This window comes from Streptomyces sp. GbtcB7 (assembly GCF_019091445.1).
Classification (GTDB): domain Bacteria; phylum Actinomycetota; class Actinomycetes; order Streptomycetales; family Streptomycetaceae; genus Streptomyces; species Streptomyces mirabilis.
Genome location: NZ_JAGXJM010000058.1, coordinates 1 through 55,092, shown reverse-complemented (window position 1 = coordinate 55,092; position 55,092 = coordinate 1). Strand labels below are relative to the sequence as shown.

Sequence of the window (55,092 nt, the reverse complement as noted above, 5' to 3'; positions counted from 1 at the left end):
ATCATCATACTGATCAACAACGGCGGCTACACGGTCGAACGCACCATCTGCGGCAAGCAGGGTCAGTCCAACGACGTCGCCAACTGGGCCTACGCCGAGCTGCCGAAGGTCCTGCACCCGGGGACGACCGCCCGGACCTTCGTCGTGAGGACGCCGGCCGAACTGAAGGAGGCGCTGGCGGCCCCGCACGACAACATGATCTTCATCGAGGCGGTCATGGACAAGTACGACGCCCCACAGCTCGTCATCGACTCGGGCCACGGAATGGCGGAGCTCGACTACGGCCCCCGCGGCCCCCAGCACCGGCCCGGCGTCCAGCTCTGACAAGGATCGCCTCGCTGTCCCGGGGAGACACCACCGGACGGGGTGGGCGCGGGGACGCAATGGCGATCTTCGAAGGGATCGCGGCCATCGCCAAGGACGGCCTGTTCATCGCGACGCGTCACTACGTGTTCGAGTTCAGTCTGGCGGGCTGGGGCTGGGTGCACCTCGTTCTGGGCATCGTCATCGTCCTTGCGGGGTGCGCCGTGCTCGGCGGAGCGCTGTGGGCGCGCTTCTTCGGTGTATCCGTGGCAGGGCTCGGCGCGATCGCCAACTTCCTGTGGGTGCCGTACTACCCCCTGTGGGTCCTGACGCTGGTCGCCGTCAACATCTTCGTCGTCGGTCGGGAGATCGGAGACATCGATGGCGTCGCTGCGTCGCGTGTCATCCGTATGCCGCAACGGAAACCGATTCACCCGTCCGGCCGACCTGGCGTGCCGTCGGCTGACGCGCCGGGAAGCCTAGGATCCGCCACTAGAGAGAGGGGCGCCGCCCACCCCTGTCTGGCATCGGCGAGCCCACGTCATGACCGGAAGGAGACGGGATGCCGCACCGCGCGGGCAGGACCTCCTGGAAGCGCTTTGCCGCCGTTCTCGCCCCGAGCGTCATGGCCGCCGCTGCCCTCGGCGTCGGCATGGCCCAAGGAGCACTGGCCGCGTCGTTCCTCATCTCCGGCCAGAAGTTCCAGGTGGCCCTGGACACTCTGGACGTCCGTGGTCTGAGCATCTACGGCATGGTGGACGTGACCAGGAAGGGCACCCTGGTGCCGGTCGTGGTCACCGGGGCCAGCCGTGCGGAGATCAGCGGGCTGTGCCAGTCCGTGGTGGTTTCGATCCCGGTTCTGGGCCCGTACACGCTGAAGATCACCGGCGGCGACCGCAGGCGGGTCGAGGCGAAGAACTTGTTCCTCGACGCGACATCCTTGTCGAGCACACAGGCGAATTTCGACGACCTCGACATCGGTGTGGCGGCGGGAGCGGTCAGCAAGGGCCCGATCAGTCGGGGGGACAGGAACTCCCGGTTCTTCGATCCCAACGGCTTTGCCCAGCAGGCGGATTCGGCCTTCCTGAGCAACGTGCACTTCACCACGGTCGCGGTCTCGGCCGCCACGTTCAACGTCCCGGACCTCGATGTGCGGCTCAGAGCGGGCCACCACGAGTGCTTCTGACCCATCGTCACTAAACACCCACCCTCCGCCCCCGCTCGCCGCGTACTCCCGCCCGCCGAACATCACGGAAGCCCACGTGTTCTTCGAACGATTCGGCAGGCGCCGGAACTTGCGCGTCGCTGCCACCGCCGCCCGACGAAAATTCAGGACCTGGCGGGACGAACGTCCCTTCTGGGCAGGCCTGTTCACCCTCGCGGCGGGCGTGCCCATCATCTACTTTCCGTACGCGCACCTGAAGTTCGGCGCCATCCCACTGGCACTGTCCACCTCGGCCGGCGCGGGATCCCTGATCATCGGAGTTCTCCTCGTGGCCCTGGCCATCTCCCTCTGGTTCCACCAGCAGGTGCGCGTGTTCGCAGGGATCGCGGTCATTCTGCTCGCCCTCGTCTCGTTTCCCGTCGCCAATTTCGGAGGCCTCCTCATCGGGTTGACTTCCGGCCTGATCGGCGGATCCCTGGCCTGTGCCTGGATTCCTCCGACGGCCGCCACCGAGTCGCAGCCCGCAGCGAACCCCGCGTCAACGACCATCCCCGCGGGTGAGGACCACGGTGGCACGTGACGCCCTGACCGGCTGTGCGGCAAGCGGGCCGGACTCCGATCCCCGCCATCCGAGCAGCGCGGCGAAGAGCCGCCTGGCCGGTCAACTGCTGCGGCCCCTCGCCTGCGCGCTGGCCGTCGCCGGCCTGCCCTTGGTCCTGCATCTCGCCACACCAACGGTCTCGAAGGCGTCGCTCGCCCCCGGTGGCATCCGTACGTCCAAGGCACCAGCAGATGCCGGCACGCCGGTCGCCCGACCGCCGGGCCGTCCGGTGAACGTCCCCTGGGTGCTGCGCGCCGACAGACTCGTACTCCACGGCAGTGCGTTCCGCGGCGTGGTCACCGTCCGGACCGCGGCCGGGTCCGCGCGGGCGCTGAAGTTCACCGCACGGTCGCTGGACTTCGGCGACCTCGACCTGACAGCGGGCCGTGGCCGCGCGGCGATGCGTCTGCGGACCAAGCCCGCGACCACATCCACGGTCAAGGGCAAGGACGGGGTGACTCTGTACACCCAGAAACTGTCCGGCACGCTCGTCGGACTGGGCGGCGCTCCGCTCCCGGCGGACCGCAGCGTCACCGTCACCCCCGACGCGCTGCCCCCGTGGCTCTCCCACCCCGCTGTTCCCATCCGCACCATCACCTTCGAGAACGTGACCGTTTCACAGGTCGCCCGGCTCAGCGGCGACATGTCCATCGCCGGGCCGGCCCTCAGCGCGAGGCCATGAGTCCGGGCCGTACCCCTGCCCGTCGATCCCGCCGACGGACCCCTTCCAGCGGGGTCCACCACTTGGTGGACCCGAAGTTCAACCTGTCGAGGCTGTCGGCACGACCCCCCCCGCCGACCAGCATGAACGGCATGAAGAATCTCCCCGTTCGCATACTCATTGGAGCGCCGGACACCCCTGGCGCGCGATTGTCTCCTGGCTGCTGTTCGTGGTCCTCTGCTTAGGCGTGGGCATCACGGTCGGCGGCAACCCGGCCACCACGGAGGACTTCCGTATTGGTGAGGCGGGCCGGGCGGAAGCGCCGGCCGCCTGGACCTGACCGCCGCCGACGCCGCCGCGAAGGACGTGGCCGACCGGATGCGTCACCATGAACGGCCCCGAGCTGGACGGGAAGAAGCACGTCGACCCGCTGCTCGCGCAGACCGCCGCCGTGCGGAAGGCCAACCCGGATCTGCGGGTGGAGGAGACCGGATCTCCCTCCATCAGCAAGGGTGTCGACAAACTGCGCGCCGACGACCTCACCCGCACCGAGGTGATCGCCCTGCCGGTCACCCTGATCACCCTGCTGCTGGTCTTCAGCTCCATCGTGATGGCACTCGTACCGCTGCTGCTCGCGCTCTCCTCGATCGCCGCGGCCATCGGCCTGTCGATGCCGGCCTCGCACGTCTTCCCGGACGCCGGCGTCGGCACCAACGTCATCCTGCTCATCGGCCTGGCCGTCGGCGTCGACTACACGCTCTTCCACCTCAAGCGCGAACGGGAGGGGCGGGCCCGGGCCGGCGGCCGGCTCAGCTCGCGGGCCGTCGTCGAACTCGCCGCGGCCACGTCGGGACGGGCCGTCGTACTCTCCGGTCTCGCCGTCGCCATCTCCAGCGCCACGCTGTTCCTCGCGGACGACGTGATCTTCTCCTCGATCGCGACCGGCGCGATCGTCGTCACCCTGGTCGCCGTGCTCAGCTCGCTGACCGTCCTGCCGGCCCTGCTCGCCGAGCTCGGCGAGCGAGCCGAGCGCCGCGCCGTGCGCAGGGAGGCCCGGGCCGCGAAGCGCGGTAGGACGCCCGGCCGCGGAAGCAGCCCAAGACCGGTGCCGGCCGCCTCACCACGGCGGCGCTGAGCCTCGTCGGCAAGCGCCCCGCCGCCGCGCTGAGCGTCACCTTTCTCGGGCTGGACGTCGCTGCGTTCGATGGATACGTGACCGGGCTGCGCGACCCGGCATCCGCATCGAGTGCCGCCTGCTACGCCTGGGCATGGCGCCTACTTCTAGGCTGTGTATCGGAGAGGAAACCGGATGAGCACTCGCCGGGCAGGGACGGGTGCGCGAGGACATGGAAGCGCACCGGTGTGAAGCACTCTCCGCTGGTGGTCTGGACACCGGAACACCCCGGCCTCTTCCACACGAGCGTGCTTCCCGAGGCCGGCCTCGCCATCGTCGAGGCCGAAGCTCTGCCCGTCCCGCGCCGGGCATCAGCGTCGATGGCACCGATCTGTGTCTGGTCCGCCCCACCACGGGGGCACGGACTCATCTCGTGGTGGTTGCGGGTGTCGTCGTGTAATGCGGCAGTGACAGGGAGATGGAGTCGCCGCAGGCATCGATCTGTGCCGCTGCATGATGTGTGTCCATGACTGGGACGTTCGTGCGCTCACGGTCGGGGTTGTGCGGTGCCGAGACCAGTGCTTCGCCCTCCTTGACGCAATAATCGCCGGCGCCTTTCGCACCGCGGGGCGTGTATTGAAGGTCGACCGTTACTCCTGCCCCCTTGTGCAGAGTGACTGGCTTGGGGTGTCCGTGGCCGACGCCCTCGATGCTGTTCGCCTTCCCGTTGTGGACGCTGAAGCCCGGGTAACCGGCGAACACGCATGTCTTGGGGCCCTTGTTGGCAGCGGTCAATAGTGCGTTGCGCCGACTACTGCTTTTCGTGGGGAGCAGGACCAGCGTCCACGTCAAAGAGCCGGTTCGGCACTCGGTGGGTTTCGGCGCCTCGGAGGAAGTGACGGACGGAACGGACGGACTCGCCACGCCACTCGCGGGAGTGGCGGTCCCGTCCTCTCCGGCTTTGTGGCCACAGGCCGTTACAGCCAAGCCCACCATGAGCACTCCCAACCCGGCGGTGAGACGTGTGGTCGCTCGCATCGTTCCCCCTGAATGCATGGTCTATCCGTTTGACGAACGGTTGGGCGCCGCGGTGGCAGGCAGCGGCCGGAAAATTCTGTGTATCAGTACGCGCGACCCGCCTCGCACGACAGCGCCTACCTGGTCGGCACACGCAACCGGTACGGCGCGAGGCGGCCGTTGGGTCCTGCGGAACTGCTGTGAATGTCAAGTGCCCGGGTAGACCAGCGTGTTCTCTGTACCGAGAGACGTGTAAGCAGTATCGGCGTACAGGGTGGTCTCGCCGTCGGACCAACGAACGATCAGGTCGTCGTTGAAGCTGTTGGGCGTGTAGTTGCCTGCCGTCATGACCAGGTCGTGCTTCCACAGGTCGTTGGGGTCGCGCATGCGGGTCTCGGCGCCGAGGCCCGCGGTCGAGGTGGCCACGTAGGTGTCGAGCTCGCCGTCCACCCAGCGTACGAGGACGTCCCAGTTGGCCTTGCCGCTGAAGTTCCCACTGGTCAGCAAGGTGGCGTTCTTCCAGGTGTCGTTCGGAGCCAGAAGGCGGTTCTCGGTCCCGAAGGTGCCGGCACCGACATAGGTGTAGAGGGTCAGTTCGCCGTCGACCCAGCGCACCATCAGGTCCGTGGCGTACTTCCCGTTGTGGAACTGCCCGGCCGAGATCTGAATTGCGTTCTTCCAGACGGAGCCGGAGGGCGCCATCTGGACTTCTCTGCTCATGCCCGAAGCGCTGACGTCCGGGTAGAGAGTGACCTCACCGTCGGACCAGCGCACCATGAGGTCGGAAAGATCGGAGCCGGTGAAGTCTCCGCCTGTGATGGTCTCCGCGTGTGTCCAGGTGGAGTTGGGCGCTTGAAGCCGTCTCTCCGGCAGGAACCCGCCCTTGCCGTCACCGGGGTACAAGGTGACTTCGCCGTCGGACCAGACCACGATCATGTCGCTGCGGCGGTTGCCCGTGTAGTCGCCCGAGGCCAGCAGTTTCGCGTGCTGCCACAGCGTCGCTCCTCCAGGGAGCTTCGCCTGGATGCCCTGGTACGGGGGCAGGTTGGGCGGAGGCTCCCGGTCGGCTATGGCGTCGGCGAGGAGGTTGGCGGCGTCGGAACCGAACGCCGGGGCATAGCTGATGTAGTCGACGTCCGCGTCGTTGCCGCCGCCGTTGTAGCCACCGAGGTTGCCGATGACATGGCCGGAGCGTGCGTCGTCCTGGTAGTCGGTGATCCACGGGCTGCCGGAAACGCCACCGTAGTAGCCGCCACAGGTCATCGACATCTGGCGGAACCCAGGCAGTTGCGTCGTCGGCACGGTGCACTTGATGGCCTGTCCGGCCCCGTTGTGGTCCTTGCCCGGATAGCCCACGACCGTGATGTCTTTGTGGTTGTAGCCGGTCGGCCGGGTGAAGGTCAGTCCTCCACCCACGGCGTCCTGGAGCTGCTGGCCGCGCTGATTCGCCGAGACGCGCGCGAACGCGGTGTCCAGATCGGACCAGGGCTTCTTGGTCGACGAATGGCCCTTGTCAGGTATGTAGCGGGGGTCGATGAAGATGTGCTGGATGTGGAAGATGCCGTAGGGCTGCTGGTCGGGTCCCGCGCCCTTGATGAATTTCGGTACGAAGATGTAGTTGTTGCTGTAGCCAAGTCCGCAGTGTGCTGCGGTGAGGATCACGTTCCTGGCCGGGGTGTCGATCACGCTGCCGGTGCACGACCAGTTCGTACCGGTTGTGCTGCTGGAGCCGAAGAACGTTCCTACGAGACGGGTTCCGCCGAACAGGGTGCCGTTCCGAGAGGCGTTCCCCGCCGCTGACGTTGCATGTTTGTGGGCGGACGGCGCTGACCGTAAGGCGTCCAGCGGCCGGGCGTCGGCCATGCGCTGTGCGGTCCAGTACTTGGCAGCCTCTTGAGCCTCATGGCCCGCAGCCGCCCCCGGAGACGGGGACGAGGTCGCAGACGGGGATGAGACTGCGGGCGGAGAGACGACCGCAGAGGGGCTCCGCGTAGGCGCGGACGCTGACGCGGCTGGTCGAGGCTTGTTCGTGGCGGTCGGCGTGGCAGGGTCCGCGGCGGAGGACGGACGCGGTGACGGTGACACGGCCCATGTGGTCGGGGCTGCGGTGCCGAGCACGGCCGCGCACAGCACGGCGACGACTGGCAGGTGTCTTCGATACGACAACGTTCCACTCCTGTGGGTTTCACGGAATCTGAGCACGAAAAATCGACCTTCCGCCAACTCGCAGGGGGCCAGAATTGGCTTGTCCCGAGTGGTTCCGCGGAAAGCCGGCGGTAACGTGACGGATAAGGTGGTCAGTTGCACACAACGGCACGGGGCAGCACTACGGCCGCCATTCCCTTTGATGCCACGAGGTGGTACTGGTGGCGGCTCAGCCGCGCTACCGCCCTGGGAAATTCCCTGTCACGTATATCGAGCTCGCCGAAACTGGCTCCCACGGCGCAGAGTTGGGCCATATTTCGTGGGGCCTTCAGCGGTCTTGCTGGTCAGAACCACCTGGGAACATGGGTAGGTTCGATCAGACTTGACAGTGGTGTCCCAGCCGAGCCGGACGTTGCACCGCTTCGCACGACAAAGCCCGGATCGATGAAACGGGCGCCGCGCCGACGGCTGCCAGTGCACGATGGTCATGGCGGTACGTCGGCGACTTCGGCGAAAAGAGCATGGAGATTCCCCCTGAATCATGCCCGCCACCTGGTCGGATGGCAGCAGACCACGCGATGTTCGCATGAGTTCTCCAATCAGGACCAGGGAATTGAGCAAAGCTTGAGGGCTGGAGGCTGTGTCCTCCATCGAGAGTCTGAGCTGGTCAGCTCCGGGCGAGGTCGGCTTATGGCGCGGCGAATTACTCGATCGCGACGCCGAGCCATGGAGCGGATGGATTGGCGAGAAGTAGCGGGGGACAAGCTGGATGAGTGCGCGGCTTCGGGGCGGCAGGCCTTGGGTGAACACGGTTGACCCGGTTCGCACACCACTGTGGGTACGGGCCGAAACGACTTCGACCGTGAAGTCGGAGGAGACGTCGAAGCTGTACCTGGTCAAGGCCGATGCGAGCGGGGACGGTAAAAACCGTGACCAGGACGTCGCCTGGCGTTACGTCCCGCATTGTCCCCGAGCGCACGAAATCAGCCCCCTCGGAGATAGCTCCATGGGGGCTGTTCGATACATATGGACTGGTCGGACCGCGTGCTTCCGGCGGGATTCGAACCTGCGGCACCCGCTTTGGGAGTTCGGTCGCTGTGTGGGGCGACCTCACGGAACGGGCCCTTATGGCTGTCCGCCACTGCGGGCGGAGTTGCCGTTGTCTGCCCTCGTTCAGCGGCGTTGGTGTCAACGGGTGATGTCAGCCGGACGATCTGTGCCCGCCGGGACCTGCCCGGTCCCGGCGCGGCGAGTGACCTGGGCGGCTAGCCGTTGACGCAGACGTTGCCCGTCGCCGGGTTGAGCAGCCCGATGACGTTCACGGAGTTGCCGCAAGCGTTGACCGGCATGTCCACTGGTACCTGCACCACATTGCCGGACAGCAGACCGCCCGAGCCCGTCGCGGTGCCCACCGCTGTTGCTCCCTTTTTCTTGACGGTCAGGGTCGCGGGGTCCGGGGGATTCAGGCCCACCGTGGTGATCGCTTCGGGGCGGTTCACGTAGGTTCCCGCCTTGTCCGCGGTGACGTTCACCGTGACCGTGCAGGACTTCTCGCCGGCGGCCAGGTCGCCGCCGTTCAGAGCAACGGACGCGCCCCCCGCCGTCGCGGACACCGTGCCGTTGCCGCAGGTCGTCGACGCGTTCGCGTTCGAGGCCACCTTCACTCCGGCGGGCAGGTTGTCGACGAAGCTGAAGTCGTTCTTCGCCGCCAGTTCACTGGTGTTCGTCACCGTCATGGTGAGCGTCGACGTGCCACCCTTGTCCACGGTGGCAGGACTGAACGCCTTGTCCAGTTGCGGAGTCGCATCCAGGATCCGGATGTTGTCGAATGCGTGGTCATTACCGAACCATTCGCCTTGCCCATTGACCATCTTGATGCCCAACTGGCTATCGTTGAACAGTACGGCTCTGTTGCCGGCGAACGCCCCGGCCCTCAACCCGTTTCCTCCGGGATAGGGCTTGGAGTTGGGGTCGGCGCAGGGGTTGATGGGGGTGGTGAAGGTTGGGATGTCTGACCCGTTGCCGGTCAGATAGAACTTCAGCAGCGGAGGAGCGGCTTGGCCGCAATTCACGGCGGCTACATCCACTGCGAAGGTGATGTAGCGGTTCGGCTTCGCGATCGGGATCGGCCGCTCGCTCCGGAACTCCACCCGGTCGGCGCCAGGTGGCACCCAGTTGGTGTAGGCCGCGACCACGTGGTTGGTCGGCGGATTCGTTCCGCCTACCTGTCCCAGCGCATTGGCCATGTTCTTCAATACTGCCGGGCAGTCAGGCTGATCAGCACCGGTCTGATCGAGGATGATGCCGTTGCACTGTCCGTGGTCAAGCCACGGGGGGTCGGCTGTGTATGTCTCGTTGAGCGGTGGAGCGCCGACGTAGTCCTCCAGGAAGATCGGAGTCTCGCCTGCGTTTTCGAAGTCTTCGGCGAACACCGTAACCGGGGCCTGTGGGGCCCCCGGAGTGCCAGGCGCATGGCGGGCGTTCACACCCAGCGGCATCACCAGGGCCTGGGCTTGAGAGGCCAGCGGAGCACTCGCGATCGCAAGTGCTACCAGGGACACCGGCGCAGTGCACGTGCGCCAGGAAAGCTTAACCGCGGAAATTTCCACCATCTCTTTTCCAATCACCACGGCGTACAAGCAACAGCGGACATGGGAAGAAATGGCGCAGCCCAGACCACTGGCTATGCACCCCGATAGGCAGGTCGCCGACATTCCAGCACACGCCCTTCAAATGAAGACAACCAGCGAGCGCGGCGACAGCATTTTTCACCGCATTGGTCGCGCTCGGATCAAATCCTGTAGACGTATATCTGAGTCGTCCATGCGGGTGGGGACTGGGACGCAGCAGCTCGCGGGCCGCGCTGATCCATCAGCGCGTGACCAGCGACCGTGATCGGGCCATTGCCGACCGCCTCGGCGCGATGACTCGCGACGGCGGGGATGGCCCCTCGGACAGCAACAACAAGGACGTCACTCGGACGCAGTGGCATGGCACCGGAAACGGCCAAGGACCAGCCCTGGAGGAAACCCCTCCTGAGCCGGCCCTTCTTGCTGTGCACCTGGCAGGATTCGAACCTGCGACACCCGCTCTAGGAGTTCGATCCGGGTCCGCTCCGGCTGCTGCCGTCGACTGGTGCGACAGCCGGACAGAGATGCTGGTGTACGCCCTCCGTCCGGCCTCGTTGATGCCAGCCGTGGATGTCAGAAGCCTTCTGACCGTAGCTCTACACGGATCGGTCGCTGACGGCCGCATCGTCGCGCTGCTTCCCTGGAAGGCCGGCCGCTACTGGACGTTGGTGGTGCGGTGCCCGGGCGACGACCGCACGGTGCGACACGTGGCCGGAGGGCCGAAGACTGCAAGGAACGGTCTTCGGCCCTCCGGCTGGGTATGGAGGCCGTGCCGGCTATGACGACGGGTGGCAGAGGGTGTGGGCCTCCGCGTCACAGCACAGCCTCCAAGGCGGGCTAGCGGTGGCCGGGGTAGCGGTCCTGATCCCGGTACCGGTCGCTGTACCAGCCGTGGCGCCCGCCCCGGTCCTGGTCCCGGTCGCGGCCCCGGTCCCAGCCCCGGTCCCGGTCGTGGCCCCGGTCCCAGCCCCGGTCGTGGCCCCGGTCCCAGCCCCAGCCCCAGCCCCGGTCGCGGTCGCCGAAGTGGCCGTCGTGGTCGTGGTCGCTCCTGTGACTGTGCGAGTAACCCCTCCCGTTGTCGCGGTCGTGGCCGCCTCCGGCGGCCAGGGCCGGCATGGCGGCCGCGCCGACGAGTGCGCCCGAAGCCACACAGGTGGCGATCAGGCGGACCGCCGTACGAGAAACAGACATGAATCTGTCACCTCACGTTCGTGCACACCGACCCTGGTCGGGGCAGGGCGTGCAATCCGTAATTCCCGGCTCGGTGCCGAGGCCCACACAGTGGCCCTCCACTGCGACACCAGACCAAGGAAACGATTCGCGTTACAAAGTGCAGATATATCCGTAACTCTCCCTTGTATGGGCCATTGACGCTGGGGAGGGGCCCGGGTGTCGGCCGTGTCCTAGCTTGGAATCGCGCTGAGAGCAGGAAAAAAGAGCACCTGACGGTCCGTGACGCTCTTGGCTGTCTCGCTGCCTCAACTCCTTCGAACGGCCCAATGGCTTCAGTAACGACGGGGGGCCTCTGTTCGGGGGACCGTTGCGGTCCGCGGCGATCCGGTCGATCGGTAGCAGGGTGTCGTCGTGATTCTGGGGCGCCTTGGTGGAAGCAGCCTTCGCGGCCTGGGTCGACATCCGCTGGGCCCCTGGCGCCCGTGTCGTATCCACCGGGTGAGCCGGTCGTCAGGCCTGTATGTAAAAGGGCACCTACGGCGTTTCCCGGCCTCGTGTGTGCTGAATCCGTTCCGTGTGAGGCACCTGGGTGTGCGGGCTGTGGCCCGCTACCCGTCGGAGCCGCCTGGTCCGGAGAGCCGCACACCAGCCCTGCTCGGTTGGCGCGGGACTATGTGGCGAGTCCGCCATCCCTTCGGGCATGTCTTGACGGTCGGCATCGGCCGTTGGAGCACTCACCTCCGTCTTCATCTCCATGACGGCAACGGGGAGTGTCTGGGAGAGCAGGTTTCGTACGCGGTTCAGGGGGCTGGGCATGCGGAACCTCAGGGGCTCCGAATTCTCCAGGGGCGCCCGTTCGGTACCTTGCCGATCACCATTGGGCTCGGGGTCCTCTTCGCAGCTGCCTCTCTGGTCGACGCGCTGCTCGCCGCGGTCTGGACCGCACTGCTCGTCGGCGCTTGCGCCTCACCATGGAGCCGTACACGCGTCGTGTTGCAGACACTCTCTACAACCTGGCGGGACAGCTGACCACGGACAAGGCGGACGCCCCAAAGGAGCTGGCTGCCATGGCCGTTCACATAGCTCAGGCTTGCGCCCGGGGCCAATACTTGGCCCTTCTGCCGGATGATCAGCTTGGCGAAGACCCAGGGCGGGACCGAGTCGATGGACCTGCTGCCAGGGCCAGACCTGCCAGTACAACGAGTGCCCAATCGCGGAGGCGGGGCGCCATACTGATCGTCACCGCCGTCGGCGACGACGGCCACTCCTGCGTCGCCGCCCGGCGGGGCGACGCGCCGTGAGTCCTGGTCGCCGCGGTCACGTCGGCATTCCCCGCTCGGCCAGGCCGCTCTCGTACGCGATGATGACCAGCTGTGCGCGGTCCCGGGCGTGCAGCTTGGCCAGGAGGCTGCCGACGTGGGTCTTCACGGTCGGCATGCTGATGACCAGGCGTTCGGAGATCTCCGCGTTGGACAGGCCGTTGGCGATCTGGACGAGGACTTCGTGTTCCCGCTTGGTGAGACCGACGAGTCGTGGAGCGGGGCGGGGTGTCTCGCCGCGCCGGGAGAAGTTGGCGATGACGCGCCGGGTGACCGTCGGGGCCAGTACGCCCTCGCCCGTGGCGATGACCCGGATGCCGTCGACGAGGTCGGACGGCGAGGCGTCCTTCAGCATGAAGCCGCTGGCGCCCGCCTGGAGGGCCGGGTAGACGTACTCGTCCATGTCGAACATGGTCAGGGCCAGCACCCGGACACCGGTCAGCGTCTCGTCGGAGCAGATCTCCCGGGTCGCCGCGATGCCGTCGAGAACCGGCATCCGGAGGTCCATCAGGACGACGTCCGGGGCGAGTTCCCGGGCGAGCCGGACCGCCGTGGCGCCGTCGCCCGCCTCGCCGACGACCTCCATGCCGGGTGTGGAGTCGACGAGGACCCGGAAGCTCCCGCGCAGCAGTGCCTGGTCGTCCGCGATCAGTACCCGGACCGACTCGGCCATGCGTGTTCCCCGGTTCCTTGTCCGCTCGTAGGTGACATATGACATTTTAGCAAGGCTCTATCGTCAACTCGCCCGCCACGTAGAGCCCTTCAAGCCACGTCCAGAAGCAGCTCCGCTGTGCCGTCGACCCCCGCCCCGACCGTCGTACCGTACGACTCCGACAGCCGGGTGACATCAGTGAGGATCTCCTTGGCCTCGGCCTGGTCGGCCAGACGGGGGCGGCCCCTGCGGCGCACCGGCAGGGCGAAGCCGAGGTCGACCGGGTGGAGGCGGGCCGTCACGAGGGTGCCGTCGTCGAAGGTGAGGACCGGCAGGAGCGACTGCCAGTAGCGGCGGTGCGGGGCGAACAACCGGGTGCCGTGGCCGCTCAGCCGGTCGTAGTAGCGGCCAGGGGTGGGCGGCCGGTCGGTGGTGACCTTGGCGTAGTCCTCGGTGGAGACGCGGTCGGTCAGTTCGATCTGGCTGACGATGTTGCCGAGGCTGTAGAAGATCGGCCTGTTCCGGTACAGCTCGACGCCGCGAAGGAAATGCGGGCCGTGCCCGACCACGACGTCCGCGCCCTCGTCGATCATGCGGTGGGCGAAGGCACGCAGGAACTCGCCCGGTGTCTCGGGCGTCGGGCCGGGCTCGTGGGAGTGCACGCTCACCACCACGAGGTCCGCGCGGAGGCGGGCCTCACCGACCCAGCGGGAGATCTCGTCGAGGTCGCGCGGATCGCACTCGGTCGTGAAGCCCGGTTCGTCCGCCGTCAGGAAGCGGGTGCCGAACAGGGTGAGCCGGTCCGGCGCGAGGATGGCGGGGTCGACCCCGAGCAGGGTGCGGGCCTCGGCCCGGCGGGCGCGCAGGCCCGTCTCGGCGTCGATGGTCCGCAGCACGTCCATCTGAGGGGCCGTCACCCGCAGGGTCGCGGAGTGGCGCAGCGGGTTGAGGCCCGGCCGTCCGGGTAGTTCCGGCGACGGATCGGCCGCCTCCTGGCCGGGCAGGAACGTCGCGGTGCAGGCGAGCAGCGCCAGGCTGCCGCCCGGCCGGTCGACGTAGACGGGCCGGCGCGCCGTGGTGAGGTCGGCGCCGATCCCGGCGAACGGGATCCGCCTGGACCGGAGTTGGTCCACGGTGCCGAGCACACCCTCCGTGCCCAGGTCCATGGCGTGGTTGTTGGCGCAGCCCAGCACGGTGAACCCGGCCGCAGTGATCTCGTCCAGGACACCGGAGTCCGCGATCAGACAGCCGCCGCCGGCCGCGTTGTGCACCGGGTGCCCGCGTCCGTCGCTCGGCACCACCTCCAGGTTGGTGACGGCGAAGTCGGCGCCGTGGAGGAGTTCGCGGAGCCGTCCGGCGGCCGGGTCGGATGAGATCACCGCTCCCCGGGTCGCCATGCAGTCGCCTGACAGGGCCACGGTCAGCCGGGTCACCGCCGGGCCTCCGTGACCGCGCGGGTCAGCGCGCCGCCCGGATCGGAGCCGGTGACGTCGACGCGGCGGCCCGCCACCATCACGGTCGGGGTCAGCGCCACCTTGCGGGAGGCGGCGATATCGGAGACGTACCGTACCCAGGGCCGGTACGGGGCGTCCTCGACGCAGCGGGCGAAGGACGCCGCGGTGATGCCGGCGTCCCGGCCCGCCGCGATCAGCTGGGCCTCGCTGAGCCCGGGGCCCTGTTCGGCGGGCTGCTTCGAGAACAGGACCGTGGAGTACTGCTCGAACCTCCCCGCGTCCGCCGCGCAGGCCGCCGCGGAGGCCGCCTGTGTCGAGTAGCCCGCGGGTTCGCTGCGGCCGTCGAGGAAGGCGACCGGGTGGTAGACGACGCTCACCCCGCCGTGCGACCTCAGATCGTCCAGGGCGGTGGTCAGGGCCCGTTCGGTACGACGGCATTCGGGGCAGAGGTAGTCGAGGTACACGTCGACGCGTACGGCGCCGGTGGAGGCGGCCACGCCCGACTTGTCGGCGGCGATCCCGGCCGGTACGCGACTCGGTGCCTTGCCGGGGGCCGTGTTGTTCGCCCGGACCAGGCCCGCGCCGACCAGCGCGGCGGCGACCACCACCAGGGCGGCCACCAGCGACACCACCACCGTGCGCCGTCGCCGGTGCCTTCGGTGCACCATCTCCCGCACCGTGGCGTCCGTTGTCTGTGTGCTCGTCATGCCCCTCACTCCTTCGGGTCCAGGACCCAGCTGTCCAGCGCGTATCGGGTGCGCGGATTCCGGATCAGGAGGGCGGCTGCGCCGAGCAGCACCAGGTCGCGCGCGATGTCGAGCGCGTAGCCGCGTGCGGCGCCACCGCTGAGCGTGCCTCCGCCGCCGAAACAGCCGCAGTCGATGGACATTCCCCGTGCCCACACCGAGGCGATGGCCGCCACATACGCGACCAGCAGTACGGCCGCGCCCGCCGCTGCCGCCCTGGTGGCCAGCCCGGCCACGAGCAGCAGCGCGAGCGCCACCTCGACGAACGGCAGGACGCCACCCACGAGTTGCGCGGAGTCGTCGGGCACGATGCGGTAGAGCGCGACCGTCCGTCCGGCCTCCGTGAGGTCCCCTATCTTCACCAGACCGGCGTAGGCCAGGACCGCCGCCAGGAGCAGCCGGGCCGCGAGCCGTGCCGCGTCCGCCCAATACCGGGTTGTGGCACGGGTGTTCGCCGTCGTCGTGACATCCGTGGTGTCCGTATCCGTCGCGCTCGCGTCCACCGTGCCCTGTCCTCCCCGGCTCATGACGTACGGGAGAACCGGTAGCCTGCGAGGCCCAGCGCGACCGCGGTGAGGGCGGCCAGCACACCCAGTTCGGCGGCCACGGGTGGGTGCCAGTCGCCGAGCATCAACCGGGTCTGCTCCGAGGTGAGCACGCTCGGTCCTGGCAGGGTCCGGCGGACCGCGTCGACGCCGTACGTCAGCGGGTTGAGCTTGACGACGGTGTCGAGCCAGCCGGGCAGGCCGTTGGGCGGGAACATCGCGCCGGAGAAGAACATCAGCGGCATCAGGCTCAGGTTCACCACGACCTGGAAGGTGTCGACCTGCCGGATGGTGACGGCGGCGAGCAGCCCGAGCGAGGTGAACATGAGGGAGACCAGCAGGAGTTCGAGCAGGACGACCAGCAGCATCGGCGTGTAGCGGATGCTCGCGATCCCGCCGACGGACAGCACCATGAGGCCGTAGACCGCGCCCGTGGTGGCGCCGCCGAGGGCCAGTCCGAACACGATGGACGCGCGCGGGAACGGCGCCACGAGCATCTGGCGCAGCACCCCCAGCCTGCGGTCCCACACCAGCGAGATGCCCACCGCGATCGCCGGAGCCTGCACGGACATGACCAGCGTGCCGGGGAACAAGTAGGCCCGGTAGTCGTTCAGTTGGGCTTTGCCGAGGCTGGACGAGGCCGCGTCGAGGCCGGTGCCGAGGACGACGAGGAACAGCAGGGGTGTCACCAGGCCCATGGCCAGGCGTACGGGGTTGTGCCGCAGTCGGGTCATCTCCCGCCGCCAGAGCAGCAGGACGGGGCGTGCCGGGTTGCGGGACCGGTCGGTCGGTGGTGGAGCGGCGGTGACGTCGCCGAGTGCGGCGGGTGCGGTGTCGGTCCGGCTCATCGCAGTCCTTCCCCGAGGTTGCCGAGCATGCGTGGGCCGGTCGGGCTCTCCCGGATGGCGAGACCGGTGTGGTGCAGGAAGACGTCGTCGAGCGTGGGCGGGGCGATGGCGACCTCGCGTACGGTCACGCCGAGTTCGGTGCACAGACGCGGCACCAGCGCTGCCGCGCGCTCCACCCGGAGCAGCAGGCCGTCCGGAGTGGGCTCCGCCGGGAGACCGAACCGGTCGCCTAGGGCTTCGGCGGCGCGCTCGTCGTCGTCGGTGCGCAGGACGACGAGGTCGGCCCCGATGACGGACTTGAGGTCCGCGGGTGTGCCCTCCGTGACCACCTTGCCCCGGTCGATGATCGCGATCCGGTCGCAGTGCTCGGCCTCGTCCAGTTGATGGGTGGTGACGAAGACCGTGATGCCCCGCTCCCGCCGCAGCCGTTCCAGGTGCTCCCAGACGGCGGCGCGGGTCTGGGCGTCCAGTCCGGTCGTCGGCTCGTCGAGGAACAGCACGCTGGGCTCGGCGAGCAGGCCGCGGGCGATCTCCAGGCGGCGGCGCAGTCCGGTGGAGAACTGCCGTACGGGCACCCTGCGACGCTCGGAGAGGTCCATCAGGTCGAGCATCGAGGCGATCGCGTCACGGGACGCGCGGCGGGACAGGCCGCACAGGTCGGCCTGGAAGCGGAGGTTCTCGGCGGCGGTGAGGTCCAGGTCGAGGGTCGACTCCTGGAACACGATGCCGATACGGCGGCGGACCTCGGCGGGCCGGGCGGCGACGTCGAAGCCCGCCACCTCCGCGCGGCCCGCGGTGGGCCGCAGCAGGGTGGTCAGCATGTTGATGGTGGTGGTCTTGCCCGCGCCGTTCGGTCCGAGAAAGCCGTACATGCTGCCCGTGGGCACGGCCAGGTCGAGCCCGTTCACGGCCGGCGTGGTGCCGTAGTACGCGTAGAGGCCCTCGGCCCGGATCGCTGTCATGAGCGACTCCTTTCAGGGGTGCTCCGGCGCTCGTCCGGGCGACGAACCGCCAGGACCGTGCGGAACACGCTGAGTTCGCCGGGCTCGTCCACCGGCCGCCCGTCGGCCTCCACCCAGGCGTGCGCGCCGAACGGTTCGGTTCTGAATCCCGTGCACCAGTCGGCCCACCTGCCGCGTGCCCGGCACAGCAGGACGGTGGCCACGGAACGCTGGAGGCAACCGAGGCCCGCGCAGCGGGTGCTGACCGAGACGACGGACCGGCGGGCCCGCGCCACCTCGGCGTATCCGGCGGGGCGGGACCCCTTGCTGACCACGCCCAGCACGCGGTGCAGCCGGGCCGGCGGCAACCGGACCAGCAGACGTGCCGCCCCGGCGGCGCACCGGGGGGCGAGCTGCCGGTACCAGGGCAGCCGCGGGGCCTGTTCGGCCACGGCGGGGGTGGTCACGAGGCCACCTCCACGAGCTTGGCCGCGCTGAGCGCGTCGATGAGGGCCTGGACGTCCTGCCGTGCCTGGTCGTCGCTGACCGGGGCCGCGGCGCACAGGCCGGCGGCGGCCGCGTCGGGCGCCTTTCCGTCGAGGAGTTGGCGCAGGACGCCCGCGCCGGAGTGGTTCAGCTGCCAGTAGCGGCCGCGGCGCCCGTCGAGCAGTACGGCCCCGGTGTCGACGACGGTGAGGGTGACGTCGCGGGCGAGGGTCAGCTTCATCGGAGTTCTCCCGTGGGCGTGTTCCGGGCGGGTGGCAGGGGGTGTGTCTCCGGGTGGGTCCGCAGCCAGCTCTCGCAGGCCACGGTGGTGTCGATCGGCTGAAGGTGATGGGACATCGGCCCCGGGTTCAGCACCGCGGACCGGAAGGCCGCCGGGTCGATGAGGCCGAGCCGGGCGAGCTGGGAGTCCTCGCACAGCTCCAGGATCCGGGCCCGGTTGCGGGCCAGGCCCCGGAACGCCTCCGCGCTGAACTCGCCCTTGTCGCGGCGGCCCAGGATGTCCGCGGGGACGAGACCTTCTGCGGCCGAGGTGAGCAGCGGCTTGAACCGCCCGCCGAGCAGGCGCTGGTCGATCCGGGTGGCCAGGGCCGCCTCCACCACCCGGTCGTCGAGGAAGGGCGCGTCCCAGGTGATGCCGGTGTCCCCGAGGACGGTGTTGACCTGGCGGACGGTGGTTCCCTCGAAGACGAGTGAGGCGAGCGCCTGGTGCCGGGCCCGGTCGGCGTCCAGGGGCCCGGGTCCCTCGGTGGCGGCGTCGTTGAGCAGGGCACGGACCGCGGCCACGGCGTCGGGGGTCGCCCAGGCCGGCATGCGGGGCGCGAACACCCAGCCGAAGTCGGGTTCGTCGACGGGCGGGGGCGGGGCGTCGATGCGGGCGGCGACCCTGCCGAGGTTCCGCGCGAACGTCGACCGGTCGAGCAGCGAGCGTACGGTCGCCCGCCACGGCCAGCGATTGGCCAGCCGGTAGCGGTTGACCAGCCGCAGCCCGCCGACCGGCGTGGCCCGGGCCAGGGACCAGGCGCAGGCGGGCATCCGGCCGAACAGCTCGTCACCGCCGAAGCCGGTCAGGTGCAGCGCGGCGCCCTCCGCCATGGCCCGCTTGGCCAGGTCCTGGATGTGGGCGAGTCCGGAGGCCCAGGTCGAGGGACCTTCCGGGGCCGCGCCCACGAGGTCGGCGGTGTAGCCGATGTCGAACAGGTTCTCGGCGCGGTCGGCGGACAGCGTGTGGTGCCGGGCCGCCGGCAGGCACTCCGCGGCCCGGTGGGCCCACATCGTGTCCGCGTTGGCGCTGTCGATCGGCATCACGTGGTACGTGACCAGGTCGGACCCGGCCGCGTGGGCGAGGAAGCACAGTGAGGTGGAGTCCAGGCCGCCGGACAGGTCGGCGCTGAGGGTGCCGCCCGCGGCGACCCGGGTGGTGATCGCGTCGTCCAGCGCGGAGCGGACGGCGGCCGCGCCCTCCGTGAGCGTGAGGGACGGCTCCGGGAGTTCCCACCAGCGGATCTGCCGGGCCCGGCCGTCCGGGTCCAGTTCCAGCCAGTGGCCGGTGGTGAGCGCCTCGACGCCCCGGCGGACGGGGCGTTGGGCGAGCGGCCAGGGTGGTCCGCCCGGGGCCAGCAGGCGGGCGGCGAGCACGGTCTCGTCGAGGCCGGCGTCGGTCAGCCGCAGCAGGGGTTCCACCCCGCTCGCGGCGACGGTCACTCCGTCGACGGCGGCCGTGAAGATCTGTCGTACGCCGACGGCCGAACCCTGCACCCTGGTCCTGCCGTCCAGTGACACCGCCAGGTGGACGGCGCCCGGCAGCCGGGACGCGATCGCGTCCACGTCGTGCAGCGAGCGCAGCCGGCCGAGTGCGGCCGTCGCGGCGGTCTCGTCGAGCCGGGTGCGGCCCAGTACGACCATCCGCCGTGGGCCCGCCTCGACGACGACGGCCTCGGCCTCGGGCCAGTCGCCGACGATCCAGGGCCGCCCCGACGCGTGGTCGACGCGCCGCGTCGCCCGCAGCCGGCCGGCCGCCGCGGCACCGGCCGGGCTGTCCGGAAGAACCACGAATTCCATGTCGTCTCGTTCCCCGTCTCCTCGTTGCCCCGGGTGGTGCCGGTGCGTGTGAACGCACCGGCACCGGACGTGATCACCAGAAGCAGACGATCGCGTAGCCGCAGCCGGCGAAGTCGTTGCAGCTTCCGACGCCGAGGCACTTCGTGAGCTCCTCGAAGTCGCCGACTTCCTGGAGCATGGGGGGTTCGTAGATCGCGGACATGGGGGTCCTCCCGTATCGGATCGGTCAGGCCGACCTTGTTCGGCCTGTGATCTGTCACGGAAGTTACGGGGCGGAATGTCCCACCGGCATGGGGCAGTTGTCCCACGCCCGTCCTGTCAGCTGTCCCAACGGCGCTGGCGCACCCAGCCCCAGCCGAGGGCGGCGACGGTCCAGGCGAGCAGCACCGTGAAGCCGAAGGCCGTGTGCGGGGAGCGGACGGTGAGCAGCTCGTTTCCCGCCTGGTCGGGGAAGTACCGGGCCATCTCCTTGGTCGCCCCGATGAGGGACAGGATGTGTGTCCCGGCGAGCACCATCGGCAGCAGAACGGCCAGCGGTACGACGGCGTTGCGGGTGATCGCCGCGATACCGGCCGCGAACAGGCACATCAGGGTCAGATAGACGACCGCCCCGGCCAGGGCGCGCGGGACACCGCTCGCACCGAGCGAGGAACCGTGGGACCCGAGGGCCGCCTGCGTGGCCAGGTAGCCGACGACGGTGACGGGGACGGAGACGGAGACGGCCGCCAGGGCGGTGACACCCATCTTCGCCGCGTAGAGCCGTCCGCGCCGGGGTACGGCGAGCAGGGAGACACGGATCATGCCGGACGTGTACTCGCTGGTGACGACGAGCACACCGAACACGATCAGCGCCAACTGGCCGTAGAGGATGCCGTCGAGACCGGCCTGCTCAGGGGTGAAGTCGGAACGAAGGCTCGGGTTGTCGGACTCCAGCGCGTTCTTCGCGGACCAGCCGTCGAGGGCGGCGATGAGGACGCTGACCGCGGCGAACAGCAGCAGCGAGATCTGGGTGCCGCGAATGCCGCGCAGCTTGGTGGTCTCGGCGCGGACGGCCGCGAGGGTCTCAGACATGGGTGTTCCTGCCTTCCTCACCCAGGGCGTGGTGGCCTTCTCCGATGACGTCGAGGAAGGTCTCCTCCAACGACCCGGCGTGGGTGCCGAGTTCGTCGAGCGGGAAGCCGCCCGCCGCGGCGATCCGGCTGACGTCCGCGGCCGCCTTGCCCACGACGTCCAGGCCGCCGCCGGGGACGCGGCTCACAGTGGCGCCGCGACCTTCCAACTCCCTGCCGAGCCGGTCGGGTTCGGCGGTGCGGACCCGGACGTACGACCGTCCGTGGCGCTCGATGAAGTCCGACATCCCGGTGTCCGCGAGGAGCCGGCCCCGGCTGATGACGACCAGGTGATCGGCGACCAGGGCCATCTCGCTCATCACATGGCTGGAGATGAGGACGGTACGGCCCTCGGCGGCCATCGAGCGCAGCAGGTCGCGCAGCCAGCGGATGCCCTCGGTGTCCAGGCCGTTGACCGGTTCGTCGAGCACCAGCACGGGCGGGTCGCCGAGGAGCGCGGCGGCCAGGCCCAGCCGCTGGCCCATGCCGAGGGAGAAGGTGCCGGTCCGGCGCCGGGCCGCGTCCGCGAGCCCGACCGCCTCCAGGACCTCGGCGACCCGGCCGCGGGCGATCCGGTTGCTCTGGGCGAGCCAGCGCAGATGGTCGCGCGCGGTCAGGCCGCGGTGCGGGGCCGAGGTCTCCAGCAGGGCGCCGATGTGGCGGAGGGGGTAGGCCAGGTCGGCGTAGGCGTGCCCGTCGATCCGCGCGGTTCCGGTGTCGGGGCGGGTCAGGCCCAGCATCATCCGCAGGGTGGTCGACTTCCCGGCGCCGTTGGGGCCGAGGAAGCCGGTGACGGCTCCGGGCCGCACCGTGAAGGTCAGACCGTCCACGACGGTGGCCGGCCCGTACCGCTTGGTCAGGTTCTGGACGTCAATCACGCGACGAGTCTGGCCGCGCCGGCCGCACCACACATCGGACCGGGGTCGGGACGGTGCGGGCCGGTTTCGCGGACCGGACCCATACCGGAGTATGAGACCGTTTCAGCCATATGCGGTGGGCGGGACGTATGGCGGTTGGCGTGGCACTAGTACGGCAGTGTCGCGAGGATCCGGAAGCCCGCGCCGGGGCGGGGGCCCGCCGTGAGGGTCCCGCCGTGCGCGAGGGCCCGTTCCCTCATCCCGACGAGCCCCATGTCGCCGCCGGGCACGGTCGGCCGGTGCCCGGGTCCGGGGCCGTCGTCGGTGACGCCGATCGTCAGCACGCCGTCCTGCGCGGTGACGCTGACCAGGCAGCGGGTCGGGGCAGCGTGTTTGACGACGTTGGTCAGCGCCTCCTGGACGATCCGGAACGCGGTCAGCGCGACCCCGTCGGGTGGTTCCTCCGCGCAAACGGAGCGCAGGTCGACGCTGACGCCCGCCGCCTCGGCCGTATGGACCAGGGAAGGCAGGTCCGACAGCCCCGGGACCGGCTGGAGGTCCTGCTGCTGGTCGACGTGTTCTCGGCGCAGCACCTTGAGGGTGGCCCGCATGTCGCGCAGCGCCCTGCGGCTGATGTCCTCGATGACGGTGAGGGCTTCTCTGGCCTCCTCGGGGTGGGTGGCGATGACGTGGTTGGCGACCCCGGCCTTGATCGCGATCAGGCCCACGCTGTGGGTGACGACGTCGTGGATGTCCCGGGCGATCCTCATGCGTTCTTCGACCTTGGCCTGCTCGGCCGCCTGCACGATGGTCCGCCGCAGGCTCTCGCGTCGCTCCCGTACGGCCGTCCCCGCGGCCCACGTCGCCCCCAGCACCAATAGCCCGAACAGCAGTTGCACCGCCAGGGTGCCGCCCGTGTAGTGCTGCCCGCCCGTCACCGTCAGCAGGCCCGCGCCCGCCGTGCTCGCTCCGCCGACGATCACGGCCGACCGCCCCAGCTGCCGTCGCCGTGTCGTCGCGACCAGGTACAGGGCGTAGGCCGCGGAGAGGAAGACGACAGGGCCGAGACCGGCGGCCAGCGCCACGCAGGACGCGACGAGGACGATCGCGAACACCGGGACGGGCCACAGCCGCCGTACAGCGAGCGGCAGCGCGGTGGCGAACGAGAGCAGCGACACGGTCAGCCCACCGGGCGCACCGCCGCTGTCGGGCCGTACCAGCGTCAGTTGCGGAAGCAGGGCGAACCCGAGGGCCGCCGCCCCGTCGAGGAGGACCAGGCGTCGGCGCGAGACATCTCCCATGTCCCGAACCTATGCGCCTGATCAGCCGGACGTCCAACACGGCCGGAACAGGACCATGACCGCCTAAGTCGGTGCGGTCCGTCCGTTTCGTCTGCCTAGGCTGTCACTGTCTTTGCAGGCGTTCAACGCTTACCACGGGGGTGCAAAGCTATGCGGATCAACCTGTTCATCCTCAGTGAGGACCCGGTGTCCCTGGCCGGACTCGAGGCGATCGTCGAACAGGACGACAGCGTCAACCTCATCGGCACAGCGGTCGACGAGTCCCACGGCCTTCGATGTCTGGAGAACAACCCGCTCCGGCCCGACGTCGTGCTCATCGGTGAACCACCGTCAAAACGCGCCATCTGCAGGAACGTTGAGTGGATCGTCTCCCTGTACCGCCGGGAGAAGTCACGCCCGCAGATCGTCGTGGTGTCGCAGAACGACTACGACGACGTCATCGTCTCCGCCCTCCGCCTCGGCGTGAACGGCTATCTCGCGCGGATCGCGTCCCCGGAGGAACTGTTCCAGTCCCTGCACATCGTGGCCCGCGGGGGCGCCGCGTTCAGCCCGACGATCGCGGCCCGCTTCAGCAGGTTCTTCGCCACCATACAAAGACTTCCCGAGCCTCCCGAGTTCTCCCAACTGACCAGCAGGGAGACAGAGATACTGGAACTGCTCGCGGACGGCATGAACAACCGTCAGATCGCCCGGCGCCTCTTTCTCGCAGAGAAGACCGTACGCAACTACGTCTCCCGCATCTTCACCAAACTGGAGGTGCACGATCGGGCCGCCGCCGTACTGCGCGCACGCGACGCCGGTTTCGGCGATCAGCCCGACACCGTACTGCCCCAACACGCCTGACAACGCCAGGAGATCGAGCGCGCGGCCCTCTGGTCGGCGTGCTCGCGGTGCCGGCGACTTCATTGGCGGCCGGATCGCCGTGGAACCGGCAGCACCGGGCAGCGACCGGATCAGCGGCGTGACCTGGGTCAAGGCGGTCGGCATCGACGTCCCCAGCCATCCGGTCGCCGACACCTTCGGCCCGACGCCCGTCGAACTGTCCCGCCTCTCCTTCCACGATTCCTCGAAGTTCCGCTTCGGTCCGGGCAAGCTCACCCAGGCCATGGACGCCGAGGAGCATGAAGGCAGCCAGCCGGACGGCCTCCGTCGATCTGAGCTGGGACGAGGGCGTGGTCCCTGCTGGTCGTCCGACAGGGTGGGCCGCCTATGGCTTGGGCACGGGTTGCTCCCCCGAGCCTCGGACGATCAGTCGTGTGGGAACGGTGATGGTGCGGGCGCGGGAGCGGTCGCCGTCGAGTCGTGCCAGCGCCATGGTCGCCGCTGTTCTGCCGAGTTCTTCCGCGTCCTGGGCGACGACGGTCAGGGCCGGTTCGAGTGCCGCGGCCAGCGCTACGTCGTCGAAGGCGACGACGGCGACATCCTTGCGCTTGCTGCGGGCCAGTTCGGCGACGATGCCCAGCGCCATGATGTTGTTGCCGGCGAACAGGGCAGTGGGGGGATCGGCCAGGCCGAGGAGTTGGGCGGTCGCGGCCTCGGCGCCCTGCTGGTCGTGGGCGTTGGTGACGAGTGAGCGGTCGTATGGGATGTCGGCTTCCTGCAGCGCGGCGCGGTAGCCGGCCAGACGTTCACGGCGGGTGTACAGCTTCGGGGGCAGGTCGCCGACGAAGCTGATGCGCCGGTGGCCGTGGGCGATGAGGTGGACGACGCCGTCGTGGGCTCCGGCGCGGTTGGAGCTGACGATGCTGTCCGTGGCGAGGCCGGCTCCGGGGCGGTCGAGGAAGACGACGGGCAGTCCCGCCGTGCGGTGGGACTTGAGGTGGGAGTGGTCGGCGCCGACGGACGGAACGACGATCAGGATGCTGACCCGCCGGGCGAGGAACTTGTCCGTCAGGGCGCGTTCGCGCTCGGGGTCGTCCGCGGAGGAGCCCATGAGCAGGGTCAGTCCGCGGTCGCGGACGGTGTCCTCGATGGCGCGGGCCACGGCTCCGAAGAAGGGGTTGGCGAGGTCGGGAATGACCAGGCCGATGGTGGTGTCCGGGCCGCCGACGCGGATGTTGCGGGCCATCAGGTTCGGCTGGAAGCCGAGCTTGGCCACTGCGGCCAGTACCTGTTCCCTGGTCTGCGCGGAAGCGGGTCCGTCCTCGTTGAGGACTCGGGAGACCGTCTTGGCGCTGACGCCGACTTCGCGGGCGACATCGGCCAGGGTGGGGCGGCGGTTCGCTGCCATGGAGAAACCGTCTCCTGAGGGCTCTCGGTTCCGGCCGCGGCCTCGGCCGGAAACTGCGAGAGCTGGGTTGTGCTGTCAGGTGGCCTGGACTCCGGCGGCCTTCGCGGCCTTGGAATCCGCTACGACAGTATCTCCGGCCTCGTCGATGCTGAGCGCGCCGGTCATGATGGCGACGACCTCGGCCATGGAGTAGTCGGACGGCTTGATCACGGCAGCGCGCCGGCCCAGCCGGTGGACGTGGATCCGGTCGGCGATCTCGAAGACGTGGGGCATGTTGTGGCTGATCAGAACGACCGGCATGCCCTTGTCGCGAACGCGGCGGATGAGGTCCAGGACCTGACCGGACTCCTTGACACCGAGGGCCGCGGTGGGCTCGTCCATGACGACGACGCTACGGGCCCAGGCGACGGAACGGGCGACCGCGACGGCCTGCCGCTGTCCGCCGGAGAGCGTCTCCACCGACTGCGTCAGCGAGCGCAGGCCGATCTTCAGGTCGGCCATGTGCTCGGCGGCCTCCTGCCGCATCCGCTTCTTGTCCAGCATGCGGAAGACACTGCCGAGCACGCCGGGACGGCGGAGCTCACGCCCGAGGAACATGTTCGAGGCGATGTCCATGGAGGCCGCCACGGCGAGGTCCTGGTAGACCGTCTCGATGCCGTGGGCGCGGGCACTCTGCGGGCCGGAGAAGGTGATGGGCTCCCCGTTGAGGCGTATCTCGCCGGCGTCGGGGACCACCGCGCCGGTGAGGGCCTTGATCAGGCTGGTCTTGCCGGCGCCGTTGTCGCCGATGACGGCGAGGACCTCGCCGGGGAGCAGGTCGAAGTCGGCGCCGTCGATGGCGGTGACCTGGCCGTACCGCTTGACCAGACCGCGGGCCTGCAGCACGGGCGTGGGGGAGGAGGTGGCGGTCATTGGGCCTTCTTCCGGGAGAGCTGGTCGACGGTCACCGCGAGGATCACCAGGACTCCGGTGATCAGGGTCTGGTAGATGGAGGCGACGCCCATCAGCTGGAGACCGTTGCGGAACACGCCGACGATGAGGACGCCGATGAAGGTGCCCAGGACCGAGCCGCGTCCGCCGAAGAGGCTGGTGCCGCCGAGGACCACGGCGGTGATGCTGTCGAGGTTGTCGGTCTGCCCCGCCTGGGGGTCGCCGACTCCGGTGCGGGAGATGAGCAGCAGGGCGGCGATGCCGTACAGCAGACCCGCCACGGTGTAGATGCCGATCGTCAGCCGGGAGGTGCGGATACCGTTCAGCCGCGCCGCTTCCTGGCTGTTGCCCAGGGCGTAGACGTGCCGGCCCCAGCCGGTGCTGCTCAGCGCGTAGGCGAGCAGGAGGAACAGGGCGATGGTGACCAGGGAGCCGTAGGTGATGTCGGTGTGGCCGAGCGGGAAGGTCTGCCCGAGGGCCGTCAGCGGGCCGGGCAGGTTGGTGACCGTCTGCTCCTCGGAGTAGATGTGGGTCAGCGCGAACGCCACGTTGAGCATGCCGAGGGTGACGATGAACGGCGGCAGCGGGATCTTCTGCACCAGCAGCCCGTTGAGCAGCCCGAAGCCCGCGCAGACCGCCATGCCCAGCGCGATGGCGACGAGCGGCGGCAGGGAGCCCTCGGCGGCCATCTTGGCGATCACGATGCTGCCGAACGCCATCACGGCTCCGCAGGACAGGTCGATGCCCGCGGTGAGGATGATCAGGGTCTGTCCGATGGCGAGGGTGCCGACGACCATCACCTGCTGCACGATCAGCGAGAAGTTGCCGCCGGTGAGGAACTGGTCGGTCGAGAGGGCGAAGAAGGCGCAGGCGAGAAGGAGGGCGACCAGAGGGCCGGTGGTCGGTGCCGTGAGCAGTCTGCGGGCCGTGGTCGGCGCTTTGAGCTCGGCGTACGGCGTGGTCGTGGCTGTCATGCGAAGTCCTTGTCGGAAGACAGAGGTCCCGGTGGGAGGACAAGGGGGCGGCCGTCCCCGGTCGGGGAGGTGGGGCCGGCCGCCCCGCTGAGGGGCTTGGAAATGGCGGCCAGGGGCGGGTGAGCGGCTCAGCCCCAGCAGTTGTCCAGGCCGTAGGCGGTGTCCTTCGACGTGACCCCGTCCTGCGCCTTGTCGGTGATCAGCGTGACGCCGGTGTCGGTGTAACCGGACGCCTTCTTGCCGTCCTTGGCGTACGTCACGACGGCCTTGACGCCCTCGGCGGCCATCTTCAGCGGGTACTGCTGCGAAGTCGCGGCGATCTTGCCGTCCTTGACGGCCTGGGTGCCGGTGCAGCCGCCGTCGACCGAGAGGATCAGGACGTCCTTCTCCCGGCCCTTGGCCTTCAGCGCGGTGTACGCACCCAGGGCCGCCGGTTCGTTGATGGTGTAGACGACGTTGATGCCGGGCGCCTTCTGCAGGCAGTTCTCCATCGCGGTCTGGCCCTTGGCCTGGTCGCCACCCGTGTCCTGGGCGCACACGACGTCCTTGTCGGTGGCGCCGAAGCCCTTCAGGAATCCGTTGTGCCGCTGGACGCCGACGGAGACACCCGGCGCGAGGTCGAGGGCGGCTATCTTCGCCGTCTTGCCCTTCATGGCGGCCTTGGCGTACTCGCCGATCAGCTGGCCGGCCTTGAGGTTGTCGGTGGCGAAGAGGGCGTCGACCGCGCTCTCCGGCTCGGTCGGGGTGTCCAGGGCGATGACCAGGACACCCTTGGCGCGGGCCTTCTGGATCGCGGGCACGATCGCCTTGGAGTCGCTCGGGGTGATCAGGATGCCCTTCACGCCGGCGGCGACCATGTTCTCGATGGCCGTGACCTGACCTGCGTTGTCCCCGTCGAACTTGCCTGCCGCGGTGGACAGCTGGGCGCCGTTCTCCTTGGCGGCCTTCTCCGCGCCCTCCTTCATCTTCACGAAGAACGGGTTGGTGTCGGTCTTGGTGATCAGACCGACCTTGACGCTGCCCGATCCGGTGCTCGCGGTGCCCGATCCCGATCCGGATCCACAGGCGGTCAGGGCGAGGGCTGCGACACCCGTGCAGGCAGCGGCTCTGAGCAAGGGGGAGGGCAGACGAGAGATGCGTGACATGAACGACTCCTGCGGGATTGCGGGCGAACGGCCGGCATCGGGGCATGCCGTCCCTCGGTGTCATCGTTGACTTATGTCATCGTTGACACTGCTTGGCGAGGATGATGGACTCCGTTCCCCGGCAACGTCAATGCCTTGCACCCGTCACAAATCGGCAACGCCCGCGGCCGTCGCCCGCCCGAAGCCGTTCACCGGCTGCCCGGGGCGTGCCTGTTTCTGTCCGCGCATTCCGAGAGAAGAGCAGCCCATGAGCCCGCGCCAGATCGCCGTCCTGGGGGAGTGCGTCGCGGACGCCTTCACCGAACCCGCAAGCGTCCCGGATGAGCTCGCCCTGCGGGTGCTGCCCGGTGGCGGACCTGCGAACACGGCGGTGGCCCTGGCCAGGCTGGGTACCCCGGCCCGCTTCCTGGCACGCCTGTCCGGCGATGTGTTCGGCCGCCTGTTCCGGGCCCATCTCGAGGCGTCCGGCGTGGACCTGTCGTACGCCGTCGCGGCCGCCGAGCCCAGCACGCTGGCTGTTGCCGAACTGGACGCCGAGGGTCAGGCTGCGTTCTCCTTCCATGCGCAGGCCACCGCCGACTGGCAGTGGACCAGTGCGGAGCTGGTCGGCGTTGACCTGGCCGACACCGCCTGTGTGCACACCGGCTCGCTGGCCCTGGTCAAGGAGCCCGGAGCGGCCGTGCTGGAGGACTTCCTGGCTGCCGCCGCGCCTCGGGCCACGATCAGCATCGACCCCAACGTCCGCCCGCTCCTGGTGCACCCCGAGGTCTACCGCGCCCGGCTGGCGCACTGGTGCGCCCTCGCGGATGTACTGCGGCTGAGCGAGGACGACCTGGAACTCCTCCTGCCCGGAACACCGCCCGAGCAGGCGTGCGACATCTGGCATGCCGCCGGTGCGCGGCTCGTCGTGATCACGCGCGGTGCCGACGGCGCCCTGGCCTCACTCGACGGGGAGCGGGTGCAGGTGCCCGCGGTGGCGACGCCGGTCGTCGACACGGTCGGTGCGGGTGACTCTTTCACCGCGGGACTGCTGCACCACCTCGGCACCCACGGACTCCTCGGCGGCAGGCTGACGGACCTGCGTCTCGGCGATGTCGAGGCAGCCTGCCTGTTCGCCGCGCAGGTCGCGGCCCTGACCTGCGCGGTTGCCGGCCCCAACCCGCCGTGGCCGACCCAGTTGGCGCAGTTCGCGACCGTCGGCGACGCCTGATGGTCTGTCGGTCCGCACCGGAGCAATCGCGTCCGAACCGTTGACGCACTGGCCGGATTGCGCTTCATAATCGGACACTCGATGTCATCGATGACACAGCCGACGGTGACACCCTCGGTCGGCGGCGTGGACGCCGGCCTCGGCCCGGGGCTTCGGTCCGTCCGCGCCGGGGCGGCAGTCACCGCTGCGCGGACAGCCGGGGGACAGGGAGACATCCTGAGCCCTGTACGCGTAACCCGGCATGCCCGCATGCGAGGGATCGGCTCGGTGAATCCGGACAAGAAGCCGTCGCCCGGCACCTCGACTTCGCTCACTGACAAGGACACGGAACCGTGAAGAAGACCCTGCTCGCCGAGTTCACCGCCCGAGAGGGAGCGGAGGACGAGGTCGCCCGCCTGATCCGGGACTACGCCCTGAAGGTGCGGGAAGAGGAAGGCAACCTGACCTTCGACGTCTACACCAAGGCGGCAAACCCGCGCGGATACTGGATCTTCGAGGTCTACCGGGACGAGGACGCCTTCAAGGCACACCTGGACGCCCCGTACGGTGCCCCGTTCAACGCCGCCCTCACCCCGCTGATCGAGGAGGACGCCTCCGTACTGACGTTCCTCGATCCGCTGGCCACGCATCCGTGACGGGCGCTGAACACCGGCGGCGACCCGGAGCTGGAGCGCGGAAAGATCGAACTGCTGCTCCAACTCCGGGTCGACGGGGTTTGTACGCGTGCATGTACCACCGGGTCGTGGAGGTGCCGGAGCAGTTGTGGCGGAACGGCCCGCCGCGCTCTGCTTTGCTGGTCAGCCCTGCTCTGCCGCGCCTGGCCGGCGCGGCAGAGCAGGACAGGGCCTGCGGTCGGCTGATCGCGGCGGCGAAGATGTGCATCCGCTCGATGTCGGGGAGACCGGCGAAGGCGACCTGCTTGCCCTCGGCCAGCGGGACCGTCGTCGCGTAGAGGCTCACGTCGTTGCTCAGCGGTCCCGCGGCTGTGTACAGGTAGGGGGAGCAGGGGGCACCCGGCCTTGGGCCAAACCCCGTGCACGGATGGGGCTCACCTCTGTACCGGTTCGCCGATCCTTGGATTTCCTCTCCTTGCGCTGGCCCTGCCCTGTGCCGTCTTCACTTCCGACCTCTTCGCGACCGGCGACGACCGCGACAACCGTGCCGCCGTCCGTGCGGCCGTCCGTGCGGCCGTCCGGGCCGCCGTCCGGGCCGCCGTCCGGGCCGTGCCGACGGAGGAGCTGGACCTGATGGGACTGGCTGTGGACGGGCCGCGGAACGCGGTGGACAAGGCGCTGAAGGGCGCGCGGATGCATACGTGACTGAATCTGCACAGCGAATGCGCAACTGCGCCACGGGTGCGTTCTGTTGGTACGGAGTTGTCCTGGTCGGAGCTGCCGTGGCAATAGCTGTCGGCTTCCTGTGCGGGGCTACATGTAGAGAAGCTGCCCCCAATTCGTGTGCATGCGTGCATGGATGAGTAGCCGAACGTTTCAACTGCCGTGCTGGGAACAGCGACCGACTGGATGCCGGGCACCCTCCGTGATTTGATCCTTCGCGCCGACGGAATCGCGCCAAGACGTCCGGAAACGGATGGCGCGTGCCTGCGGTCGCGGCCCACCGGCTATCCCCAGCTTGGCCGCTCCCCCTTGTGGAACATCCATACGAAGGGCAGTTTCTTCATGAACTCCGCTCCCCAGGTTCAGACCCTTGAAATCTCTGACGCCGAGCTCGACACCGTCTCCGGCGGCCTGAGCCCGCAGGTCGGCATCGCCGCCGGCCCCACGGCGATCAGCAGCTCGGACCTCGTGGGTCAGTTCGGCGCGGTCAAGGACGGGGCCCTGGACACCGTCGGCCAGTACCACCAGGTCGGCGCCACGGTCGCCTTCTGATCGTCAGATCGCGGGACTTCCTCATCGTGGGATCGCTGATACCGGCAGCCTGACCGCCGATCGGCGTCCACAGCGACAAGCCCCCTACCTGCGGGTCTTCGTTGGTAGGGGGCTTGATCGTTAGGGGTTGCTTCTTCTTGCCCTGGGTCTTGTCGAGCCGCACGGTGCCGTCTCCCTGGTCGACGGCCCACAGAGTCTCCACCGGCGCCGGGGGCAGTCGTCTTCGACCTCAAGCCGGAAGTGCACCTTCACGTACGGGCCGCCGTCGGGGTTCGTCATGCTGCGCAATCAGCTTGGGAAGCTGAGGTGTTCTAGTGCCTGTTGAGGCGCTGACCTGGGCGAACGGCTGGGCTGTGGTCTCGTCGGGCTCGGTTGCTTTCACCGTGGTTCCCCGTTGTTCCCCGCTCGATCTGGTGCGCTCGTGGTGCGGGAGTGGCTCACGGACTTCAGCAGCAGCTACCAGTCTCGCCAGTCATCCGTGATCTCGGTGCGGCTGGTGCCTCGCCTCACTGCCAGGGCCGGAACGTCGATGCCGTGCTCCGTCAAGGTCTGATCGACGTACAGGCACAACTCTTCGCGCTCTTCGGTCTCGTAGCCGGCGCCATCGTGAACCTCGTTGATCTCATTCAGCGTCTGAACGACCCGCTCGATCGCTTCGAAGATCTGCTCGTCGGCCTGGTCCTGGAGCGTCTGCACATCGGACTCGAACGCGTGTAGCGCCTTGTCCGTCGCCGTCAGCAGTGACTCGGGGAAGAGTTCAGACAAGAAGGCGTCGCTCGGGTCTCGCGCCCCGGAGGCGAGTTCCCTTGCCTCGTCGTCCACGCGGGCCCGCCAGCGTGCAGATGGTCTGATGGTCATGCCCCGGACTGTAAGCGCCATTACTGACACGTCCGTCTTCGTGCACGCTTTCCAACTGGGCTGGTTGGGTGTGTACGGGGGCGTTCACCTGCGTTCATGGGCGGCTCGCCACCGGATTGGGATCGGCTTCCGGTCTCGGCTGAACGGCGGTGAACGAGGCTGAATGAGACGGAAAGTGAGACGGGCGCGGCGGTCGTTGTCAGTACAGCCTCGTACTGGGCGTATTCGGCTGTTTCGCCAACGAAAAGAGATGCCGTGCCGGGCGTCGCGAGCGTCAAAGGTCTTCAACCTGTGATCATGGAGCGTTCATTGAAAGTGATCGACGAGGAGCTCCAGGTCGCGGGGGCCGATGTGCCGCCGCCGCGGGGCGCTCGCGGTAACGCGCTGTAGGTGATGTGGTGAACTGGTTGACCTCGCTGCCGGCGGTGGTGCTGGTTGTGGGCGGGCTCCTACTTGCCCTACTGGTCGCGGCCGTGGCGCGGGTCGGCGTCCGGGCGCTCGTACCGGTCGAGGAACGGGATCGGGTGCCGCAGATCGCCACGCCCCTGATGCCGACACTCGGCGCTGCCTTCGCGATCTTTGCGGCACTCACACTGGCCAGCGAGGCCGGCTACCTGCGCGCAGCCGAGGGGTTGGTGAGCGACGAGGCGGCCGCGGCCTCCCGCCTGGCATGGGCGGCGACAAGTCCGCGAGTCCAGTCGGAGCCGATCCATGCGGCGCTGCTGGACTACTTGCGGACCACGCGTGCCAGGGAGTGGGAGGCTTCAGCAGCGGCGTCCGGTGACGACCCCGCCACCGCTCACGCGATCGCACGGCTGGAGCGGAGCGTGCGCGCCGAGGCGGCCCGGCCCGAGGTGGGAACCCCGACAGGCACGGAGCTGGTGGTTTCCATGGACGGTGTCACCAGTAGTCGTCGCGCCCGCGTTGCGGCCGCCTCGCGCGACGTTCCCGCGCTCTACGTCGTCACGCTTGTGGTCAGCGGACTGGCCTTGATCGTGAACTCCGGCGCACTGGTCTTCCGCAGCAGCCTGCGAACGTCACTGCTGATCGTAGGCGTTGCGAGTGTGGTCGGGCTGAGCCTGGCGTTGCTCTTCGCACTCAGCGCGCCGTGGAGCGGACCGTTCATCGTCAGTGGGCATCCACTCGACGCCGTCATCGGGGACCTGAAGTCCGGCTTCTTCGACGGCGGGCCGTAGGCGACGGGCGCGATCAGTAGCCGACGACTGGGTCCAGGCCAGGAAAGCGGCGGGCGTCACGGCCGAGCTGCACTTCCACGACCTGAGGCATACGGGCAACACGCCGGCCTCCACGGCCGGGGCCGGCACGCGGGAGCCGATGACGCGGATGGGCCACAGCAGCTCGCGGGCCGAGCTGATCTGTCAGTGCATGACCGGCGACCGTGATCGGGCCGTCGCCGACCGCCTCGGCGCGATGATCCGCGACGGCGGGGGAGACCCCTCGGGCAAGGTCGACAAGGACTCCACCCGGACGTAGTGGCACGCGTGTGGCACGGCGTCGGAAACGGCGAAGGGCCGGCCTGGGAGGTGAATCCTCCTGAGCCGGCCCTTCTCTCTGTGCCCCCGGCAGTGCCCCGGCAGGATTCGAACCTGCGACACCCGCTTTGGGATTTCGGTCCGGCGGCCTAGGTGAAGCCCTGGCGCTCGTGCTGGTCCAGCGTGTGTGGTCGTCCAAGGCTGCCTGCGTACACCGTCGTTGATGTCAGCTGGTGATGTCAGGTCGGACGGCGTCATGGAGCGCGTTGAGGCAGAGCTGTTCAGTGATGGCGGCAACGACGCTGTGGTTCGCATGCCCGGCAGATGGTTCCCCGGAGTGCTGGTGCAGGGCCACTCCCTTCACATCCTCCGCAGCGACATTGCCGAGGTGGTGGAGTCATGCGAGCGCGGCGACCTGGACGAAGCGCGGCACTCCGCCGGCCTTCTTCTGGCGCACCTGGACGCTTTGCCGGCCCGGTACGAGGCTGCGTTGGGCGAGCACGGGATTCCGCGCCCGTACTGAACTGCGGGGCCATCACCTCGGGTTGACGCTGAACCCCCGAAGGCTGCCTTGCAGGGGCGGACGTGGTCGGCGACGCGGTTCCCCAGGTCACTCCAGCTGTAACGACAGCCCAGGTGAACCGGGCATCTCGACTGCGGCGAGCCGTCGTTGACCGTGGCTGACCGCACGATGTGGAACGGCTGTGGCACGCACATAGGGACTACGGGCTTGGAAGGCGCATGGTGCGTGTGGCGCGACGTACAACCTGAGCAGCCGGCTTGCCTGCCGCGACCTCTGACGGAGACCGACTTCGACACATATTCGAAGGAGATGGCGTCTGACACTCCTTCGACCGTTCAGGCAAGACGTACGGCTCGCCGAGGATCACGCTGGATCTGCGGGAGGAGTGCTGGCGGGTCTCCGAGAACACCGTCACCGAGATCATGGCCGAGTTTGGCCGAGTTTGGCCGACAGGGCCGCAAGTCGCCTGCCGGCGCCGTCCCCTGGCCCATCCCAGCAGGTGGAAAGTCGCCGCTGACCTGGTACGGCGCAAGTTCGACTCCGTAGCCAGGGACGTGTTGGGGTGGGGGCGATATGACGGAGATCGATACCGGTGAGGGCAAGCTCTGCCTCGCCAGTGTCCACGATGCCTTCTCCCGCCGGGCCTTGGTTGCGCGAGGGGTGAGCGGCACGACGCCGCGCTGGTCAGCGCCGCATAGCAGATGGCGATTGCGGCGAGAGCACCCCCTCCGCTGCACCAAGCGGAACCCAAGAACAAGCCACGGTGGCCGAATGTTGACGTAAAGATCATTTAAACAGTAGGTTCTCGCCGTTCCACCCGGAAGTGATCATGAAGAGCGTGACGCCGGATGGAGGACTGGGGAACCCGTATGTCGGGCATATCAATCAAGCGTGTCTCCACCGTGGCCGGCCTGGCTGCCGCCGCCGTTCTCGCCGCGGCGCCGGGTGCCTGGGCCAACTGGTCGAGCCACATCACCTCTTGGACGGATGGCGGGACCTCTCGCACCTGGGCCGACGAGAGCTACAGCCAGATCCAGTTCACCGGGTGCACGGCTCAGTACGCCACCACGAAGCAGGTTGTCGTCCAGATGTGGGACTACGACGCGCTGTCGTCCAACGACTACTACGGTGCCAAGACCTTCACCAACTGCTTCAACGGTGCTTCCTACACGAGCAACGGTGAGTGGACCGGGCTGCCCACCGAGCCGGACTTCTACTTCGAAACCTCCAAGGTCGGTCAGGGCGGGAGCTGCTGCCTCCTCAACGTGACGTCGGTCTACGTCGACACCACCAAAGCCGACAGCTGACCTTCGGTCCGAGGCGCGGCGCTGCCCCGTGGGGCAGCGCCGTACCTCAGCCCGTCCCGAGCCCCACGAGGAACCCCTTGAAACCGCTCGCCCGAATCCGGTCCAGCAGCGCGCTGTGGGCGTCACCCGTCGTCTTGCTGCTTGTGCTTGCCTATTACTTCACGGACATCACTTCCGACCTGCGACTCGACCCGCTCGACTACGCGCCCACCGTCGTCGACGCGGTGCTGCGCAACCTGGTACCCGTGGCCTACGCGGTCGCCGCGGCGTTGGGCGCCTGGGAGGCACGCAAGCTGGGCAACGCGGACGTCTGGCAATGGGGGGTGGTGCGCTCCCGCTACACCATCGCCGCACACACCCTCATCCCTGTGGTCACGCTGGCCTGGCTGGTCCTGCTCCTGCCCGTCCTGTGCGGGCTGATCCAGACGGGAACCCCGCTGGACCTGGCGGGAACCGGCCTCGTGGTGTTCGCCATGCTGCTCTGCGCGGCCCATGCCGTGATCGGGTTCGGCTGGGGAGTCGCGGTCCGGCACATCGCGGCGGTTCCGGTGATCGCGGTCCTCGACTTCCTGGCCCTCGGCTGGTCCACAGGGCTTACAGTGCCCTGGCCCCGGCATCTCACCAGCCTCTACCCGGGCAGGCTGTTGTTCGGCGAACTGCCCACCGCGCCAGCCATCGTGGCGCCCCTCCTCGTCGGTCTCGGCGCCGCCGCGGCGGTGGCCCTGCTCTGGTCGGGCATACCCCGGCCGTGGTTGCGCGCCGCTCTCGCCGGGGCACTGGCGCTGGCCTGTTTCGGCGGCGGGTACGCCATCGTCAAGGACTGGAGCTACATCGGGCCCCGGAGCACGGGGCACGGATCGATGTCCTGTACGAATGACAGCCCTCGCATCTGCACCCCATCGGCCTATGCCGCAGAACTCCCCGCCATGCGCGAGGAGGCGACGGCTACCCTGCAGACCCTGCGGAAAGCGGGGATCGACGCCCACCCGGCCACGCTGACGGACACCCTCGCCGCGGTGAGGTACCCAGAGCCGTCCACGACCACCGACTGGCACCTCCCGCTCGGTACGAGCCATGCGGTGGGTATGACGCCCTACCAGGTCGCCCGTACGGCGGTTCGCTTCGAGTGTGAGCCGCCCGCGACCGAGCCCGCCCGCCTCGTGTACTACTGGGTGTCCATGAAGGTTGGCCAGGGCGATGTCTACCTCCGGCGCCTGTCCACCGAACCCGACTTCACCGCGCAAAAACGGGAACTGCTGCGCGCACGGGTGGGCAAGGTTCTCGACATGGACGCTGCGGACCAGACGAACTGGTTCCGGCGCACCGTCGCGTCCGCGTGCGAGCAGGCGCCATGATCTGGTGGCTCAAGGCACGGCGGGTGCATACTCACCTGCCAGTGGGATTCCTGTTGTTCGTCCTGCTGGCCGCCGTCGTCCAGGACGGCCCGGTTCACCTGCCGTCGATCTCGCTGGGCACCTCGGAAGGGGTGCAGGCCATGGTCTTCGTACCGCTCGTACCGGCGGCGGTTCTGTTCAACTGCCTTGGATCACGGTTCGGTTCGGCGGAAGAGTCGGGAACCCGGCTGGTGAGGGGGTACGACGCTCTGCTCGCGCTCGGCGTCGTCGCGCTCACGTCCCCGGTGGGTTCTGCCGTGGCAGCCGCGACCGGTTCCCGTGCCGCCGAGTCCCTGGGCCGCAACACCGCCTTCCTAGTGGGACTCACCCTGCTGTGCGGCGCCCTCTTCGGCAGCTCCGCCGTGCTCATGCCGGCGGTGTGGCCCCTGTTGGTGGTCATGTTCGGTCTGCGCCGCCCGAACGATCCATATCCGTGGACCGTGCTGCTCGAGTCGGCCCACACCTGGTACGCCACCGCTGGCGCCGCGCTGATGCTCGCCGTCGGCATCGGCGCACATCTCATCTTCGCTCGGAGGTCCGCATGACCGTGGTACTGGAATCCTGCAGCTATGGCTACGGTCGCCGTCAGCGTCCCGTGCTCTCGGACTTCGGCTACCGACTGCCGGACGGACTGACGATCCTGCTTGGGCCCAACGGTGCCGGAAAGTCGACCCTGCTGAAGCTCGCCGCCGGGGTCACCTCCCCCCGAAGGGGGACTGTGACGCTCGACGGCATCTCCGCGCGGTCTAAGGAGTACCGCCGTGCGGTGGCGTGGATGCCGCAGACCATCACGCCGCTGCCCTCCCTCACCGTGCGGGAGTACGTCGCCTACGCAGGGTGGCTGAAGGGGATGAACCGGCGCACCGCCTGGGACGAAGCGCCCCAGGCGTTGGCCCGCGTGGAGATGGGCGGGAAGGCGGGGGAGAGGACGGACCGGCTCTCCGGAGGCCAGCTGCGCAGGGTCGGCGTGGCCTGTGCCCTCGTGCACGAGGCGCGCGTACTGCTCCTGGACGAGCCGACGGCGGGCATGGACCCGCGCCAGCGCCGCGTCTTCCGGGACCTGCTGGCGAGCCTGAAACAGGACGTCAGGGTCCTGATGTCCACCCACGACGTGGCCGATCTCGCCGAGGAGGCGGACCACGTGTCGATCCTGGCGTCCGGACGGCTGGTGCTCAGCGGTACGACCGCCGACTTCCTGGCCCACACCCCCCAGGGAACGGCCGAGGGCAGAAGCGCGGAAGGGGCCTACACAGCACTGCTGCAGTCGCTCTGACGAACACTCTGCCCGTAGCCTGACGTAATGCATCCTGAACGGCTGCCGACATGCGTCTGCACCTGTGGTCGAGAGCGACCAGCCTGACCGTGAAGGATCTCGAAAACCGTCGTGGCGCGAGTCGCCGCGGGTTCAAATCCCCCACCCACCACGCATGTTGAAGGCCTCTGACCAGGCAAGTCGGTCGGGGGCCTTCAGTGTTGTCTCGTCCGGTGGCGACCGCGATTCCCCGCGGTTCCCCGACCGATCGGGCACGAGTGGGACACGGCCGGACGACGGCTACCGCTTCAGCGCTCGGTAGCGCTTCAGGAGTTTTCTTTGGACGGGGTTGTGACCTGCGGAGACGTCGGCCGCAGTGTGTCTGGCCTGGGAAGATTCCACTCCATAGGTCTCACGTGTTCGCGGGGTTTCCCGGCCGCATGTGTGCTGAATCCGTTTCGCAAGGACGTCTTGACGAAAGCCCAGCCGTGACTGCACAGAGTCCACGTGATCGCGAGAGACCCCATTGCACCCCCTGTGAAGGTGCACCCTACTTCCGGCCGGCGGATCGGCCTTGGGATGGAGACATTTCGATCAGGATCGATTGCGGTCGCCGCCCCTGCAACAACGCCCGCTTTAGGAGAGAGGGTGGGGTGTCCTACCGGTGACCTGCGACTTCCGTGGCCGAGCCAGTGGGCATGTCGACGCCCGGCAGTCGCCCTTGTTGACCGCGGCTGACCCCTGCATCTGGCACGGAGGTGGCACGCGACTATCTGCGTCGTGCACCTTCTGATCCGTAGCTCTATAGAGATCAGCCGTTGAGGGTCATGCAGGTCGCGCTTCAGCCATACGAAGACGGGGCTGGTCGGATTCGGTCGTTGAGGTTGCTGTATTTCGCTGCTGCACTGATTGAGTGCCCCCAGCAGCCGTGCTGGGGGCACCCGTATGCCCGGATCAGATGGCGTCGATCCGCCAGGCGATCACGCCGGTCGACCCCTTGGCGCCGTCGACATCAATGCGTACCGGCTTGTGCACGGTGATCCGCTGCTGGACCACCGACTGATCGCACGGCACCTTGGTCTCCGTGCCGGTGCTCGCCGGTGTGAATGTCAACTGCGCGCTGCCGCTGCCGACGCACACCAGGTTGAGCCTGTATGTCCCGCCCTCGTTCAGGCTCGGCTCGGTGTGGATGCCGTCGATCACCCGCTCCGCGCCGGCCTCGACCATCTTCCCGCTGTGGACGGCGGGCAGGGCCGCTTGAGCCTGCTCAGTGAGTTTCTTCTGGGACGGCTCTGTTGCCGTCTGCGCCCCACTCGCAGCAGGCGGCGAGTGATCTTTGGAGGCTTTGCCGTCATCGCTGCCGGACGTGCACGAGGCGAGCAGGACTACTGACGCTGCCACAGCGCATCCGGCGAGCCATGCCCGCGGGCTCGAAAAGGTCATGACGAGGTTTCCCAGTACTTCCAGCCAGTCTCGGATGTGGGCAGCGTCGCCGACCCGTGAGCGATCTCGACGCCACCACAGCTGCTGCCACCGGCGGAACGGTACCGCTTCCAGTTCAACTTGTACCCCCACGAGCCGTACTGCAGGTGTCCGTACTTGTTCCGGCTGATGTCATGGGAGTAGTTGTGGCCGATGGCGACAGAGACACTGGCACCGATTTTGATGCTGATGGTGGTCTTGGCCTTCGCGAGGATTGCCCCGGCCGACCACTCCCCGCTGGCTGAAAATTCGGCAGAAATGGTGCCAGTTTTGGTGACGGACACGGACATGGTGCCGCCCGGACCGTCCTTGTACTTGGTGCCGTTCCACCAAGAAGGAACGTGGTATGCCGTCTTCGACGTGATGGTGTACCACGTGGACGGCTGGTCACACATGGACGGCGCCTTCTCGGAGAGTGGCTGATCGGTGGCGTCCTCCCAGACCTGTCTGTCGTTGATGTCCGCCGTTTGGTCAGCGGATATCGCGCTGTTGTCGCCTGTCGGCAATTCATCAGCGGAAGCAGTACCCGCAGTCACGAAGCAGAGAAGCAGAGCACGCGGGAGCTGATGACGCGGATGGGTCACAGCAGCTCGCGGGCCGCGCTGATCTATCAGCACATGACCAGTGACCGTGATCGGGCCGCCGACCGCCTTGGCGCGATGATCCGCGACGGAGACCTCCCGGACAACGGTGACAAGGGCTACGCACGGACGTAGTGGCACGCGTGTGGCACGGCGCCTGAAACGGTGAAGGGCCAGCCTGGGAGGTGAATCCTCCTGAGCCGGCCCTTCTCTCTGTGCCCCCGGCAGGATTCGAACCTGCGACACCCGCTTTAGGAGTGGGATCGAATCCTGCCGGGGAGTGCCTGGCGCTGCCGCGCGGTGCTGTTTCCCCTGGTCAGAACCGCACGGCGAGCCACTTGATTCCGGCTCATGCCGCCCTGTATCGGGCTGTCCGCTCACGCATCGCTCACGCGCTGCCGGCTGCTGAGCAGCGCGTGGGTCAGATCTGGCCGAGATCGATCTCCACCGCGAAGGGGGCCGCTGCCTTGAGGACGCCGGTGAACACGTCTCCGTCCCGGTACGTCATCGTCGCGGGGTCGAGAACGTAGGTGTACACGAGAGGAACGCCTGTTGCGGCCTGCTCGATCCTCCAGTAGAAGCCGATGCCCGCCTTGGCGTACTGGTCGACCTTCACGATCCGGTCGGTGGTCTCCGAGCCTGGCGACACCACCTCCGCGACCAGCAGCACGTGCTCAGGGCGGGTGGGGGTGATGTCGATCGTGTCTGCGCGGTACACGACGACGTCCGGGCGGCGATTGGTGAGAGGGACGTCCTGAAGCCGGACGTCGAAGTCCGTGTCGGCGTTCCACTCCGGGCCCGAGGCGGCATCCAGGGCGTTCGCCAGAATCCGGGCCAGCCGGTTGTGCCGCTTGGACGCACTGGGACTCACGACGACCATTCCGTCCACGATCTCGACACCGGCGCACTGCTCCTCGGACCAGGACTCGTACTCCTCCGCCGTGATCTGCTCATGCATCCACGCCGGGGCCACCATCTCGGCCGTCATGAAGCACCTCCCGGACACTGTGCTGCGGGCCCGATCCCGTTGGATTCAGCGTACTGGCTGCTGTCCGTCCGGCACGCTTATCCCGCTCGCGCACCCCCTGCCGGCCGCCATCCGACCAGCGCGCCCACGCCAAGAGTGAGGAACCGGCACGGTGGCCTCGTCGCCAGGGGACCGGAACAGGCCAGCGCACCACTGACCCAGTGCGGCAGCCGCAGCGGTACCGCCGACGAGGATACGGCGCGGCGGGGACCTTGTCCCGTTCGGTACGCGTCTGCTGCCCGAGGCGGATCGGGCGATCGCCGAGGCCGCTGCCCGGCTTATACCGCATGCCGACGTCGCCTCTGAGAACGCCGCGGCCGAGTCGGAGCCGAGGCGCGTCGGTGACGAGGTGCCCGGCCCGGAGTCCGTGCCGGATGGCGCTGATTCGTTGGGCGCCATTGGGGAGATCAACTCCCCGCCCGCTCACGCAAACGGCCCCGTAGGAGGAGTCCGAGGCCGAATAGAGCACCTCCTTGGGGGAGAAATCCCACGTCAGCAGCGTAATGCGTTGTGCCCCGGCAGGATTCGAACCTGCGACACCCACTTCAGGAGTTCGATCCACCCCCGGCAAGGTGAAGCCTTCCTTTCTGCACTGGCCTCGCTGGCCGTGTGGCGTACGTCAAGAGTCGGTGGGCACCCACTGACGCACACCGTGTCCGTTCGTGCCGTACCAGTAGTGGGACAGGCCCTTGATGCTGCTGGTGCGGAACGGGCGGCCGTGGTCGTCGATGCGGACCGTGCCGGTGCGGCCCTGGGAGGACCAGTCGAGTTCCAGGTACCACTTGCAGTCGTAGGTCTCGGTCGTCGCGGTGACCAGCAGCACCTCCGGATCCTCGGCGGAGACGCGGTAGGGGAACTGCACGGCGCGCGCGTGGGGGATCGGGCGGTTGATGTCCAGGTTCACGGAGAAGTCACGGGGCGTCAGGCCGCCGCCGCATCCCTGGCCCATGGCGTACGCGTTGCCGGTGACCGGGGTGCCGCGGCTGACGATACGGACCCGGAGGGCCTCCAGGACCACGGCCGTGGACGACTTCCCCTGCACCGATATCTGCACCATCGTCTGCCGCCCCGGCACCGCCCCCTGCGTCGCCGCCCACACTCCGGCGTCCTGCTCCACCGGCGGCGGGGGCACCTGGGTCGGCTCCTTGTCGATGACGTAGTCGTACCCGCAACCTCCGTCCCAGATCTGAGAGTCGACGGTCCAGGCGAGGGGCACACCGGTCGGCGCGGGGGCGGCGCTCTTCGCGCCCGCCGACGGTCCGCCCTTTGCCTCGGGACTCCCCGTAGCCCATGCTCCTGCGGACGGCGAGGCCGACGCAGGGCTGGGGGAGGGGCTGGTCGCAGTGGCCGAGGGGTGGTGTGACGTACCGGTTCCTGTCGTACGGGACCGACCGGTGGCCTTTGCCGAGTTGTCGTGAGACCGGTCGGCCGACAGCGCCGACAGAGTGCCCAGCGCCACCAGCAGCACGGTCGCCGTGGCGGCGCCGACCGCGGTGTGGCCACGGCGGTACCAGGGCCGTCCGGTCGAGCGGGTGGCATCCCACCGGACCGTCGGCTCGGGACTGCCTGATCCGGGAGCGTCGGAAGCGGGCAGCCCGGCGTCGGATGCGCCCGTGTCGGATGCGCTCGCGTCGAGTCGCCGTGGTGCACCGCTCGTGCCGTCCCCGTCACCACCGATGTCGTCCGCGCTGCCGCCCGCGCGCAGCGCCGTCCGGCTGTCCGGACCCGAAGCCCGCCGGCCACCTGCCGGCTCCGGCACCCCCTTGGCGTTCGTCGGCTCCGTTGCCTCCTCGGCCGTTGCCGACTCTGCCGCCCTCTCGCCCGTCCTCGACCGCTGTCGTGCCGTCACCGCGAGCAGCCACTGGCGGTGCAGTTCGAGGCGTTCCTCTGGTGTCGCTCCGCAGAAGGCGGCCAGGCGCTCCACCGGGGCGTAGTCCTGCGGGACCGCCTCGCCCGCGCAGTAGCGGTGCAGCGTGGAGGTGTTCATGTTGAGGCGCCGGGCCAGGGAGCCGTAGCTCCGGTCCGTGCGGTCCTTCAGCCGGCGCAGCAGCGCCGCGAACTGCTCGACGTCGTCCCCGGTCGACACCGTTCCCCCGTCTTCCCACGTATCCCCGTATCCCAGGCGGTCCATATACCTGCACGTCAGATGGGCTGGGATGGTTCCACCGTCGCCGGACGGGCGTCCGGCGTTGCGCCGGGCCGCCGTGACGGCCGATGCTCTTGGTGTCGCACCGACCAGGGCCGGACCGACCACCCGGCGGCGGTCGACAGACGACACCCATCCACTCATCCACGGGGGACACCCATGCCCAAGCGCACCCGAGCAGGCACGCTCCTCACACTCACCGTCACGGGCCTCGCGCCCACCGTCACGGGCCTCGCCCTCGGCGCGACGCTCGCCACACCGGCGAACGACTCGGCCAAGGCGCCCGGCTTCCTCGCGGCGACCGACCTCCCGCCGCACCCCAGCTCCTCCTGAACGACCGGCAAGGTCGCCGCGGGCGTACCGGAGGCGGTGGAACAGGACCGCTGCCTGAGCATGAAGCCGGGCGACGACGGCTCGGCTCGCGGCTGACCAAGAACATCAAGTCCTGTGCGGCATCCGTCGAGAAGGCAGACCCGGAGACCGAGGCCACCGCCGAAGGACTACAGCACGCTGTCTGTCGAGGAGAGCACCCAAGTCCACAGCCTGCACACGGTGATCTCCTGGGGCGCCTCCGACATCCGACTGTTCTCCGTCTGCCTCCGTCTGCTCTCCGTCGGCTGGGACGGCAGGACCGCCACGGCCGTGAACAAGCTCCACTGACCGCATGACCGGGGCCGCCCTCCGCCACGGGGGTGGGGAGGGCTGCCCATCGCCCACCGACAGCGCCATTCGGCGCGATTCGTCACGACTCGAAAAGCAGGGAACACACATGAGCAGCAAGACCCGCACCGTTCTGACCGCCGGCGTCCTCGCCGTCGCTCTCGGCCTCGGCGCCACCGCCCAGGCATCCGCCGGCGCCCCGCGCAGCGTCAGCGGCAAGCCGTCCGACAACATCACCCGCATCGCCGACTTCTACGGCGCCTACAGCGACGCGGTGCTCGGCGAGGACCGCGGCCACCTCGGACAGGCCCTGCGCAGCCACTACCTCACCCCCGCCTTCCAGAAGGAGTTGGCGGCCTGGGAGAAGAGGGAGCACGCCGACGGCGTCCTGCGCGCCCAGAACGTCCCGCTCGCCTGGAAGGTCACCGACAACGGCACCACCCGCACTTACACGGAGGCCGTCGTCACCCTTACCTGGGGCAACACCACCACCAAGCTTGTCGTCGACATGGCCCGCGACAGCCACAGGATCTTCCACATCGGCGACAAGGGCGTGGGACGCAAGTAGTCACTCCGGGCGCAGGCTCCGCGTGAGGATCTGGAACGGTCGTAGCCCGAAGGCCAAGTCCCTCTCGTGCCGCCGCCGTTCCAGCAGGTCTGACACCTCGGCACGGCCCACCGGGAACCCCGGACCGAGGTGGCCCGCGCCCGGCCGCCCCGGGGACTCGTACAGCCGCACCATCAGATCCCCTCCGCCGACTTCACCGACTCGATGGTCACGGCGGCTGGTCAAACGCCACCTACGGAGATCCGTAGGTGGCCTTCTCCTTGGTGCCCCCGGCAGGATTCGAACCTGCGACACCCGCTTTAGGAGTTCGATCTACACCTGTCCCTGGGGCCGCCAATGGCTGGTTCGACGGTCGTGCGGGGTTGCCGTTGTGTGCCGTCGTCCGGCCTCGTTGATGTCACTCGTTGATGTCAGGAATCAGTGCTGACCTGGCAGTTCTCGTGGCGGCATTCGTCGTTCCGCCGGTGGAGCTGTCGGAGGCCGTCCAGAGCTGCGACAGGGAAGGAGTGCTCGATCCACTTCTTCCGGTATCCGGCTTCGCCGTGTAGCCGCAACACTGTCTCGGCGGCCTCCACTACCGCATGGCTCAGCACGGCACGTGGCTGTGTGGAGTTCCAGCAGCGGGTGCCCTCAGCATCGGGGGTGTCCCAGCTCGTCGACATGTCCGGGAACCGGTAGATGGCGATCTCCACATCCGCCCCCTGGCGCCGGAGCCGCCATCTCACTTCGGCAGGTTCGAGGTCGAAGGAGACTCGCTGGGGGCCGGCTGCTCCGTAGAGCCCCGCCACCATCGAAGCGGTCCAACTCGGCACGGAGGCCCGGCTACTGGAGCGAGCCTCCGAAACGCTCGACGACCAGGACACGGACCCAGACCAAGGGCGACTGCTGGCGAAGGAACTGACCGGGCCCCTGCGAGCCGTCCTCCGCGTCGCGATCAGCCGCGGTCACCTGCTGGCGGTGAACGGACCACACGGCACCTGAAGAAGCGTCCGCCCGACGACGCCTGCCGCTGACGCCCCTCTCTTCGGCAGGGGAGCCCGAACACCAATCGGGCTCCCCTCCCCGTCGTGCTGTGCTAGAGATCTTTAATGGGGTGGTGCGGCAGGAAGTAATATGAGGGGTTCAGTAAATCTGGAGCCAGAAGGGATGGGGCAGGGAAAAGATGATGAATCCGGACCACCTCAACGCAGCCGACAGTCGCCAGTTCGCCACCTCGGGTATGGCCGCTCCGACAATCCAGCGAAACAAATGGATGCAGCAGGCGTCATCTGTGCCGAACCTCTTGTGCGGGAAAGATGAAATGTTCCCGCTCACTCTTGAACTCGTTCGGATGATTGGCAATGGTGAAGCTCTTGATTTCGACGCGCGTCCGACCCTATCGAGCGTAGAATCGTCAAGGACCTGGCGGCAATATTCGTATGTGCTGCGTCAGATGGGATTGGTCCAGAATCGAAAGGGAGTCCTCCGGCTGACCGCCGATGGTTCCGAGTTTCTATCAGACGAGTCGCGCTCACGTCTCGCCTCTTTGATGGCTGATCGAATCCGACTATTCGCAGAGGTGCTCGGACTCCTCGTACGCGAGCCACTGACGGTCGAAGAGGCTAATGCCGAATTGGTCGAGTCGTATAATCTCGACTGGAAATCCGTGAACAATACACGCCTTCGGATGACGTGGCTTGAGGTCCTGGGAATGGTCGAATGGCTCGGAGGGCGGAAGCAAAGCGCGACTCCTAATGGTCGTACGCTCTTTGCCACCTGGGAAATCGTGACGCCTTCGGCCCTGGAAATTCACGACTCAGGGGAAGTTATTGACATTCCTGAAGCTCCAGAGGAGATTGCCACCCTTCTCGAACAGCTAGCCACAACTCAAGGTGCCCAAGAGGCTAGGAATACCTACAATATTTGGGTTCCAAGCCCAAAGGAGGACCCTAACAAAATTGAAAATATGCGAACGTGTATTGCGGCAGCAGCGGATCAAATTGAAAAGGATGCACTGCTGAGATTCATTGCAGATCGGTTCGGCCTGAAGCGCAGCAGTGTTGACTCCATGCTGCCATTTATGCGGGCTGCTGGACTTCTACAAGAAGTTCGTCGCGGAGTATTCTCCGCGACTCCAGCAGCCAAGGCATGGCTGCACTCAGGCTCGGATATTGATTTCATTCGAATCCTTCATGCGAATATGAAATTCGTCGGCGAACTGATTCGTGCAGCGAAGGTTAACGTTTCGCGGAATGATGTATATCAAGAAGGAATTAAGTATGGTTTGAACAAGGACAAGGTGCGTTGGCTTACGGCTTTCATGGTTGAGTCGGGCCTACTCGTCGAGACATCTTGGTCATCAGTACAGGCCACAGCGACTGGGCTGCTCCTTATCGAGACACTTCCCCTCGATGAACCACGCATTCCGAAGGTCGCTACAGAGCATGAGTCAGCGTCCGCATTGACACCACAGGTGCTAACTGAACCGGATGAAGTCTCCCGCATTGTGGAGTCACTAAAGCGCGCTTCCGTCGACCCGTCCGCCGAAGGGGGAACGCCAGGCGCGGCGTTTGAAGGGTGCATCGAGAAAGCGTTCAGGCACATGGGCTTCCGTGCGCAGCGAATTAGTGGTCCTGGCGACACTGACATCGTGGTGCAATGGTTCGATAATAACGGATCATTGCGGACTGCAATTGTGGACGGAAAGTCGACGTCATCTGGTCGAGTCTCACACAACAACGTGAGCGACGTGGCCATTGACACGCATAAGGAAAAGCGCTCCGCGGAATACGTTGCAATCATTGGTCCTGCCTTTAGTGGCGACACACTCAAGAATATGGCCCAGAAGAAGCAATGGGCACTCATCACCGCTGAAGAGTTGGGTCAAGTCGTCAGCTCATCCGAGGCACTTGGCCTGAGGCCAGTGGATATCGGAATTCTGTTCGAGGTGCCGGATGGGCTGTCAAGGCTAGCCGGCCTAATCGACGCGCGACAGCGGGAGCTTGATATCTTGACTCTCGTGATTTCTCGACTGAAAGTTGAGTCAGGAACGGAAGAGGCGGTTTCGGCTCGTGACATTTCACTGATTGAGCGCGCTTCGCAATTGGCGCCAAATATTGATGAGCTACTTGAGATGTTCAGGCTGTTTGATCGCCTTGACCTGGACATTGTGCGAAGTATCGAGGACGTACCAGATCCGCGTTACGCAACCTATCGGATTGGGGATGCGCGACCGGCAGCAAAGCGCCTTCGCGCTCTTGCAGCTGCAATTGAGAGGGGCCTCTAGAGATCTTCAATGACTGAGGTTCCGGTGGTTGGAAGCCGAGGCCGGTCTTGGCGCGGTGAGTTGGTCGAGGCTGTGTTTGGTGAGGTTGGCCAGCGACCTCTTCAGATGCTCCTACACACCCTCGATCGGATTAACTCGGTTGCGTACGGCGGAAGCTGGTAGGTGGTCAGCCATAACCGGGCTCGATCAGCTGGCGCATAGTGCGGCTGTGTACTTGTTCAAAATAGCTCAGACCAGGACGATCGGTCCGCCGAGCTGCTGGTGTGCGGCGTCGAGCAGTCGGGCGTAGTCGGTCTCGGTGAAGCCTTTGCGCTGGCCTTTGGCGGGGCCGCGGGCGAGGTGGATGCGGTAGATCAGCCGGGGCCGGCGGCCGGACTTGGTGCAGATCAGCGCTGCCATGGGACGCGATTGGTGCCCGCGGCAGTGACCCGCACGACGGGTGTGTGGCCTCGGCGCCCCCAGGTTCAGCCTTTGGGCGGCCTCAGGCACTGGCCCGCTTCGCCCTCGAAGCAGAGCCAGGCGCCCAGGCCCGCCGCCCTCTTTTATGACGGGCCGCTGCTCGTCCTTCCAAGCGGCGATCCTCGCCCGAGTCCGGCACTGGTCTGCCCAGCCGACGTCGGCCGGCTGGCATCCAACACCGACTGCACGCGATGTCTGAACCTCAGTCGACGAAAGTCAGCCACGATGGCGAGTGCGTCGACCGACCAGGCGCGCGTATGCCTCGCTGCACCCCCGCCGGCCTCAGCCACGTTGCCGGTGCTGTCGACCAGGGAAGTCACGACGGCCGGTCGGGAGTTGCATCGCCAGCGCCATCAGCTTGACCAGCTGCGTGCATTTGAGGCTGATTCGGTGGCCGACCTGGCCGACCTGGGCGAACGGCTGGACTGTGGTCTTGTAAGCGACGCTTGCATTCACCGTGACTCCCCGCTGTTCCCCGCTCGTTGTGGTGCGCTTGTGGTGCGCCCGTGTCACCGAACTGCTTCATCAGGGGCTCCTTCTACCCCTGGCGTGAGGTCGTGCACACGCCTACCGTGCTCGCCCCGGTTCCACGTGATGACACCTTTCCTGTCGGGCATAGCCCCCGGGTACGTCCACGCTGACGGAATCCCAGAAGGGCTCGGACTCCCTGAAGTGCCCGCCTCCCGTGTGCCACTGGAGCCCGGGATACGCGCGGCGCAGAGACCGGAGAGCGGCTGAGGCCAGGCCGCAGCGCTTGTAGCCCTCGTAGGTATAGGGCGATTCCACCCAGCCGATCCGGCATTGATCGCACACTACGTACTCGACCTCGAAAGCCAGATCGGATCTGTAGTAGGCCGCTCGGATACGCCAGCCTGTCCGCTCATAGTGCCCGGCGGGCCGGTCGACCCAGGGTTTCGCCGGCGGGGCGGACGGCTCGAAGCGGTAGGACTCGGGCGACACCCATCGGCGGAGCCGGTCCCGCCAGGTCGGTTTGTCCGGCCACTCCCAGACCCAGTGCACATGGTCAGCGAACTGTGCCACGACACGGGCTGCTGCTTCCTCCCCCGCCACGGACTCACTCTCCGTCTCTTCCGTGTCTCATCGAGCGGCTGCGACCTGCCGTTCGCCGCCCCTGCTCGTAGCTGATCCGTCACTGGTTGTCGCCGAGCGCCCCTCGCACGGCCCAAGGACGACCTAGCGCGATCACTCAGGCCGGTCCCACTCATCCAACTTGATCTTCACTTGGTGGTTGTGATCTGCATGCCAGATGACCACGCCTGACACCGCGGCGCCCATGGCGGGCAGCTCCAGATCATGCGGCATGCCGCCGACCTCGGCCAGCCCCACGGCATCGGGCATCCCATGAATCCGGATGAAGACACCGAACCGCTGACGGCCGATGACCTCTCCTCTGATGCGGGCACCCTCAGGCAGCGCCGCGACGGTTGCTGTCCAGCTCTGTCGAACTGCCTCCGCCGCCGGCACTCCAGAACCTGCGGGCAATCTGAACTCATCCATGGCTAGAGCATGACTGTGTCGAGGGCCGCCTTGTAAGGGCGGCTGTGCGGAGAAGCGAGGATGCGCAGGCCATTCCGGGTTCGAGGAGTCCCCAGCTCAACGGCGCATTTGGACTGCGGCGAACCGTCATTGACCGTGATTAACCGTCCGATGTGGCACGGCCGTGGCACGCGCCGCCACCCGGCTCGCTGCCGGGCAACACCTTGAGAACGGCGGTGATCGAGGGCTCCTTGGGCGCTGCCTTGAGCGAACAGCCGGTTCACCGCCGCACTGGCCCGTCGCTAGCACCGTGACTGCCCGCTGTTCCCGCTCGATCTGGTGCGGCCGTAGTGCAGGGCGGCCAACGTTTTCGACGGGGCGCCTACTCGTACAAGTGACGCTGAAAGGCCGCGAAAACGGGGCCGTCCCTCCGAGCTGATACCCACGCCCGGAGGGACGGTCTTGCGTGAGCGCATCACGCCTTCGCTTCCGACGGGCCTAGGGAGCAGGGAGCTTGAGATTGGTGCCCGGGAAGATCCAGTGTCCGCTGTCGCTCGACACAAATCCGTGGTCGCGCGCAGCCTTCTCGATCATCGACCGGCTCTCGTCGTAGATCATCCGCCACTTGGCAGCGTCGTCGAAGATCTTCTTGGCCAGGCCGGACAGAGTGTCCCCCGCCGCCACCGCCACGGTGGTGCACGGCTTACCCGTCGCGACGAGACAGGACGCCGCCGTGGCCGCATCGGCCGCCGGGCCGCCGATCAGGGGAAGACCTCCGTACACTTGGGCGGCGTGCGGGAGGAGTCCCTTTGCGATACGCGTGAAAGAGAGGTTTGACCTCTCTCCGGGATCACAGAGAATGTCCCCCTTGTTGCACTTCATGATAGTCCGACCAGTGAACCCTTGTGGTATCGGGTGCGGCACCACTCCCGGCAGGACGCCCACCAGATTCACCGGGTCGCCGAACAGCTCCACTGCTCGGATCCGAGAGGCGACCGCAGGCTTGAGATGGGGGTCACTGAGCGCCTTTTTGATGGCGACGTCGCCTGCCGAATATCCGACGAGCGCAAGACAGCCATCCTCGGACAGCTCGTTGAGCTTCTTCACGACCGCGTCCCTGCCCTGGTCAGTTCCCTTTTCGTTCGGAAGCTGACCGGACATCACGGGGTACCGCACTGAGTTGTCGACAGTGACCTCAAGCCCGGCGCTTTTCAGCTTGTCCTTGAGAGGATCCGTCGCCCAGGCCCCCCTAGTGGAGTCCAGGGAACCTATGAACCCGCCTACGTAGACGATCGTGACCTTCTTACAGGTCAGTGGCGGCGTCGGTCCCGTGTGAACCTCTGGGTGCTCCACGGGCGCGGATGACTGTGAGGGCCGCACCGAAGCCGCCGGGGAGGACGACGTACTGGGGAGCGGCGCAGACGTCTCGTGTGTTGGCGTCTCCTCCGTGGGAGTCGACGTCTCGTGTGTTGGCGTCTCCTCCGTGGGAGTCGACGTCTCGTGTGTTGGCGTCTCCTCCGTGGGAGTCGACGTCTCGCGTGTTGGCGTCTCCTCCGTGGGAGTCGACGTCTCGCGTGTCGGTGTCTCCTCTGTGGGAGTCGACGTCTCGTGTGTTGGCGTCTCCTCTGTGGGAGTCGTCTCCTCTGCGGGAGTCGACGTCTCGTGTGTCGGTGTCTCTTCCGTGGGCGTTGGCCCCACGGTCTGAGCGAAGGCCACAGTGCCAGGCGCGAAGACGAGGGAACCAGCAACCGCCAAACTACTGATGGTCATCAGCGTGGCTTGGCGGGTAGTGCGTATTCGCGAAGATTGCCGGGGCATTCGTCGCATAGGCCACCTCCCTTGCAGTGATGCTCTGCAATACGCAGAGTTACCACTTATTACGCTAAGCGAGTGGGCCCTGTGTGGCGTGCCAGGTCAGCCGAACGGGTGGTCACTGGAACGCGTCAGTCCGGGCGCATGGCCTCCGCCATCTTTTTGGCTGCGTCCGCGCGGACGACGCCCAGATGCACGTACGAGCTGCCTTTGTGGGCCACCACAGGCCGGATGGTTCCCCAGACACTTTCCGGAATCCCGAGCGATACCAGGGCCGCCCGGATCGCCTCCGCTGCGTCGGCAGCCTTGGCGCGGCTGTCCCGGTACGTCTGCATAACCATCAGTGAGCTTCTTCAGCGTTGCTGCTCCAGGGTGAGGATGGCTTTGGCGATTGACGTCATGCGGTTTGGGCTGCATCGGAATCTGCGGAAGATGCGCCAGGACTTCAGGCGTGCGACGCCGCGTTCGACCGGTGCCCGTGCCGCAGCCAGGGCCCGGTTGAGGGTCTTCTCGGTGGGGGTGAGTTCCTGCAGGGGCCTGCGTTTGATGCCTGTGGTCACCCAGGGGCCGCCGCCCTGGTAGGCGAGATCGGCCAGGATGGGGACGCCCTGACGCTCGCAGATGCGGATGATCCGGTGGGTGCGGGCCGCGGTCAGGTCGTGAGTCCGGCCCGGCAAGGCGGGTGAGAGCCACAGCAGCCGGCCGTCCGGATCGGTGACCACCTGCACGTTCACTCCGTGCCGGCGGTGCTTGTGGGAGTAGTCGGCCCGTCCGTCGCCGACCCGGTCGCACTCGGTGAGGGTGCTGTCCAGCAGGACGAAGTCCGCATCGGCCTCGCGCAAGACCTTCAGCAAGCCCGGGGCGCGTTCGGCGAACAGGCGGACGACCGCGCTGGTGTAGGCGTGGGCGGTGGACTCGCTGATCCCGAACCCGGCAGCGATCTTCGCCAAAGTCGTATGTTCGCGCAGGTACACCAGTGCCACCATCGCGCTCGGACGGGCAGAGCTTGCAGCGCCGGTCGCCCTCACGGGTGACAACGAGCATGGTGACCCACTCCACGAGCGCATGGGGCAGGTCGAGTGCGGCGCCCCGAGCAGCGTGGTTGAGACGTCAGACATCTCAATCAACAGCTCGGGGGCCTCGCTCGTTGCGCTTCGTGGACCGTCACCTGATCGGCGGCCAACTCGAAGAAACTCACTGATGCCGCCCAAGCTTGCCCAGAGAATTGTCCACCGTGGGCCTTGAGTAGGTGCTAGAACGTGCAGCATGGCACTGCCCTTCAGTAAGTCGCAGATCACTCGTCTCGGTGAGCGCCTGGTCAGGGCAGATGAACCGAGTGACGAGGATCTGGCGGCGCTCAGCCAACTACTCATCGCGTATGACGACACCCTGGCGTCTGCCTTGGAGCTTGTACGTGACCTGGGCTTTGATCCCACGAGTCGCGTCAAGAACACTGGAACGATCTTGGAGAAGCTAGCCCGGCATGGTGGCTCGTGGCTTAAGAGCATTCAGGACCTGGCAGGGATGCGGATTGTCCTTGATGGCGACAGGGCGGTCCAGGATGAGGCCGTCCACTTGATCACCGAGGCTTTCATGTCGGCTGAGCGCGAGCCGAAGATCATGGATCGTCGCTCGCAACCAAGCCAGGGATACCGGGCCGTGCATGTGATCGTGTATCCAGACAGCATCCCGGTCGAGATCCAGGTAAGAACGCAGTGGCAGCACGAGTGGGCTGACATGTTCGAGAAGCTGGCGGACCTGATTGGCCGAGGTATCCGCTACGGAGAGCCCCCCGCGCACTGGTGGGAGACGGTCAAGGACATGGCCGATGATCAGACGCCGGAGCACGCGGCCCTCTCCCGTCAGATCTACGACGCCTCATACCGGCTTCACGTGGCCATGGCGGAAAGCGCAGTCGCGTTGAGCGACTTGATTAACGCCTTGGAGGAGGTTGAAGCCTTCGGGGAGCATCAGGATGTTGACGAGGTACAGGCTCTGTGGGACTCGGTTCGGGCAGACCTGGCTGATCTTCGGGAAGACATGAGCGGCATGACACCTGTCTCAGAACGTCGCGATCTTGGTAGCGTGACTTCATGACTAACGTTCTCGTCGTGTACGACCGCTCAGCTGGTCGCCTGCTGTCTGAGCGGCAGTATGCGAACAGGCGAGACGCTATGGCTGCCCGCTTCGAGGTTGAGAAGCAGTATCGCGATCATGCGAACGTTGAAGTAGTTGTGCTAAGCGCCAAGAGCCGTGCTGACTTGCTGCGCACCCACGCTCGGTACTTCCTGAGCCTTGATGAGCTTGCCGCCCGGATGGCTTGAGGTATACCTCACAGGTCGGTGGAGTCTGAATGGGCGAGTCAACGGCCTGATCTGCATCCCTGAGCCTCGCTGTGTCATGGGCTTCAACCCACCACTCGCCCCAGCTCCCATCCCGTCCGCCTTCGACCCACACACCGTGGAGCGGGCGTGGTTCAGGGCGTCAAGGTGGAGCGCGCCACTGTACGAACGACCTTGACGCCCTGGGCCGCGACTGCTCGGCTCTGCCTGGGTCGAAGGTGGTCGGGATGGGAGCTCACAACGCTAGCCACGAATCCGCCGGCACTCGCGAACGGCGCCCCATCCATCCCGGAGTCTGAGCGCCCCCGCCGGAGGCATGTCTCTGGCCCGCGGATGACCGTTCTCGCTTCCGCCCGCCTGCACGCAGCGCGCCGCCGGGCGCGGCCAGCCGGGGCGAAGACAGGAGGCAGGCCGCGCCGCAGAGGCGGGGGGCGGCCGCGGCGGGGCCGGGCGCGGGAGCCCGAGAGGAAGATGTAAATCAAGAACTGGGGAAGGGCTTGAAGTCGTTCGCGCAGGACGGGAGTTCAAGGCTTCGCCGGTGCGCCAGGGGTAGGAAGAGCGCCGGTCGTGCCGTCCAAGTGATGCGTGCGCCGCCCTGGTTGATCGTGACCGTGCAGGGCTCCGAACACAGGAGAGCTCTTCTCGTCTCGATGCGGCCCTCGTACAGCCATTCCCAGGCTTCGTCGGAGGCTCTGGGGTCCAGTGCTGGCGTGATGGTGCGGAGTGCGATCGCTATCCAGCGGTCTGCCTGTCCGGCCGAGTGGGCGTCGAAGGAGCCGCGAAGGGTCGGCTGTTCTGTCTTGGTGAGGTCTTGGGTCCAGCATTCGGGTCTGGTGCACGATCGGGTGACATCTGAACTGGCTTGCCCTGCGGGGCGGGTGGGAAGGATGTCGCTGTGCCCA

General features: G+C 67.6%; 51 protein-coding genes and 10 pseudogenes. 25 read left to right on the top strand and 36 right to left on the bottom strand.

Annotated features, from left to right (window positions below; translation table 11 throughout):
* The 6 genes and pseudogenes from KVT44_RS50890 to KVT44_RS50870 form a co-directional block, all read left to right on the top strand.
* A pseudogene (locus tag KVT44_RS50890) lies at positions 1–324 on the top strand (hypothetical protein); the annotation flags it as partial.
* Positions 325–383: 59 nt separating this feature from the next.
* Positions 384–662 (top strand): annotated as a pseudogene (locus KVT44_RS59355) (hypothetical protein); the annotation flags it as partial.
* 203 nt (positions 663–865) lie between these two features.
* The gene (locus KVT44_RS50885) at positions 866–1,489 is read left to right on the top strand and encodes a DUF6230 family protein (RefSeq protein ID WP_099922117.1); all 624 of its coding nucleotides are present in this window, start codon (positions 866–868) and stop codon (positions 1,487–1,489) included.
* Between the two features lie 109 nt (positions 1,490–1,598).
* On the top strand, positions 1,599–2,048 hold the full coding sequence (locus KVT44_RS50880; RefSeq protein ID WP_217575441.1) for a DUF6114 domain-containing protein: 450 nt from the start codon (positions 1,599–1,601) through the stop codon (positions 2,046–2,048).
* The gene (locus KVT44_RS50875) at positions 2,038–2,751 is read left to right on the top strand and encodes a hypothetical protein (RefSeq protein ID WP_217575431.1); all 714 of its coding nucleotides are present in this window, start codon (positions 2,038–2,040) and stop codon (positions 2,749–2,751) included. Before KVT44_RS50880 ends, KVT44_RS50875 begins: the two co-directional genes overlap by 11 nt.
* Positions 2,752–2,882: 131 nt before the next feature.
* A pseudogene (locus tag KVT44_RS50870) lies at positions 2,883–3,811 on the top strand (MMPL family transporter); the annotation flags it as partial.
* Positions 3,812–4,270: 459 nt separating this feature from the next.
* Here the strand turns inward: KVT44_RS50870 and KVT44_RS50865 are convergent.
* The 18 genes and pseudogenes from KVT44_RS50865 to KVT44_RS50785 form a co-directional block, all read right to left on the bottom strand.
* Positions 4,271–4,840, bottom strand: coding sequence for a DUF4232 domain-containing protein (locus KVT44_RS50865; RefSeq protein ID WP_254651014.1), 570 nt, complete (start codon positions 4,838–4,840; stop codon positions 4,271–4,273).
* A 228-nt stretch (positions 4,841–5,068) separates the two neighbouring features.
* A complete protein-coding gene (locus tag KVT44_RS50860; RefSeq protein WP_217575429.1) occupies positions 5,069–6,724 on the bottom strand; it encodes a serine protease in 1,656 nt (551 codons plus the stop codon).
* Between the two features lie 1,550 nt (positions 6,725–8,274).
* A pseudogene (locus KVT44_RS60870) lies at positions 8,275–8,430 on the bottom strand (chaplin); the annotation flags it as partial.
* A gap of 69 nt (positions 8,431–8,499) precedes the next feature.
* Positions 8,500–8,877, bottom strand: a pseudogene (locus KVT44_RS60865) (hypothetical protein); the annotation flags it as partial.
* 1,596 nt (positions 8,878–10,473) lie between these two features.
* Positions 10,474–10,827 carry a hypothetical protein gene (locus KVT44_RS50850; RefSeq protein WP_217575427.1) on the bottom strand — a complete coding sequence of 118 codons (354 nt, stop codon included), beginning with the start codon at positions 10,825–10,827 and terminating at the stop codon, positions 10,474–10,476.
* 1,299 nt (positions 10,828–12,126) lie between these two features.
* Positions 12,127–12,801 carry a response regulator transcription factor gene (locus tag KVT44_RS50845; protein ID WP_095851500.1) on the bottom strand — a complete coding sequence of 225 codons (675 nt, stop codon included), beginning with the start codon at positions 12,799–12,801 and terminating at the stop codon, positions 12,127–12,129.
* Positions 12,802–12,890: 89 nt separating this feature from the next.
* Positions 12,891–14,213: a lasso peptide C-terminal Trp epimerase gene (mslH, locus tag KVT44_RS50840; RefSeq protein WP_217575425.1), complete on the bottom strand. Its 1,323-nt coding sequence runs from the start codon at positions 14,211–14,213 to the stop codon at positions 12,891–12,893.
* Positions 14,210–14,941: a thioredoxin domain-containing protein gene (locus tag KVT44_RS50835; RefSeq protein ID WP_099922124.1), complete on the bottom strand. Its 732-nt coding sequence runs from the start codon at positions 14,939–14,941 to the stop codon at positions 14,210–14,212. Before KVT44_RS50835 ends, mslH begins: the two co-directional genes overlap by 4 nt.
* Positions 14,942–14,946: 5 nt before the next feature.
* Positions 14,947–15,507 carry a MauE/DoxX family redox-associated membrane protein gene (locus tag KVT44_RS50830; protein WP_217575423.1) on the bottom strand — a complete coding sequence of 187 codons (561 nt, stop codon included), beginning with the start codon at positions 15,505–15,507 and terminating at the stop codon, positions 14,947–14,949.
* The gene (locus tag KVT44_RS50825) at positions 15,504–16,373 is read right to left on the bottom strand and encodes an ABC transporter permease (protein WP_099922126.1); all 870 of its coding nucleotides are present in this window, start codon (positions 16,371–16,373) and stop codon (positions 15,504–15,506) included. Before KVT44_RS50825 ends, KVT44_RS50830 begins: the two co-directional genes overlap by 4 nt.
* On the bottom strand, positions 16,370–17,335 hold the full coding sequence (locus KVT44_RS50820; RefSeq protein WP_217575421.1) for an ATP-binding cassette domain-containing protein: 966 nt from the start codon (positions 17,333–17,335) through the stop codon (positions 16,370–16,372). The genes KVT44_RS50825 and KVT44_RS50820 overlap by 4 nt, the downstream gene beginning before the upstream one ends.
* A complete protein-coding gene (locus KVT44_RS50815) occupies positions 17,332–17,781 on the bottom strand; it encodes a lasso peptide biosynthesis B2 protein (protein WP_217575419.1) in 450 nt (149 codons plus the stop codon). Before KVT44_RS50815 ends, KVT44_RS50820 begins: the two co-directional genes overlap by 4 nt.
* Positions 17,778–18,041, bottom strand: a complete 264-nt coding sequence (locus KVT44_RS50810) for a lasso peptide biosynthesis PqqD family chaperone (protein ID WP_095851493.1) — start codon at positions 18,039–18,041, stop codon at positions 17,778–17,780. The genes KVT44_RS50815 and KVT44_RS50810 overlap by 4 nt, the downstream gene beginning before the upstream one ends.
* A complete protein-coding gene (locus KVT44_RS50805; protein ID WP_217575417.1) occupies positions 18,038–19,879 on the bottom strand; it encodes a lasso peptide isopeptide bond-forming cyclase in 1,842 nt (613 codons plus the stop codon). Before KVT44_RS50805 ends, KVT44_RS50810 begins: the two co-directional genes overlap by 4 nt.
* Positions 19,880–19,952: 73 nt before the next feature.
* Positions 19,953–20,081 carry an aborycin family tricyclic lasso peptide gene (locus tag KVT44_RS50800; RefSeq protein ID WP_103079660.1) on the bottom strand — a complete coding sequence of 43 codons (129 nt, stop codon included), beginning with the start codon at positions 20,079–20,081 and terminating at the stop codon, positions 19,953–19,955.
* A 116-nt stretch (positions 20,082–20,197) separates the two neighbouring features.
* Positions 20,198–20,950: an ABC transporter permease gene (locus tag KVT44_RS50795; RefSeq protein WP_217575415.1), complete on the bottom strand. Its 753-nt coding sequence runs from the start codon at positions 20,948–20,950 to the stop codon at positions 20,198–20,200.
* Positions 20,943–21,866: an ABC transporter ATP-binding protein gene (locus KVT44_RS50790; protein WP_217575413.1), complete on the bottom strand. Its 924-nt coding sequence runs from the start codon at positions 21,864–21,866 to the stop codon at positions 20,943–20,945. The genes KVT44_RS50795 and KVT44_RS50790 overlap by 8 nt, the downstream gene beginning before the upstream one ends.
* Positions 21,867–22,012: 146 nt before the next feature.
* Complete coding sequence (locus KVT44_RS50785) at positions 22,013–23,146, bottom strand: sensor histidine kinase (RefSeq protein WP_217575411.1); 1,134 nt, start codon at positions 23,144–23,146, stop codon at positions 22,013–22,015.
* Between the two features lie 150 nt (positions 23,147–23,296).
* On the opposite strand from KVT44_RS50785, the gene KVT44_RS50780 reads away from it, so the two are divergent.
* The gene (locus KVT44_RS50780) at positions 23,297–23,989 is read left to right on the top strand and encodes a response regulator transcription factor (RefSeq protein ID WP_099922133.1); all 693 of its coding nucleotides are present in this window, start codon (positions 23,297–23,299) and stop codon (positions 23,987–23,989) included.
* 364 nt (positions 23,990–24,353) lie between these two features.
* Here the strand turns inward: KVT44_RS50780 and KVT44_RS50775 are convergent, their stop codons facing one another.
* The 4 genes from KVT44_RS50775 to KVT44_RS50760 form a co-directional block, all read right to left on the bottom strand.
* Positions 24,354–25,376: a LacI family DNA-binding transcriptional regulator gene (locus KVT44_RS50775; RefSeq protein WP_217575409.1), complete on the bottom strand. Its 1,023-nt coding sequence runs from the start codon at positions 25,374–25,376 to the stop codon at positions 24,354–24,356.
* 75 nt (positions 25,377–25,451) lie between these two features.
* Positions 25,452–26,288, bottom strand: a complete 837-nt coding sequence (locus tag KVT44_RS50770; protein ID WP_099922135.1) for an ATP-binding cassette domain-containing protein — start codon at positions 26,286–26,288, stop codon at positions 25,452–25,454.
* Entirely contained in the window at positions 26,285–27,280 is a 996-nt protein-coding gene (locus tag KVT44_RS50765) for an ABC transporter permease (RefSeq protein WP_190171812.1), read from the bottom strand. Before KVT44_RS50765 ends, KVT44_RS50770 begins: the two co-directional genes overlap by 4 nt.
* Before the next feature lie 128 nt (positions 27,281–27,408).
* Positions 27,409–28,425, bottom strand: coding sequence for a sugar ABC transporter substrate-binding protein (locus KVT44_RS50760; RefSeq protein ID WP_099922137.1), 1,017 nt, complete (start codon positions 28,423–28,425; stop codon positions 27,409–27,411).
* A gap of 247 nt (positions 28,426–28,672) precedes the next feature.
* Here KVT44_RS50760 and KVT44_RS50755 point away from each other — a divergent pair, with 247 nt between their 5' ends.
* The 4 genes and pseudogenes from KVT44_RS50755 to KVT44_RS50740 all read left to right on the top strand — a co-directional run bounded on the left by KVT44_RS50755 (position 28,673) and on the right by KVT44_RS50740 (position 31,524).
* Positions 28,673–29,635: a carbohydrate kinase gene (locus KVT44_RS50755; protein WP_217575407.1), complete on the top strand. Its 963-nt coding sequence runs from the start codon at positions 28,673–28,675 to the stop codon at positions 29,633–29,635.
* Positions 29,636–29,967: 332 nt separating this feature from the next.
* Positions 29,968–30,270, top strand: a complete 303-nt coding sequence (locus tag KVT44_RS50750) for a putative quinol monooxygenase (RefSeq protein WP_217575405.1) — start codon at positions 29,968–29,970, stop codon at positions 30,268–30,270.
* A gap of 453 nt (positions 30,271–30,723) precedes the next feature.
* Positions 30,724–30,954: pseudogene (locus KVT44_RS50745) on the top strand (DUF2000 family protein); the annotation flags it as partial.
* Positions 30,955–31,314: 360 nt separating this feature from the next.
* Positions 31,315–31,524 carry a hypothetical protein gene (locus tag KVT44_RS50740; RefSeq protein WP_217575403.1) on the top strand — a complete coding sequence of 70 codons (210 nt, stop codon included), beginning with the start codon at positions 31,315–31,317 and terminating at the stop codon, positions 31,522–31,524.
* Positions 31,525–31,980: 456 nt separating this feature from the next.
* On the opposite strand, the gene KVT44_RS50735 is transcribed toward KVT44_RS50740, so the two are convergent.
* Positions 31,981–32,382, bottom strand: a complete 402-nt coding sequence (locus KVT44_RS50735) for a hypothetical protein (protein WP_217575401.1) — start codon at positions 32,380–32,382, stop codon at positions 31,981–31,983.
* 407 nt (positions 32,383–32,789) lie between these two features.
* On the opposite strand from KVT44_RS50735, the gene KVT44_RS50730 reads away from it, so the two are divergent.
* The 8 genes and pseudogenes from KVT44_RS50730 to KVT44_RS50695 all read left to right on the top strand — a co-directional run bounded on the left by KVT44_RS50730 (position 32,790) and on the right by KVT44_RS50695 (position 38,372).
* The gene (locus KVT44_RS50730; protein ID WP_217575400.1) at positions 32,790–33,578 is read left to right on the top strand and encodes a hypothetical protein; all 789 of its coding nucleotides are present in this window, start codon (positions 32,790–32,792) and stop codon (positions 33,576–33,578) included.
* A gap of 22 nt (positions 33,579–33,600) precedes the next feature.
* Positions 33,601–33,876, top strand: a pseudogene (locus KVT44_RS50725) (site-specific integrase); the annotation flags it as partial.
* 222 nt (positions 33,877–34,098) lie between these two features.
* Positions 34,099–34,398 carry a hypothetical protein gene (locus tag KVT44_RS50720; protein ID WP_254651013.1) on the top strand — a complete coding sequence of 100 codons (300 nt, stop codon included), beginning with the start codon at positions 34,099–34,101 and terminating at the stop codon, positions 34,396–34,398.
* Between the two features lie 338 nt (positions 34,399–34,736).
* A pseudogene (locus KVT44_RS61305) lies at positions 34,737–34,994 on the top strand (IS3 family transposase); the annotation flags it as partial.
* A gap of 273 nt (positions 34,995–35,267) precedes the next feature.
* Positions 35,268–35,705 carry a hypothetical protein gene (locus KVT44_RS50710; RefSeq protein ID WP_229889243.1) on the top strand — a complete coding sequence of 146 codons (438 nt, stop codon included), beginning with the start codon at positions 35,268–35,270 and terminating at the stop codon, positions 35,703–35,705.
* Between the two features lie 143 nt (positions 35,706–35,848).
* Positions 35,849–37,060 (top strand): hypothetical protein, encoded by a 1,212-nt coding sequence (locus KVT44_RS50705; protein WP_308314371.1) that lies wholly within the window; start codon positions 35,849–35,851, stop codon positions 37,058–37,060.
* A 41-nt stretch (positions 37,061–37,101) separates the two neighbouring features.
* Positions 37,102–37,644 carry a hypothetical protein gene (locus KVT44_RS50700; RefSeq protein WP_308314370.1) on the top strand — a complete coding sequence of 181 codons (543 nt, stop codon included), beginning with the start codon at positions 37,102–37,104 and terminating at the stop codon, positions 37,642–37,644.
* Positions 37,641–38,372: an ATP-binding cassette domain-containing protein gene (locus KVT44_RS50695; protein WP_099922146.1), complete on the top strand. Its 732-nt coding sequence runs from the start codon at positions 37,641–37,643 to the stop codon at positions 38,370–38,372. The genes KVT44_RS50700 and KVT44_RS50695 overlap by 4 nt, the downstream gene beginning before the upstream one ends.
* Positions 38,373–39,305: 933 nt before the next feature.
* On the opposite strand, the gene KVT44_RS50690 is transcribed toward KVT44_RS50695, so the two are convergent.
* On the bottom strand, positions 39,306–39,578 hold the full coding sequence (locus KVT44_RS50690; protein ID WP_217575396.1) for a hypothetical protein: 273 nt from the start codon (positions 39,576–39,578) through the stop codon (positions 39,306–39,308).
* Positions 39,579–39,790: 212 nt separating this feature from the next.
* A complete protein-coding gene (locus KVT44_RS50685) occupies positions 39,791–40,369 on the bottom strand; it encodes a hypothetical protein (protein WP_308314369.1) in 579 nt (192 codons plus the stop codon).
* Positions 40,370–40,408: 39 nt separating this feature from the next.
* On the opposite strand from KVT44_RS50685, the gene KVT44_RS50680 reads away from it, so the two are divergent.
* Positions 40,409–40,549 carry an integrase gene (locus tag KVT44_RS50680; RefSeq protein ID WP_217575394.1) on the top strand — a complete coding sequence of 47 codons (141 nt, stop codon included), beginning with the start codon at positions 40,409–40,411 and terminating at the stop codon, positions 40,547–40,549.
* 286 nt (positions 40,550–40,835) lie between these two features.
* Here the strand turns inward: KVT44_RS50680 and KVT44_RS50675 are convergent, their stop codons facing one another.
* On the bottom strand, positions 40,836–41,402 hold the full coding sequence (locus tag KVT44_RS50675; RefSeq protein ID WP_217575392.1) for a Uma2 family endonuclease: 567 nt from the start codon (positions 41,400–41,402) through the stop codon (positions 40,836–40,838).
* Between the two features lie 658 nt (positions 41,403–42,060).
* Positions 42,061–43,572, bottom strand: coding sequence for a helix-turn-helix transcriptional regulator (locus KVT44_RS50670; RefSeq protein ID WP_254651010.1), 1,512 nt, complete (start codon positions 43,570–43,572; stop codon positions 42,061–42,063).
* A 174-nt stretch (positions 43,573–43,746) separates the two neighbouring features.
* On the opposite strand from KVT44_RS50670, the gene KVT44_RS50665 reads away from it, so the two are divergent.
* Together KVT44_RS50665 and KVT44_RS50660 are read left to right on the top strand one after the other, a co-directional pair.
* Complete coding sequence (locus tag KVT44_RS50665; RefSeq protein ID WP_217575389.1) at positions 43,747–43,920, top strand: hypothetical protein; 174 nt, start codon at positions 43,747–43,749, stop codon at positions 43,918–43,920.
* A gap of 436 nt (positions 43,921–44,356) precedes the next feature.
* Complete coding sequence (locus KVT44_RS50660) at positions 44,357–44,815, top strand: hypothetical protein (RefSeq protein WP_217575387.1); 459 nt, start codon at positions 44,357–44,359, stop codon at positions 44,813–44,815.
* Here the strand turns inward: KVT44_RS50660 and KVT44_RS50655 are convergent, their stop codons facing one another.
* Positions 44,816–45,040: a glycosyl hydrolase-related protein gene (locus KVT44_RS50655; RefSeq protein ID WP_254651009.1), complete on the bottom strand. Its 225-nt coding sequence runs from the start codon at positions 45,038–45,040 to the stop codon at positions 44,816–44,818.
* A 185-nt stretch (positions 45,041–45,225) separates the two neighbouring features.
* The gene (locus KVT44_RS50650) at positions 45,226–45,540 is read right to left on the bottom strand and encodes a hypothetical protein (protein ID WP_217575385.1); all 315 of its coding nucleotides are present in this window, start codon (positions 45,538–45,540) and stop codon (positions 45,226–45,228) included.
* 437 nt (positions 45,541–45,977) lie between these two features.
* Between KVT44_RS50650 and KVT44_RS50645 the strand changes: the two genes are divergently transcribed.
* A complete protein-coding gene (locus KVT44_RS50645; RefSeq protein WP_217575383.1) occupies positions 45,978–48,080 on the top strand; it encodes a restriction endonuclease in 2,103 nt (700 codons plus the stop codon).
* Between the two features lie 228 nt (positions 48,081–48,308).
* Here KVT44_RS50645 and KVT44_RS50640 read toward each other — a convergent pair whose 3' ends face one another.
* The 6 genes and pseudogenes from KVT44_RS50640 to KVT44_RS50615 form a co-directional block, all read right to left on the bottom strand.
* Positions 48,309–48,479, bottom strand: a complete 171-nt coding sequence (locus KVT44_RS50640; RefSeq protein ID WP_217575381.1) for a transposase — start codon at positions 48,477–48,479, stop codon at positions 48,309–48,311.
* Positions 48,480–48,821: 342 nt separating this feature from the next.
* On the bottom strand, positions 48,822–48,995 hold the full coding sequence (locus tag KVT44_RS50635; RefSeq protein ID WP_217575379.1) for a hypothetical protein: 174 nt from the start codon (positions 48,993–48,995) through the stop codon (positions 48,822–48,824).
* A 747-nt stretch (positions 48,996–49,742) separates the two neighbouring features.
* Entirely contained in the window at positions 49,743–50,057 is a 315-nt protein-coding gene (locus tag KVT44_RS50630; RefSeq protein ID WP_217575377.1) for a hypothetical protein, read from the bottom strand.
* A gap of 477 nt (positions 50,058–50,534) precedes the next feature.
* The gene (locus KVT44_RS50625; protein WP_217575375.1) at positions 50,535–51,806 is read right to left on the bottom strand and encodes a cutinase family protein; all 1,272 of its coding nucleotides are present in this window, start codon (positions 51,804–51,806) and stop codon (positions 50,535–50,537) included.
* 173 nt (positions 51,807–51,979) lie between these two features.
* Positions 51,980–52,189: a hypothetical protein gene (locus tag KVT44_RS50620; protein WP_217575373.1), complete on the bottom strand. Its 210-nt coding sequence runs from the start codon at positions 52,187–52,189 to the stop codon at positions 51,980–51,982.
* Positions 52,190–52,201: 12 nt separating this feature from the next.
* Positions 52,202–52,892 (bottom strand): annotated as a pseudogene (locus KVT44_RS50615) (transposase family protein).
* A 222-nt stretch (positions 52,893–53,114) separates the two neighbouring features.
* Here KVT44_RS50615 and KVT44_RS50610 point away from each other — a divergent pair.
* On the top strand, positions 53,115–53,945 hold the full coding sequence (locus KVT44_RS50610) for a hypothetical protein (RefSeq protein ID WP_217575371.1): 831 nt from the start codon (positions 53,115–53,117) through the stop codon (positions 53,943–53,945).
* Positions 53,942–54,172 (top strand): hypothetical protein, encoded by a 231-nt coding sequence (locus KVT44_RS50605; RefSeq protein WP_217575369.1) that lies wholly within the window; start codon positions 53,942–53,944, stop codon positions 54,170–54,172. Before KVT44_RS50610 ends, KVT44_RS50605 begins: the two co-directional genes overlap by 4 nt.
* 496 nt (positions 54,173–54,668) lie before the next feature.
* On the opposite strand, the pseudogene KVT44_RS59345 reads toward KVT44_RS50605, so the two are convergent.
* A pseudogene (locus KVT44_RS59345) lies at positions 54,669–55,016 on the bottom strand (hypothetical protein); the annotation flags it as partial.
* Positions 55,017–55,092: the final 76 nt, after the last annotated feature.

Bases quoted from the DNA above. Each gene is read 5' to 3' on its own strand.
- KVT44_RS50665 (WP_217575389.1), top strand. From the start codon at position 43,747: ATGCCCAAGCGCACCCGAGCAGGCACGCTCCTCACACTCACCGTCACG.
- KVT44_RS50710 (WP_229889243.1), top strand. From the start codon at position 35,268: ATGTCGGGCATATCAATCAAGCGTGTCTCCACCGTGGCCGGCCTGGCT.
- KVT44_RS50820 (WP_217575421.1), bottom strand. From the start codon at position 17,335: ATGACAGCGATCCGGGCCGAGGGCCTCTACGCGTACTACGGCACCACG.
- KVT44_RS50835 (WP_099922124.1), bottom strand. From the start codon at position 14,941: ATGACGAGCACACAGACAACGGACGCCACGGTGCGGGAGATGGTGCAC.
- KVT44_RS50795 (WP_217575415.1), bottom strand. From the start codon at position 20,950: ATGTCTGAGACCCTCGCGGCCGTCCGCGCCGAGACCACCAAGCTGCGC.
- KVT44_RS50865 (WP_254651014.1), bottom strand. From the start codon at position 4,840: ATGGTGGGCTTGGCTGTAACGGCCTGTGGCCACAAAGCCGGAGAGGAC.
- KVT44_RS50850 (WP_217575427.1), bottom strand. From the start codon at position 10,827: ATGTCTGTTTCTCGTACGGCGGTCCGCCTGATCGCCACCTGTGTGGCT.
- KVT44_RS50775 (WP_217575409.1), bottom strand. From the start codon at position 25,376: ATGGCAGCGAACCGCCGCCCCACCCTGGCCGATGTCGCCCGCGAAGTC.
- KVT44_RS50620 (WP_217575373.1), bottom strand. From the start codon at position 52,189: ATGGTTATGCAGACGTACCGGGACAGCCGCGCCAAGGCTGCCGACGCA.
- KVT44_RS50755 (WP_217575407.1), top strand. From the start codon at position 28,673: ATGAGCCCGCGCCAGATCGCCGTCCTGGGGGAGTGCGTCGCGGACGCC.
- KVT44_RS50885 (WP_099922117.1), top strand. From the start codon at position 866: ATGCCGCACCGCGCGGGCAGGACCTCCTGGAAGCGCTTTGCCGCCGTT.
- KVT44_RS50825 (WP_099922126.1), bottom strand. From the start codon at position 16,373: ATGAGCCGGACCGACACCGCACCCGCCGCACTCGGCGACGTCACCGCC.
- KVT44_RS50805 (WP_217575417.1), bottom strand. From the start codon at position 19,879: ATGGAATTCGTGGTTCTTCCGGACAGCCCGGCCGGTGCCGCGGCGGCC.
- KVT44_RS50660 (WP_217575387.1), top strand. From the start codon at position 44,357: ATGAGCAGCAAGACCCGCACCGTTCTGACCGCCGGCGTCCTCGCCGTC.
- KVT44_RS50765 (WP_190171812.1), bottom strand. From the start codon at position 27,280: ATGACAGCCACGACCACGCCGTACGCCGAGCTCAAAGCGCCGACCACG.
- KVT44_RS50625 (WP_217575375.1), bottom strand. From the start codon at position 51,806: ATGACCATCAGTAGTTTGGCGGTTGCTGGTTCCCTCGTCTTCGCGCCT.
- KVT44_RS50695 (WP_099922146.1), top strand. From the start codon at position 37,641: ATGACCGTGGTACTGGAATCCTGCAGCTATGGCTACGGTCGCCGTCAG.
- KVT44_RS50830 (WP_217575423.1), bottom strand. From the start codon at position 15,507: ATGAGCCGGGGAGGACAGGGCACGGTGGACGCGAGCGCGACGGATACG.
- KVT44_RS50845 (WP_095851500.1), bottom strand. From the start codon at position 12,801: ATGGCCGAGTCGGTCCGGGTACTGATCGCGGACGACCAGGCACTGCTG.
- KVT44_RS50770 (WP_099922135.1), bottom strand. From the start codon at position 26,288: ATGACCGCCACCTCCTCCCCCACGCCCGTGCTGCAGGCCCGCGGTCTG.
- KVT44_RS50645 (WP_217575383.1), top strand. From the start codon at position 45,978: ATGATGAATCCGGACCACCTCAACGCAGCCGACAGTCGCCAGTTCGCC.
- KVT44_RS50785 (WP_217575411.1), bottom strand. From the start codon at position 23,146: ATGGGAGATGTCTCGCGCCGACGCCTGGTCCTCCTCGACGGGGCGGCG.
- KVT44_RS50605 (WP_217575369.1), top strand. From the start codon at position 53,942: ATGACTAACGTTCTCGTCGTGTACGACCGCTCAGCTGGTCGCCTGCTG.
- KVT44_RS50690 (WP_217575396.1), bottom strand. From the start codon at position 39,578: ATGGTCGAGGCCGGCGCGGAGCGGGTGATCGACGGCATCCACACCGAG.
- KVT44_RS50630 (WP_217575377.1), bottom strand. From the start codon at position 50,057: ATGGATGAGTTCAGATTGCCCGCAGGTTCTGGAGTGCCGGCGGCGGAG.
- KVT44_RS50760 (WP_099922137.1), bottom strand. From the start codon at position 28,425: ATGTCACGCATCTCTCGTCTGCCCTCCCCCTTGCTCAGAGCCGCTGCC.
- KVT44_RS50670 (WP_254651010.1), bottom strand. From the start codon at position 43,572: ATGGACCGCCTGGGATACGGGGATACGTGGGAAGACGGGGGAACGGTG.
- KVT44_RS50800 (WP_103079660.1), bottom strand. From the start codon at position 20,081: ATGTCCGCGATCTACGAACCCCCCATGCTCCAGGAAGTCGGCGACTTC.
- KVT44_RS50860 (WP_217575429.1), bottom strand. From the start codon at position 6,724: ATGGCCGACGCCCGGCCGCTGGACGCCTTACGGTCAGCGCCGTCCGCC.
- KVT44_RS50780 (WP_099922133.1), top strand. From the start codon at position 23,297: ATGCGGATCAACCTGTTCATCCTCAGTGAGGACCCGGTGTCCCTGGCC.
- KVT44_RS50680 (WP_217575394.1), top strand. From the start codon at position 40,409: ATGGGTCACAGCAGCTCGCGGGCCGCGCTGATCTATCAGCACATGACC.
- KVT44_RS50610 (WP_217575371.1), top strand. From the start codon at position 53,115: ATGGCACTGCCCTTCAGTAAGTCGCAGATCACTCGTCTCGGTGAGCGC.
- KVT44_RS50810 (WP_095851493.1), bottom strand. From the start codon at position 18,041: ATGAAGCTGACCCTCGCCCGCGACGTCACCCTCACCGTCGTCGACACC.
- KVT44_RS50640 (WP_217575381.1), bottom strand. From the start codon at position 48,479: ATGGCAGCGCTGATCTGCACCAAGTCCGGCCGCCGGCCCCGGCTGATC.
- KVT44_RS50740 (WP_217575403.1), top strand. From the start codon at position 31,315: ATGAACTCCGCTCCCCAGGTTCAGACCCTTGAAATCTCTGACGCCGAG.
- KVT44_RS50675 (WP_217575392.1), bottom strand. From the start codon at position 41,402: ATGACGGCCGAGATGGTGGCCCCGGCGTGGATGCATGAGCAGATCACG.
- KVT44_RS50720 (WP_254651013.1), top strand. From the start codon at position 34,099: ATGTCAGCTGGTGATGTCAGGTCGGACGGCGTCATGGAGCGCGTTGAG.
- KVT44_RS50735 (WP_217575401.1), bottom strand. From the start codon at position 32,382: ATGACCATCAGACCATCTGCACGCTGGCGGGCCCGCGTGGACGACGAG.